52 protein-coding genes, 2 tRNA genes, 1 rRNA gene and 1 riboswitch are annotated in these 52,434 nt (G+C 43.8%); of the genes, 38 read left to right on the plus strand and 17 right to left on the minus strand.

Annotated elements, in window-relative coordinates; all coding sequences use genetic code 11:
- The first annotated feature begins 120 nt into the window (after window positions 1–120).
- The 3 genes from QWZ04_RS07415 (at window position 121) to QWZ04_RS07425 (ending at window position 461) form a co-directional block, all read left to right on the plus strand.
- Window positions 121–196: transfer RNA gene (locus QWZ04_RS07415), tRNA-Thr, on the plus strand.
- A gap of 9 nt (window positions 197–205) precedes the next feature.
- Window positions 206–321: ribosomal RNA gene (gene rrf, locus QWZ04_RS07420) — 5S ribosomal RNA — on the plus strand.
- A gap of 63 nt (window positions 322–384) precedes the next feature.
- Window positions 385–461: transfer RNA gene (locus QWZ04_RS07425), tRNA-Asp, on the plus strand.
- Between the two features lie 400 nt (window positions 462–861).
- On the opposite strand, the gene QWZ04_RS07430 is transcribed toward QWZ04_RS07425, so the two are convergent.
- The 4 genes from QWZ04_RS07430 to hemC are packed head-to-tail and all read right to left on the minus strand — an operon-like array spanning window position 862 to window position 4,936.
- Window positions 862–2,043 carry a heme biosynthesis HemY N-terminal domain-containing protein gene (locus QWZ04_RS07430; protein WP_290326527.1) on the minus strand — a complete coding sequence of 394 codons (1,182 nt, stop codon included), beginning with the start codon at window positions 2,041–2,043 and terminating at the stop codon, window positions 862–864.
- Window positions 2,043–3,245: a uroporphyrinogen-III C-methyltransferase gene (locus QWZ04_RS07435; protein ID WP_290326530.1), complete on the minus strand. Its 1,203-nt coding sequence runs from the start codon at window positions 3,243–3,245 to the stop codon at window positions 2,043–2,045. The genes QWZ04_RS07430 and QWZ04_RS07435 overlap by 1 nt, the downstream gene beginning before the upstream one ends.
- A 15-nt stretch (window positions 3,246–3,260) precedes the next feature.
- On the minus strand, window positions 3,261–3,995 hold the full coding sequence (locus QWZ04_RS07440) for a uroporphyrinogen-III synthase (RefSeq protein WP_290326531.1): 735 nt from the start codon (window positions 3,993–3,995) through the stop codon (window positions 3,261–3,263).
- Window positions 3,996–3,997: 2 nt separating this feature from the next.
- Window positions 3,998–4,936: a hydroxymethylbilane synthase gene (gene hemC, locus QWZ04_RS07445; protein WP_290326533.1), complete on the minus strand. Its 939-nt coding sequence runs from the start codon at window positions 4,934–4,936 to the stop codon at window positions 3,998–4,000.
- A gap of 345 nt (window positions 4,937–5,281) precedes the next feature.
- On the opposite strand from hemC, the gene QWZ04_RS07450 reads away from it, so the two are divergent.
- Window positions 5,282–7,807 carry a class I adenylate cyclase gene (locus tag QWZ04_RS07450; protein ID WP_290326536.1) on the plus strand — a complete coding sequence of 842 codons (2,526 nt, stop codon included), beginning with the start codon at window positions 5,282–5,284 and terminating at the stop codon, window positions 7,805–7,807.
- A gap of 84 nt (window positions 7,808–7,891) precedes the next feature.
- On the opposite strand, the gene cyaY is transcribed toward QWZ04_RS07450, so the two are convergent.
- Window positions 7,892–8,206 carry an iron donor protein CyaY gene (gene cyaY / locus QWZ04_RS07455; protein WP_290326537.1) on the minus strand — a complete coding sequence of 105 codons (315 nt, stop codon included), beginning with the start codon at window positions 8,204–8,206 and terminating at the stop codon, window positions 7,892–7,894.
- 76 nt (window positions 8,207–8,282) lie between these two features.
- Here cyaY and lptM point away from each other — a divergent pair, with 76 nt between their 5' ends.
- From lptM to QWZ04_RS07490, 7 genes are all read left to right on the plus strand, one after another.
- A complete protein-coding gene (lptM, locus tag QWZ04_RS23535; RefSeq protein ID WP_435433592.1) occupies window positions 8,283–8,402 on the plus strand; it encodes an LPS translocon maturation chaperone LptM in 120 nt (39 codons plus the stop codon).
- Window positions 8,403–8,426: 24 nt separating this feature from the next.
- On the plus strand, window positions 8,427–9,680 hold the full coding sequence (gene lysA, locus QWZ04_RS07465) for a diaminopimelate decarboxylase (RefSeq protein WP_290326539.1): 1,254 nt from the start codon (window positions 8,427–8,429) through the stop codon (window positions 9,678–9,680).
- A gap of 11 nt (window positions 9,681–9,691) precedes the next feature.
- Window positions 9,692–10,522, plus strand: a complete 831-nt coding sequence (gene dapF / locus QWZ04_RS07470) for a diaminopimelate epimerase (protein ID WP_290326541.1) — start codon at window positions 9,692–9,694, stop codon at window positions 10,520–10,522.
- Window positions 10,523–10,566: 44 nt separating this feature from the next.
- Complete coding sequence (locus tag QWZ04_RS07475; RefSeq protein WP_290326543.1) at window positions 10,567–11,268, plus strand: DUF484 family protein; 702 nt, start codon at window positions 10,567–10,569, stop codon at window positions 11,266–11,268.
- Window positions 11,246–12,160 carry a tyrosine recombinase XerC gene (xerC, locus tag QWZ04_RS07480; RefSeq protein ID WP_290326544.1) on the plus strand — a complete coding sequence of 305 codons (915 nt, stop codon included), beginning with the start codon at window positions 11,246–11,248 and terminating at the stop codon, window positions 12,158–12,160. The genes QWZ04_RS07475 and xerC overlap by 23 nt, the downstream gene beginning before the upstream one ends.
- A gap of 21 nt (window positions 12,161–12,181) precedes the next feature.
- A complete protein-coding gene (gene yigB, locus QWZ04_RS07485) occupies window positions 12,182–12,892 on the plus strand; it encodes a 5-amino-6-(5-phospho-D-ribitylamino)uracil phosphatase YigB (RefSeq protein ID WP_290326546.1) in 711 nt (236 codons plus the stop codon).
- A gap of 209 nt (window positions 12,893–13,101) precedes the next feature.
- A complete protein-coding gene (locus tag QWZ04_RS07490) occupies window positions 13,102–15,615 on the plus strand; it encodes a bifunctional diguanylate cyclase/phosphodiesterase (RefSeq protein ID WP_290326548.1) in 2,514 nt (837 codons plus the stop codon).
- On the opposite strand, the gene QWZ04_RS07495 is transcribed toward QWZ04_RS07490, so the two are convergent.
- The 4 genes from QWZ04_RS07495 to QWZ04_RS07510 form a co-directional block, all read right to left on the minus strand.
- The gene (locus QWZ04_RS07495; RefSeq protein ID WP_290326551.1) at window positions 15,558–16,190 is read right to left on the minus strand and encodes a tRNA-uridine aminocarboxypropyltransferase; all 633 of its coding nucleotides are present in this window, start codon (window positions 16,188–16,190) and stop codon (window positions 15,558–15,560) included. The genes QWZ04_RS07490 and QWZ04_RS07495 overlap by 58 nt on opposite strands.
- The gene (locus QWZ04_RS07500) at window positions 16,190–17,245 is read right to left on the minus strand and encodes a COG3650 family protein (RefSeq protein ID WP_290326553.1); all 1,056 of its coding nucleotides are present in this window, start codon (window positions 17,243–17,245) and stop codon (window positions 16,190–16,192) included. Before QWZ04_RS07500 ends, QWZ04_RS07495 begins: the two co-directional genes overlap by 1 nt.
- Before the next feature lie 175 nt (window positions 17,246–17,420).
- Complete coding sequence (locus tag QWZ04_RS07505; RefSeq protein WP_290326555.1) at window positions 17,421–18,242, minus strand: Cof-type HAD-IIB family hydrolase; 822 nt, start codon at window positions 18,240–18,242, stop codon at window positions 17,421–17,423.
- A 99-nt stretch (window positions 18,243–18,341) separates the two neighbouring features.
- Window positions 18,342–19,346: an alpha/beta fold hydrolase gene (locus QWZ04_RS07510; protein WP_290326557.1), complete on the minus strand. Its 1,005-nt coding sequence runs from the start codon at window positions 19,344–19,346 to the stop codon at window positions 18,342–18,344.
- Between the two features lie 95 nt (window positions 19,347–19,441).
- On the opposite strand from QWZ04_RS07510, the gene rhtB reads away from it, so the two are divergent.
- The 7 genes from rhtB to QWZ04_RS07545 all read left to right on the plus strand — a co-directional run bounded on the left by rhtB (window position 19,442) and on the right by QWZ04_RS07545 (window position 25,798).
- Entirely contained in the window at window positions 19,442–20,059 is a 618-nt protein-coding gene (gene rhtB, locus QWZ04_RS07515) for a homoserine/homoserine lactone efflux protein (RefSeq protein WP_290326559.1), read from the plus strand.
- Window positions 20,060–20,158: 99 nt separating this feature from the next.
- On the plus strand, window positions 20,159–21,397 hold the full coding sequence (locus QWZ04_RS07520; RefSeq protein WP_290326562.1) for an EAL and HDOD domain-containing protein: 1,239 nt from the start codon (window positions 20,159–20,161) through the stop codon (window positions 21,395–21,397).
- 88 nt (window positions 21,398–21,485) lie between these two features.
- The gene (locus QWZ04_RS07525; protein WP_290326624.1) at window positions 21,486–21,821 is read left to right on the plus strand and encodes a metalloregulator ArsR/SmtB family transcription factor; all 336 of its coding nucleotides are present in this window, start codon (window positions 21,486–21,488) and stop codon (window positions 21,819–21,821) included.
- Window positions 21,822–21,862: 41 nt separating this feature from the next.
- Window positions 21,863–22,873 carry an ArsJ-associated glyceraldehyde-3-phosphate dehydrogenase gene (locus QWZ04_RS07530; protein ID WP_290326564.1) on the plus strand — a complete coding sequence of 337 codons (1,011 nt, stop codon included), beginning with the start codon at window positions 21,863–21,865 and terminating at the stop codon, window positions 22,871–22,873.
- 2 nt (window positions 22,874–22,875) lie between these two features.
- On the plus strand, window positions 22,876–23,376 hold the full coding sequence (locus QWZ04_RS07535) for a cyclin-dependent kinase inhibitor 3 family protein (RefSeq protein ID WP_290326566.1): 501 nt from the start codon (window positions 22,876–22,878) through the stop codon (window positions 23,374–23,376).
- Between the two features lie 76 nt (window positions 23,377–23,452).
- Complete coding sequence (gene arsJ, locus QWZ04_RS07540; RefSeq protein ID WP_290326568.1) at window positions 23,453–24,703, plus strand: organoarsenical effux MFS transporter ArsJ; 1,251 nt, start codon at window positions 23,453–23,455, stop codon at window positions 24,701–24,703.
- An 81-nt stretch (window positions 24,704–24,784) separates the two neighbouring features.
- Window positions 24,785–25,798, plus strand: a complete 1,014-nt coding sequence (locus tag QWZ04_RS07545; RefSeq protein WP_290326570.1) for an acyltransferase — start codon at window positions 24,785–24,787, stop codon at window positions 25,796–25,798.
- Here QWZ04_RS07545 and QWZ04_RS07550 read toward each other — a convergent pair.
- A complete protein-coding gene (locus tag QWZ04_RS07550) occupies window positions 25,795–26,127 on the minus strand; it encodes a DUF2500 domain-containing protein (protein ID WP_290326571.1) in 333 nt (110 codons plus the stop codon). The two genes, QWZ04_RS07545 and QWZ04_RS07550, sit on opposite strands and share 4 nt — an antisense overlap.
- Before the next feature lie 186 nt (window positions 26,128–26,313).
- Between QWZ04_RS07550 and QWZ04_RS07555 the strand changes: the two genes are divergently transcribed.
- The 4 genes from QWZ04_RS07555 to QWZ04_RS07570 all read left to right on the plus strand — a co-directional run bounded on the left by QWZ04_RS07555 (window position 26,314) and on the right by QWZ04_RS07570 (window position 29,248).
- Window positions 26,314–26,679: a DUF4145 domain-containing protein gene (locus QWZ04_RS07555; RefSeq protein WP_290326573.1), complete on the plus strand. Its 366-nt coding sequence runs from the start codon at window positions 26,314–26,316 to the stop codon at window positions 26,677–26,679.
- Between the two features lie 972 nt (window positions 26,680–27,651).
- The gene (locus tag QWZ04_RS07560; RefSeq protein ID WP_290326575.1) at window positions 27,652–28,257 is read left to right on the plus strand and encodes a lysoplasmalogenase family protein; all 606 of its coding nucleotides are present in this window, start codon (window positions 27,652–27,654) and stop codon (window positions 28,255–28,257) included.
- A gap of 25 nt (window positions 28,258–28,282) precedes the next feature.
- Window positions 28,283–28,519 carry a YecH family metal-binding protein gene (locus QWZ04_RS07565; protein WP_290326578.1) on the plus strand — a complete coding sequence of 79 codons (237 nt, stop codon included), beginning with the start codon at window positions 28,283–28,285 and terminating at the stop codon, window positions 28,517–28,519.
- Between the two features lie 138 nt (window positions 28,520–28,657).
- Window positions 28,658–29,248, plus strand: a complete 591-nt coding sequence (locus tag QWZ04_RS07570) for a YhgN family NAAT transporter (protein ID WP_290326580.1) — start codon at window positions 28,658–28,660, stop codon at window positions 29,246–29,248.
- Between the two features lie 113 nt (window positions 29,249–29,361).
- Here the strand turns inward: QWZ04_RS07570 and QWZ04_RS07575 are convergent, their stop codons facing one another.
- Together QWZ04_RS07575 and rsmD are read right to left on the minus strand one after the other, a co-directional pair.
- Window positions 29,362–29,628: a DUF1145 domain-containing protein gene (locus QWZ04_RS07575; RefSeq protein WP_290326582.1), complete on the minus strand. Its 267-nt coding sequence runs from the start codon at window positions 29,626–29,628 to the stop codon at window positions 29,362–29,364.
- Window positions 29,625–30,224, minus strand: a complete 600-nt coding sequence (gene rsmD / locus QWZ04_RS07580; RefSeq protein WP_290326584.1) for a 16S rRNA (guanine(966)-N(2))-methyltransferase RsmD — start codon at window positions 30,222–30,224, stop codon at window positions 29,625–29,627. The genes QWZ04_RS07575 and rsmD overlap by 4 nt, the downstream gene beginning before the upstream one ends.
- A gap of 128 nt (window positions 30,225–30,352) precedes the next feature.
- On the opposite strand from rsmD, the gene ftsY reads away from it, so the two are divergent.
- The 6 genes from ftsY (at window position 30,353) to glpG (ending at window position 35,799) form a co-directional block, all read left to right on the plus strand.
- Entirely contained in the window at window positions 30,353–31,588 is a 1,236-nt protein-coding gene (gene ftsY, locus QWZ04_RS07585; RefSeq protein ID WP_290326586.1) for a signal recognition particle-docking protein FtsY, read from the plus strand.
- A 10-nt stretch (window positions 31,589–31,598) separates the two neighbouring features.
- A complete protein-coding gene (gene ftsE / locus QWZ04_RS07590; RefSeq protein WP_290326588.1) occupies window positions 31,599–32,270 on the plus strand; it encodes a cell division ATP-binding protein FtsE in 672 nt (223 codons plus the stop codon).
- Entirely contained in the window at window positions 32,263–33,195 is a 933-nt protein-coding gene (gene ftsX, locus QWZ04_RS07595; RefSeq protein WP_290326589.1) for a permease-like cell division protein FtsX, read from the plus strand. The genes ftsE and ftsX overlap by 8 nt, the downstream gene beginning before the upstream one ends.
- A 190-nt stretch (window positions 33,196–33,385) precedes the next feature.
- A complete protein-coding gene (gene rpoH, locus QWZ04_RS07600; RefSeq protein WP_102523709.1) occupies window positions 33,386–34,243 on the plus strand; it encodes an RNA polymerase sigma factor RpoH in 858 nt (285 codons plus the stop codon).
- 378 nt (window positions 34,244–34,621) lie between these two features.
- The gene (glpE, locus tag QWZ04_RS07605; protein ID WP_290326594.1) at window positions 34,622–34,945 is read left to right on the plus strand and encodes a thiosulfate sulfurtransferase GlpE; all 324 of its coding nucleotides are present in this window, start codon (window positions 34,622–34,624) and stop codon (window positions 34,943–34,945) included.
- A gap of 8 nt (window positions 34,946–34,953) precedes the next feature.
- Entirely contained in the window at window positions 34,954–35,799 is an 846-nt protein-coding gene (glpG, locus tag QWZ04_RS07610; RefSeq protein ID WP_290326596.1) for a rhomboid family intramembrane serine protease GlpG, read from the plus strand.
- A gap of 94 nt (window positions 35,800–35,893) precedes the next feature.
- On the opposite strand, the gene QWZ04_RS07615 is transcribed toward glpG, so the two are convergent.
- Window positions 35,894–36,304: a flagellar basal body-associated protein FliL gene (locus QWZ04_RS07615; RefSeq protein ID WP_290326598.1), complete on the minus strand. Its 411-nt coding sequence runs from the start codon at window positions 36,302–36,304 to the stop codon at window positions 35,894–35,896.
- Window positions 36,305–36,448: 144 nt separating this feature from the next.
- Here QWZ04_RS07615 and QWZ04_RS07620 point away from each other — a divergent pair, with 144 nt between their 5' ends.
- A complete protein-coding gene (locus QWZ04_RS07620) occupies window positions 36,449–36,994 on the plus strand; it encodes a chorismate lyase (protein ID WP_290326601.1) in 546 nt (181 codons plus the stop codon).
- The gene (gene ubiA, locus QWZ04_RS07625; RefSeq protein WP_290326603.1) at window positions 36,991–37,848 is read left to right on the plus strand and encodes a 4-hydroxybenzoate octaprenyltransferase; all 858 of its coding nucleotides are present in this window, start codon (window positions 36,991–36,993) and stop codon (window positions 37,846–37,848) included. Before QWZ04_RS07620 ends, ubiA begins: the two co-directional genes overlap by 4 nt.
- Window positions 37,849–38,008: 160 nt before the next feature.
- Here the strand turns inward: ubiA and plsB are convergent, their stop codons facing one another.
- Entirely contained in the window at window positions 38,009–40,438 is a 2,430-nt protein-coding gene (plsB, locus tag QWZ04_RS07630) for a glycerol-3-phosphate 1-O-acyltransferase PlsB (protein WP_290326605.1), read from the minus strand.
- 293 nt (window positions 40,439–40,731) lie between these two features.
- On the opposite strand from plsB, the gene lexA reads away from it, so the two are divergent.
- From lexA to dinF, 3 genes are all read left to right on the plus strand, one after another.
- Entirely contained in the window at window positions 40,732–41,346 is a 615-nt protein-coding gene (gene lexA / locus QWZ04_RS07635; RefSeq protein ID WP_102523715.1) for a transcriptional repressor LexA, read from the plus strand.
- A gap of 98 nt (window positions 41,347–41,444) precedes the next feature.
- Window positions 41,445–42,254 carry a class I SAM-dependent methyltransferase gene (locus QWZ04_RS07640; RefSeq protein ID WP_290326607.1) on the plus strand — a complete coding sequence of 270 codons (810 nt, stop codon included), beginning with the start codon at window positions 41,445–41,447 and terminating at the stop codon, window positions 42,252–42,254.
- Between the two features lie 74 nt (window positions 42,255–42,328).
- The gene (gene dinF / locus QWZ04_RS07645) at window positions 42,329–43,672 is read left to right on the plus strand and encodes an MATE family efflux transporter DinF (RefSeq protein ID WP_290326610.1); all 1,344 of its coding nucleotides are present in this window, start codon (window positions 42,329–42,331) and stop codon (window positions 43,670–43,672) included.
- Between the two features lie 119 nt (window positions 43,673–43,791).
- Here the strand turns inward: dinF and sthA are convergent, their stop codons facing one another.
- Window positions 43,792–45,192: a Si-specific NAD(P)(+) transhydrogenase gene (sthA, locus tag QWZ04_RS07650; protein ID WP_290326612.1), complete on the minus strand. Its 1,401-nt coding sequence runs from the start codon at window positions 45,190–45,192 to the stop codon at window positions 43,792–43,794.
- 280 nt (window positions 45,193–45,472) lie between these two features.
- Here sthA and fabR point away from each other — a divergent pair, with 280 nt between their 5' ends.
- Together fabR and QWZ04_RS07660 are read left to right on the plus strand one after the other, a co-directional pair.
- Window positions 45,473–46,087 (plus strand): HTH-type transcriptional repressor FabR, encoded by a 615-nt coding sequence (gene fabR, locus QWZ04_RS07655; RefSeq protein WP_102523718.1) that lies wholly within the window; start codon window positions 45,473–45,475, stop codon window positions 46,085–46,087.
- A 16-nt stretch (window positions 46,088–46,103) separates the two neighbouring features.
- On the plus strand, window positions 46,104–46,475 hold the full coding sequence (locus QWZ04_RS07660) for a YijD family membrane protein (RefSeq protein ID WP_290326614.1): 372 nt from the start codon (window positions 46,104–46,106) through the stop codon (window positions 46,473–46,475).
- Between the two features lie 92 nt (window positions 46,476–46,567).
- Here QWZ04_RS07660 and trmA read toward each other — a convergent pair whose 3' ends face one another.
- Window positions 46,568–47,677, minus strand: a complete 1,110-nt coding sequence (gene trmA / locus QWZ04_RS07665) for a tRNA (uridine(54)-C5)-methyltransferase TrmA (protein WP_290326616.1) — start codon at window positions 47,675–47,677, stop codon at window positions 46,568–46,570.
- A gap of 167 nt (window positions 47,678–47,844) precedes the next feature.
- Window positions 47,845–48,083, plus strand: a riboswitch (cobalamin riboswitch).
- Between the two features lie 66 nt (window positions 48,084–48,149).
- On the opposite strand from trmA, the gene btuB reads away from it, so the two are divergent.
- From btuB to murI, 3 genes are read left to right on the plus strand one after another with little or no spacing between them, the layout of a single operon-like run.
- The gene (gene btuB, locus QWZ04_RS07670; RefSeq protein ID WP_290326618.1) at window positions 48,150–50,006 is read left to right on the plus strand and encodes a TonB-dependent vitamin B12 receptor; all 1,857 of its coding nucleotides are present in this window, start codon (window positions 48,150–48,152) and stop codon (window positions 50,004–50,006) included.
- A gap of 58 nt (window positions 50,007–50,064) precedes the next feature.
- Complete coding sequence (locus tag QWZ04_RS07675; protein WP_290326620.1) at window positions 50,065–50,739, plus strand: Dph6-related ATP pyrophosphatase; 675 nt, start codon at window positions 50,065–50,067, stop codon at window positions 50,737–50,739.
- 47 nt (window positions 50,740–50,786) lie between these two features.
- Window positions 50,787–51,587: a glutamate racemase gene (gene murI / locus QWZ04_RS07680; protein ID WP_435433593.1), complete on the plus strand. Its 801-nt coding sequence runs from the start codon at window positions 50,787–50,789 to the stop codon at window positions 51,585–51,587.
- Here murI and QWZ04_RS07685 read toward each other — a convergent pair.
- On the minus strand, window positions 51,553–52,011 hold the full coding sequence (locus tag QWZ04_RS07685; RefSeq protein WP_290326622.1) for an RNA recognition motif domain-containing protein: 459 nt from the start codon (window positions 52,009–52,011) through the stop codon (window positions 51,553–51,555). The two genes, murI and QWZ04_RS07685, sit on opposite strands and share 35 nt — an antisense overlap.
- Between the last annotated feature and the right edge of the window lie 423 nt (window positions 52,012–52,434).

Raw genomic sequence — 52,434 nt, forward strand, 5'->3', positions numbered from 1 at the left:
AGGACATCGCCAGGCTCTTATTTATTTTCACTTTTTTAAAAAGTGAAGACAAAAAGTTAAGAAGCCCGTTGGAAAACGGGCTTTTTTCAGTCCATTTGACTGAACAGCAAAATTAAGTGTGCTGGTATGGCTCAGTTGGTAGAGCGCACCCTTGGTAAGGGTGAGGTCCCCAGTTCGACTCTGGGTACTAGCACCATTTATTTTGTTTGGCGACCATAGCATTGTGGACCCACCTGATTCCATGCCGAACTCAGAAGTGAAACACAATAGCGCCGATGGTAGTGTGGGGTTTCCCCATGTGAGAGTAGGACATCGCCAGACTTCTATTTCGTTTTATCTTATTTAAAGATAAACAAAAATAGCGATAAGCTGAATAGACACTGCGGAGTGGTAGTTCAGTTGGTTAGAATACCGGCCTGTCACGCCGGGGGTCGCGGGTTCGAGTCCCGTCCACTCCGCCACTTATACTAAACCCAAGTCTCACGACTTGGGTTTTTTTACGTCTGGAGAAAGTGAACAAGGTGCTACCTCGCTCATTAAATCCTCGTTGGGTGGAATAGCACTGTTGGAGCCAGCGTAGCCAACGCTAATACGGAGATGGGATTTATCTTTGATGTTTATAGATCTCAATACAGTGACTGTCCTTTCGTTGCTTATCCCATTCATCCATATCACGTCAGTGTCGCAGCACATAAGAATTTTCTTTGAAAGAGTAGGATAAGGCGAGAAGTCAGAACTTGGCTTATGAGAAGCTAATAAGCGAGGGTTCTCGAGGGGGAACTTATACTTAAGGATCTTTAGACAAAAAAACCAGTGCAATGCACTGGTTTAGATTAGGTCCACCGTAGAGGTAGTGGTTTGTTATTTGGCTTCAACTAAAGCAAGCGCCTTGCGTGAAACATCATTTGCAGCTTGTGTTAATTGTTGTTTTTCTAGAACATCAGCTAAGTAAGCATAATCCGAAACATGAGGACGTTGCTTAAGCGCATCTTCAAGATGTTGCTGAGCTTCTGGCCACTTTTCTTGACGCATTAGTAGCTGAGCTAAGGTACTGTGTGCTGCGGCGTTATTTCCATCTTTTTGCAGTGCGGCTTGTAGAAGAACAATGGCAGGGTGTATGTCCGGTAAGTTCATCTCTGCAATAACATGGTAAAGCTCATCACTTTGATATTTCTTAAGGCTATCACGAACAACGATATAAGCTTGAGAGTCAGCTTTACGAGCTATTAACTGCTTCACTAAGCATAAAATCAGTTTTGGCTCTTGTTTCGTTTTACGAGGGAGGCGATTCCAGTGTGCTAATAGCCCTTCACTGCCTTGTTGTTCCGAGATCTCTTTCATCGCTCCGCCTTGAGCCGCTAGGTTGAGCTGATCAAATTCTTGCTGCGCGATGAGTTTTGCTTTTTTAAGCTTAGGTAACAATTGAGTGAGAAGTTGCCACTTGCCTAAGTTTTGGTAAGTGACTTTTAACAGCTCTAGCGTAATTGGGTTATCTGGATTGTCGGACTGCAATTCATCTAAAGTGACCAGAGCAAGATCATATTGGCCATCTGCAACCAGTAGTTTGGCTCTTGTTAGAGCAACCGCTAGTTTTGAATCTTGTTGCTCAGAAGCCAGTTCTAGGTATTGATCTCTTTTTGCTCTATTACCAGAGCCTTGAGCGGCTTCAGAAGCGATCAGGTAGCACAATAACGGCATATCATGATGCTTAGCAGAGCGCAGTACTTTCTTTTCTGCACCTAGCCAGTCCCCCTCGAGTAACAAGACCATGCCATCATTAGTATCTTTACGCGCACGCTTTAGTTTACGGACGCCAAACCAGTTCCAAGTAGCGCTGCTCGCACGAAGCACCTTCTTTATTAGGTACTCTAAGCCAAACAGAGCGGCTAATAAGACGACGATAGCCAGTACTAACGTCGTCACACTCATTTCAATGGTTTTGTTCGCAATGGAAATTAGCACATAGCCTTGCTGGCCCGAAAACTGTGTTCCGGCGTAGAGGCCAGCCCCGATAAGTATAAAGAGGATTATAAGACGTATCATTATTGCTCCTCCGATACTAAGGTAGTGACTTCTCTACGAAGACGATCAGTGATGACATCAGAAAGCTGTTGTTGAGTTTCTAGCTTTTGTGGGTAATCCACGTTGATGTTTTGTTTTCCAAGTTGCTCTAGACGTTGTTGGAACTTAGCAACACTAGCATCGTCTTGATTAAAGAACATATGAGACCATTCATTCGCGACTTTAACGGCGGTTTGATAGATGTCACCTTGTTCTACGTATACGCCTTTAATTGCTGTTTCCAATTTGGCTTTGATGTTTTCTCTTAGGTAGAAGTGTTGCTCTGGTGATAGAAGAGGAACAACGTCGCCATCACGAGTTCGGAAAGTAATAAACTGCTCAGAGAAACCTTTCAACGAAGCGGTTAGGTTATTTTGCCAATCATTGATGTCTTCTGAGACGACTTGCTCAACGACTTCTGGAGCATCTGGCAATATGGCATTCGCCAATGGGAGTTTGTCGACTTCTTGTTGCAGGCTAGTAAGTGCCAGTACAAGACCTTCGCGGTCGATTAATGGCAATGAGCGTAGTTGTGTGATGTCGTTAGCCATTGATTTACGCAGAGTCACTAGACTTGGATCGTTAAGTGCAGCAATTCGCTGATCGGCACTTTCCATTAAACGAGTTGCGCTGACGACATCATGCTCTAAAAAGAGTTTTCTGCCGGCTAACTTCACCAAGTAATCGGCTTCAGCGAGTAACCAATCATTAGGTCTGCGCCCTTTTACGTCTGCTAGAGCGACTTGCAAGCTTTCAATACTAGTCTGTTGTTGGTCAAGCACGACTTGGCTACGTTGCGTCATTTGTTCGGCTTTGCTGAGTACGTCTTGCTTGATAGAGCCCAACTCTTGGTTCGTGCTGCTTTTCAATTGCGTCATTTCGCTTTTAAGTGAGTCGATTAACGCCAAGTGTTTTTCGTTTTGTTGTTGAATGTGATACGTGAGTCCACCGCCAAACAATAAACTCAAAATGATGGCGATGGTGCCTAGCTTCTTACCGCCATCTTTTTTCTTCTCTGATTCTTTTGTATCGGCTTGCGATTTCGTTGCTGGTGCTTCTTTTGAATCGGTTACCGTTTGATCGGTATTGGTATCAGTTACTTCCACAGAGGCGTCAGCAGAATCAGAAAGGGTTGAGGTTTCTTCAGGTTCAATATGCTCATTATTGTTTTTTTTACTTGTCATGCTCTTGTCCTGTTGTTAACGGTTACTTAGCGCCCTAAGTAAATCTGGGTTTGCTGCGCCTTGGGAGTTAATGATGTGTTGAAATCCATTATGTTGCGCCATTTCTACAATCCGTTGACTTGGCACAACTAAGCGCAATTGTTGTAGCCAGACTAAATGTCTTGGAGAAAGGCTACGGACAAACTGGTTTAATTGTTCTCCGCTGGTGACCACCAGTGTATCTACACCGAATTGTTGCCACTGCTGAGTTGATTTATCTACATTGAAGGCAACTTCTATACGTTGGTAAGCTTCGCAGTGTTCAACCAAAGCTCCATGTTCTGCCAAAGTGCTGTAGATCAAATCTCGACCACCATTACCTCGTAGGATCAATACTCTCTTTTGTCCTACATTGGTAAACTCAGTCATAGTCAGAAGGTGTTCACTGTCGCTGACTTCTGGGTAGTGTACTTTTTGTTGTGTTACTTTGCTTAATTTGTGTGCTGTTTTTTGACCGATGGCAACATATCTGATTGAAGTTGGCCATTTTTGTGCCACTTTTTCAAGTGCATTATTCGCCCAATATACCGCATGTTGGCTTATTGCGATGATGATTTGAGCTTGCTGGATTTTTCCGGCAAGCTCAGAGTATTGGCGACCTGCTTCAATTTTAATGAGAGGTTGATGTAAAGCGGGAATACCATGTTGGGATAACGCTTTACACAGTTCTTGACCCTCGGGTGAAGGTCTTGTCACTAAACAGGCCTGCATTGTTAGTCGTGCTCTTGATATAGCTTTTCCAAGATTTCTTTCGCGCCTTCACTCAGTAACTGCTCGGCGAGTTCAACTCCTAACTTCTCTGCATCGGCACGGTGGCCTGATATTTCACCTCTAATAATTTCCGAACCATCGGGTTCACCAACAAGGGCACGTAACCAAATTTTATCGCCATCGAGCAGCGCGTAGCTTCCAATAGGGACCTGACAACCACCTTCAAGTGTTAAGTTCATTGCTCGCTCGCTCTTAACCCGGTCTGCGGTATCTACGTGGTTTAGAGGCTCCAGCAATTTTCTTAGCCTGTCGTCATCCAGACGGCATTCAATACCGACGGCACCTTGTCCTACTGCTGGTAAGGACTGTTCTGGTTCGATGAAACTTTGAATACGTTCTTCAAGCTCTAGACGTTTGAGGCCCGCAGCGGCCAGAATGATGGCATCGTAATCACCATTGTCGAGTTTCCCTAATCGTGTACCGACATTGCCGCGCAATTCTTTGATGATGATGTCTGGCCTTGCTTCTTTGATTTGGCATTGTCGGCGTAGGCTGCATGTCCCTACAATGGCACCCTCAGGCAGCTCATCTAAATTGTTGTAGGTATTAGAAACAAAGGCATCACGTGGATCTTCACGTTCGCAGATGGTGACAAGCCCAAGCCCCTCAGGAAAATCAACTGGAACATCTTTCATTGAGTGGACGGCGAGGTCGGCTCGGCCTTCAAGCATCGCAACTTCAAGCTCTTTAACGAATAAACCTTTGCCTCCAACTTTTGCAAGTGGAGTATCCAGGATGATATCGCCCTTAGTGACCATAGTAACCAGTTCCACTTCGAGGCCCGGATGCGCAGCTTGCAATGCGTCCCTAACGTAATAGGCTTGCCAAAGAGCGAGAGGGCTTTTTCGTGTCGCAATTCGAATTGGAGAGCTGTGTGACATAATGGTTCCATCTGAAGTAAATAACTCACTAATCCTACCATCGAGCAGGCCAAAGTATTACTGTTTCATCACACTGCAATGCTATCGAGTTCAGATTCTTAGGATTGAGAAAAAAATATGTGAGCAACCTCCCAAATGTAGAGTGGTCTATTATTAGTATTAGGTTAAAAAGGAAGACACTATGGGCGTTGACAGGAAAGTGTCAAAGACAGTAAGGATTGGACGCTTCTCACGCTATTTCTTTACCCTTGTGATTAAAAATGTTAAATTGATCACGTTTTTAAAGCTATTGTGAACACACTTTAAGCGAAAACATCAAATTAATCAGAGATCAAGGAACGCCCTTTGCCGGCATTTACCCAAACATTGATACATCGATTGGATTCGCTCAACCAACAGCGAATCGAACGAGCACTTGCCCTTATGGACGTGCAAGGCCAGCGTGTATTCCAGTTGTTACCTGTTCTCTTGCATTATAATCACCCCTCCATTCCGGGGTATTACGATAGTACCGTTCCTTATGGTGTGGTCGATTTAGAGCTCACGAGTGAGCAGCAGCAATTTGTCGATGATACCGAGTTAACCAGTGGTGGCCCGCTTTCTTCTTTGGAACAGCCTGCCATTCTTGGTTTGTACACCATGGGAAGCACTTCCTCTATTGGTCAAAGTACATCAAGCGATTTAGACGTTTGGGTATGTGTATCTCCATCTATGTCCCCTGATGAGCGTTCAAGCTTGAGCAACAAATGCTTGCTGATCACTGATTGGGCTAAAAATATGGGCGTTGAAGCCAATTTTTTCTTAATGGATGAAGAGCGTTTTCGTAGTAATCAATCGGAAGAAATGACGGGTGATAATTGTGGCTCATCACAGCACCTCTTATTATTAGATGAATTTTATCGTTCGGCAGTAAGACTTGCTGGTCAACGTCTTCTTTGGCAAATCGTTCCTCCTGAAATGGAAGAATGCTATGACGACTATGTGCGTCAATTGTGTGAAGAAGGCAAGATTGACTGTAAGGATTGGATAGACTTCGGTCAGATCGATCGAATTCCAGCGGAAGAGTACTTTGGTTCAAACTTGTGGCAGCTCTACAAAAGTATCGATGCGCCGTATAAGTCTGTACTCAAAGCTATTTTGCTTGAAGCCTACTCTTGGGAATACCCATCAACTCAGCTTCTTTGTATTGATTCTAAGCGTCGTTTTTTCTCCCATGAGCCTGACCTGTATGGGATGGACGCTTACTATTTAATGCTGGAAAAAGTAACGCGCTACCTTGAGCGAGTGAACGATCATAAGCGTTTAGATTTGGTGCGTCGCTGTTTCTATTTAAAGACTCACGAAAAATTGTCTCGTGTCCCTGATGTTGGCTCCGTCGCATGGCGTCGTGAAGCGCTCACCGATATGGTGCAGAAGTGGCAGTGGCCAGATTCGGTAATTGAAGAGTTGGATGATCGTCGTAATTGGAAAGTGGAACAGGTTAAAGTAGTCCATGACCAATTGCTTGATGCCTTGATGTTGAGCTACCGTAACCTTATTCAATTTGCTCGTCGCAACGAGATAACCTCTGCGATTAGCCCGCAAGATATCAGCATATTGGCGCGTAAACTGTATGCGGCCTTTGAAGTATTGCCTGGTAAGGTGACGCTGCTAAACCCTCAAATATCCCCTGATTTGCACGAGGCTGATTTGAGTTTTATTCAAGTCGGATCTGGGCGTACAAACCGTGAAGGTTGGTACTTGTATAAGCAGCCAATTGATCCCGTTAGCATCATGGGTCGACCTTATCTAGAGCATAACGAATACTTAAGTAAGTTGGTGGCTTGGTCTTTTTTCAATGGCATGATAACGGAATCAACTCGCCTGCACTCTGTTGTGCGTCAAGCGGATCTCGACATTGATAAGTTTTACCAGATGGTGAGTGATCTGCGGAATACCTTCTCATTGCATAAACGTCGTCCAAGCATGCAAGCGTTAGCCAGCCCATGTGAAATTAGCCAATTGGCGATGTTCATCAACTTTGAAAGTGATCCAACAACAAAATTACATGGTAAAGCGCTGAAAGTTGACCTGAAGAATATCGATATATTCAGTTTTGGTGAAGAAAACTTGAGCCTAGTTGGCAGTGTCGATTTGGTGTATCGAAACTCTTGGCATGAAGTGCGTACTCTGCACTTTACTGGCGAAACGGCTATGTTGGATGCATTAAAAACCGTGCTGGGTAAAATGCACCAAGACGCATTGCCGCCTGAATCTGTAGATGTGTTCTGTTATAGCAAGAATTTGCGTGGTGTGATGCGTAACTTAGTGTATCAACTATTGGCGGAATGCATTGAATTACGTCTAAAACCACTTGAACAGGAAAAACGTCGCCGTTTTAAAGCGATTCGAATCAGTGAACAAGTGTACGGCTTATTTTTTGAACGCCGTGGTGTTTCAGTGCAGAAGCTGGAAAATTCGGTCGACTTTTATAGCAGTATCTCGACGAACAAATTGAATGGTTCGCCATTGATGATGTTGGACAAAGACAGAGATCATCCATTACCTGAATTGGTAGACAGTTTTGCAAGTGAAGGCTTGATTCAATTTTTCTTTGAAGACGTTAAGAATGGTTTCAACATTTATGTGTTAGATGAATCAAACCGAGTGGAAGTGTATCACCAGTTCAGTGGCAATAAAGATGAAATGGTTGCGAGCGTAAATCGCTTTTACACGTCCTACCAAGATGATTTAGAAATCAGCGCGACCTTCATTAATTTCAATTTGCCGCAGTACTATCAAATTGTCACACCGGAAGAAGGTAACAGCTATGTTGTTCCGTATCGTAGTGATACCTCTCATCAGCAACGGGCTCGTGCGGTCAACCTTTAAGTAGAGGTAGACATTATCTAATCGAATACGGTTAATCAGATAAAACAAGGCGCCTAATTTGGCGCCTTTATACTTATTAGGCGATTAAACCCACTCAATCTCTTCTTGAGCCTGCTTTTCACATTCAGCTTTCACTAAGCTGATCAGCTCCGATCCAGTTTTAGAACATATCCAGGCTTCTCCATTGTGTTTAAAATGGAATCCACCTGATTTTGAGGCTAACCATACTTCATGCATGGGTTCTTGACGGTTAATTATTATTTGGCTACGGTCTTCAAATTCCAGAGTCATCACATTGCCAGATGTCTCAAAATCGATATCCGCACCAGAGTCATCAATGGCTTCTTCGATGTTTTGTAGAGTGACATCGACCAATTGATGAAATTCAGTATCATTCATCGTGCTCTATCCTATTGCTTTTCCTGATTGTGGTGCGATTATAGGAGGCATTGAGTTATTAATCACGAATTGCAAAATGAAAAAGTCATTTATCGCACTTTTTTTGTTGTCCATACTCGGTTTAGCGGGTTGTGGGCAATCGGGCGCACTTTATTTACCGGACGACGCTCCACCAACTGAGCAGCCTCAACAGTAACTACTTAATTACAGGGAATGAACATTGGACTACTTTAACTATCAGGATGATGGCCAACTTTGGGCCGAGGGTGTCGCACTTACAGAGCTTGCTCAAAAATATGGCACACCACTTTATGTGTATTCACGAGCAACGTTAGAACGCCACTGGAAGGCGTTTGATAGTTCTGTTGCTCAACATCCGCACCTTGTATGTTATGCCGTTAAAGCAAATTCAAACATTGGCGTATTGAACGTGCTAGCTCGCTTAGGCAGTGGCTTCGATATTGTGTCCATGGGTGAGCTAGAACGTGTATTAGCCGCGGGAGGTGATCCAGCGAAAGTCGTCTTCTCTGGTGTCGGCAAAACAGCGCTAGAAATGAAGCGAGCTCTAGAACTGAATATTAAGTGCTTTAATGTAGAATCCGAACCTGAATTAGAGTTGCTTAACCAAGTTGCGGGTGAAGTGGGTGTGGTTGCGCCAATTTCTTTACGAATCAACCCAGATGTCGATGCAAACACACATCCATATATCTCAACGGGTTTACGTGATAACAAATTTGGCATTGCCTTTGATCGCGCTCCAGAAGTTTACAAGTTCGCACAAAGCTTACCGAACCTGAACGTTCAAGGCATTGATTGCCACATTGGCTCTCAACTCACTGACATTGAACCGTTTATCGATGCAACTGATCGTCTGCTTGCTTTAATTGATGAATTATCAACGCAAGGTATAAAAATTAAACATCTTGATGTTGGTGGCGGCCTTGGTGTTATTTACAAAGATGAGTTACCTCCACAACCGTCGGATTACGCTAAGGCACTGCTTGCGCGTCTTGATAAGCATCCAGAGCTTGAATTGATTTTTGAGCCGGGTCGAGCGATTGCGGCCAATGCAGGTATTTTAATGACTCAAGTTGAGTTCTTAAAGCATACTGAGCACAAAAACTTTGCCATCATTGATGCGGCAATGAATGATTTAATGCGACCAGCGCTGTATCAAGCATGGCAAGATATTGTGCCTGTTGTGCCTCGTGATGGCGAAGCGACAAGCTATGATTTAGTAGGGCCGATTTGTGAAACCGGCGACTTCTTAGGTAAAGATCGTGAGTTGGTGTTAGAGCAAGGTGATTTACTTGCTGTACGTTCCGCTGGCGCTTACGGTTTTGTGATGTCTTCAAATTATAATACTCGTGCGAGAGCGGCAGAAGTGATGGTTGATAACGATCAGTCTTACGTTGTGCGCCAGCGCGAAGAACTTGCTAGCCTTTGGCAATTAGAGCAAGTACTACCGGAGTAAAGTGTCTTACTATGCATTTTCATTTTTCTAAAATGCACGGGCTGGGTAACGACTTTATGGTCGTAGATTGTATCACTCAGAATGTGTTTTTTTCCCCTGACTTGATCCGTCGCTTGGCGGATCGCAATACCGGAGTTGGTTTCGACCAGCTCTTGGTTGTTGAAGCGCCCTACGATCCGGAAAGTGATTTTCACTACCGAATATTTAATGCCGACGGCAGTGAAGTCGAGCAGTGTGGCAACGGTGCTCGTTGTTTTGCACGCTTTGTTCGCATGAAAGGCTTAACCAACAAACACACCATTAACGTCAGTACTAAAAAAGGCAAAATGGTCCTGTACATAGAAGATGGCGATATGGTTACCGTGAACATGGGTGAACCTATTTTTGATCCAGGTAAAATCCCGTTCAAAGCCAAACAAGTTGAGAAAACGTACATTCTTCGCGCTGGTGAGCACACTCTATTCTGTGGTGCGGTGAGTATGGGCAACCCACATGTTGTGACCGCTGTCAGCGAAATTAATGAAATGGATATGGAAACGCTTGGGCCTTTGTTGGAGTCCCATGAGAGGTTTCCTGAGCGTGTAAATGCCGGTTTCATGCAATTGTTATCTCGCCATGAAATCAACTTGCGTGTGTACGAGCGCGGTGCAGGTGAAACACAAGCCTGTGGAAGTGGTGCCTGTGGCGCTGTAGCGGTCGGGATTCATCAAGGTATTCTTGATGATGAAGTCACCGTGCATTTACCTGGCGGCGACCTTGAAATTCGCTGGAAAGGCATTGGTCACCCACTATATATGACAGGGTCTGCGACCTATGTTTATGATGGCCAATTAAGTTGCTAGTGCGTCACGTTAATCAGTAGAACAAAGATACAAGAGGATAAGTTTTGTCACACCCAGAGGCAGATGCCCTAACGGCTCAAGTGGTTGCGGATTACCTGCGCGACCACCCAGATTTTTTTTATCACCACCAAGACTTAGTGGCCCGCTTGTCTATTCCTCATCGAGAGCAGGGTGCAGTGTCGTTGGTTGAAGTTCAACTAAAACGGCAACGCACGCGCATTGAAGAGCTAGAAGAAGAAATCACCCAATTGATGTCTTTAGCAGCGAATAACGATCGTACGTTTCATGACTTTATGCAGTTGCAAGAGCAAGTCTTAGGCTGTTCTCAGTTGAGTGATGTTGTGGCTTATGTAGAGCAAACGGCACGATCACTGGGTTTAAAAGGTTATTTAAAGTTGTTCGATGCACCGACAGATGCGAATACATTGAGCCGAGAAAGCTACAGCCGTTTTGCAACCAATCACTTAAATGGTAAAGACGCTTATCTTGGCCGTATGAAAAGTGCCGATCGAGAGCTTCTTTTTTCTGGTCAGAAAGTACCAGAGTTGGGATCTTTTGCTGTATTACCTATTATTAGGAAGAAGCCATTAGGAATCGTGGCTTTTTCTAGTGATGATGGTGGTCATTTTCAACCTAATTTAGATACGTTGTTTTTACGCCACCTTACTTTAGTGCTTAGCCAGTTGGTGGAACATCTGCCTTGGCATAAAGAATCGGAAGCTCATGTCGTCTGTACCTCTGCCTAGTGACTTAGCGAAACCGTTAGAGCGCTTCTATCAATATCTCCATAGTGAGCGAGGGTTGAGCTTGCACACCCAACGCAACTATAAACTTCAGTTATCTCATATGGCTGGGCAGTTGGTTGAGTTGGGTGTGAGTGACTGGAAACAAGTTGATGCTGGTTGGGTTCGCCAGTTAGCCAGTAAAGGCATGCGTGAAGGAATGAAGGCGAGCAGCATTAGCACTCGTTTATCATCGTTACGTAGTTTCTTTGATTTCCTTATTTTGCGCGGCGTCTTACAGGCTAACCCTGCAAAAGGGGTCTCAGCACCTCGTAAGCAACGACCGTTACCTAAGAACATCGATGTGGATGAAGTCGGTCAGTTGTTGGAAGTGAACGAAGACGACCCGCTCTCGATCCGCGATCGCGCCATGATGGAATTGATGTATGGCGCTGGCTTACGCTTGGCCGAGTTGGTCAGCATTAATGTTAAAGACATATCATTAAGTCGCGGTGAGCTGCGAGTCATCGGTAAAGGGGACAAAGAGCGAAAAGTGCCTTTTGCGGGCCAAGCACGTGAATGGGTAGGGCAATGGCTTAAGGTTCGTAAATTGCTAGCTAATGCCGATGAAAACGGTTTGTTTGTGTCTAAGCTGGGCCAGCGAATTTCACATCGTAACGTGCAAAAACGCATGGCAGAATGGGGGCAAAAACAAGGTGTTTCTAGCCATGTCAGCCCGCATAAATTACGCCACTCCTTTGCAACGCATATGCTTGAATCCAGTGGTAACTTAAGAGCCGTTCAAGAACTTTTAGGACATGAAAATATTTCGACTACTCAGATTTATACTCATCTAGATTTCCAACACCTGGCGCAGGCGTACGATCAAGCGCACCCAAGAGCCAAGAAAAAATAACGCTAACTAAGGTCTCTAATTATGCGCTTTTACCGTCGACTGCCTACCATCCAAGCGATGACGTTTGATTTAGATGATACCTTGTATGATAACTATCCTGTGATTATGCGGGTTGAACGAGAAGTCGCTGCTTGGTTGAAAGCGCAATACCCTCAATGCCAGCAGTTAAGCATGGGGCAGTGGCATCAGATTAAAAAACAGCTGATCATCGACGACCCAGCGTTAGTTAACGATGTGACATTATGGCGTTGGAAGCAAATAGTCAGTGGGTTAAGCCTTTCAGGTTATACCCAAACACAAGCCATAGATGCCGCCGACAAAGCGATGGATCAAGTGCAGTATTGGCGTAACTTGGTAGAAGTGCCAGAGCAAACGCATGATGTACTGTCAAAGCTTGCTCAAGCAATGCCTCTTATCGGGATTACTAACGGTAATATTGACCCAGAAAAAATAGGTTTAAGCCGTTACTTTTGTCATGTCTATCGAGCGGGGCGTGATGGACGCTTAAAGCCCTCTTCAGACATGTTTCAGTTAGCTCAACGGAAATTGAATATTCATTCTAGCCATATTTTGCATGTTGGCGATCATCTTCGTAGTGATGTGTTGGGAGCGAAACACAGTGGCTATTCTGCTTGTTGGCTTCCTTATGCTGAACAGCGGCTCCAGCGTGCAACTACATTACCGGATGTAGAAATATCGGATCTGAGCCAACTTTTAAACTTCATTCGTTAACGAATAATAATTCACACAATGAGAATAAGCTCTATATAGCAAGGGATGTCGGGGCAAATAGTTTCAATTCGTCAACCCAATATACGAGCGGCCTCACAACACCGCTATTTGGTTTGGGCTAATTGAGCAAAAGTTGATCATATGTGTTTTTCAGTCAGTGGCTCAGGCGCTATAGTGATTCACCACAAATTCTGTTCACAATATGTAATATGCGCTGTCACTCAATCTTGGTACAAGACTTACCACAACTGCATGCCGAACTAAAAAGTTTTGCGGTGGATAATAATGCCACTTATTTGGTGCAAATATTTTCTACACAATCGGCTGATATTGCGGTTGAGTACAGTCGCGTCTTAAATCAGACTTTCGAGCGTGTCACCGTTATCGGGCAAAGCTCGACGCATACCATCAAAAATAGCTGTGTCGTTAATCTTGGTACATTGATTATTATTACTGAGTTGATGGCGACTCATATTACTTCTAGTGCCGTGTTTTATACTGGTGATCAAAAGCGAGACAGCCAACATTTGGTTGAACAATTATTAGTCAATCGAACCACAAAAGTCGCGATCAGCTTCGCTGATCAAGTTGACGCTAACGACTACCCGCTATTCAGTGCATTCAATCAGTTGTCTTTTGAACTTCCAGTGGCAGGAGGTTTATCGCAAGCGAATTTATTTGGTCGCTGGGTCATACTTAATCAGCAAATCTATCAACATGCTTGTGTAGCCGTCGCACTACACAATGAAAATTTGCAAGTTTGGCGTAATGCTTATGCAGAATGGAACCCTGTTGGTCGCAGGTTTCGCATTACGGAAGCGAACAATGGCCGGCTTGTCAGCCTAGACCACAAGCCCGTCCAAGAAATTTATAATCGCTACTTAGCTGACGGTAACGCGGTGACTTTCGAACAGTTGCAAGATTTCCCTTTGATGCGCGGCGAGCAAAGCCATCAGTCTGTCCACTTACCAAGGGAGTTGTACTCTGACGGTAGCATTGAATTTAATGCTGACTGGCAAGTGGGTGATGAGGTTCGCTTTTGTTACAACCACCCATCATTGACCCAAGAGCAAGTTCGTTTAGGCGCTGAGCAACTATTCGTGCACCATCCTGAAAGTGTTTTTATCTACAATTGCGCATCTCGACTCGATTTTATGGACGGTGCCGATGAACTGACGCCATTTTCTGAATTTGCCAACGCGAATGGTGCTTATTGCATGGGAGAGCTGTTCCGTGATGATAAAACGCAGCTGATAATGCACCACAGCTTAACTTATCTCGCAATGCGAGAAACGGCATTGGAAAAACCGGCGCTTGAACAGATGAAGCGTCATCAGCCTCACTCTGTTTCTCCTTTGTTTTCTTTGATCCGCAATGCTATTGCAGATGTGGATGAAATGAACAATAACATGGAGCAAAAACTGTTAGAACAAGCACATAAGCTAACGGAAAGCTATCGCTTTGATCGTCGAACTGGCTTGCTTAATCGCACCGTTTTAAAAGAGCGATTAACAAAAATAGTACAAAGCGAGCATTTGTTAACGCTTAAACTGATTAACTTTAATCAGGTGAATGAAAAATACGGCTACCAAGTGGGCGATCAATTACTTCAGGACTTAAGCCAGTATTTTCAAGAGCAGTTATGGCAACGCTTTGGTGGTAACTCTGAATTATACAGCATCGGTATTGGTGAATGGGCCGCCGTGTTTTCATCGGAACGTACGAGTGCTTTTATTCGGCAGCGGTTTACCGAGTTCGTGGATGAAATTGAGCACGTAAACTTTGAACCTTATGGCTTGCCAGATCTTGACTACTTATCGGTTTCACTGTGTGGAGGGCTCGCGAGTCGTCGGGACTTCCCTGATATAGACATTGAGGAGCTGTTGCTTAAATCCATAGAGGCGCGTCGCCATGGCATGAAGAATAATCGCCATATGTGTAACGCTAAGCTGCTAACTGGTGAGGAAGAGGCCAGACAAGCCCAGTTGAGTTGGCTATCTTGTGTCAGCCGTGCGGTATTGAATCAAAATGTTATTGCGTATTCTCAGCCGATATTTGCAGCTCACTCCCATCAAAAAGTGTCACAAGAGTGCTTGGTTCGAATTCAAGAAGATGATCAGATCATTCCTCCGGGCAAGTTCTTACCTATCATCGAGGATACTCATCTATATACTCGACTGAGCCGTCAGATGATTAAGCATACGTTTAATTGCATGGCGAACAGCGAAGAATCATTTTCCATTAACCTATCGCCGCAAGACTTAATGAGCGATAAAACCCTTTATCTGTTAGAAGGGGCGATACAGGGGTTAAAAATGCCGACCCGCGTTGGGTTGGAAGTGTTGGAAAGCGAACAGATCAAAGATTACTCAAGAATGATAGAAGTGTGTAATCACTTTAGAGGATTAGGCGCTAGGATTATTGTTGATGATTTTGGCTCGGGATATTCAAATATTGATGAAATCATCAAGTTAGAACCACAAATAATTAAGCTAGACGGCAGTATTATTCGTAATATTGATAAAGATAAACGCCAACGGCAGATAGCTCAGCAATTGGTTAGGCTGTGTAATGTGTTTGATGCGAAAACTGTGGCAGAGTTTGTTCATAATGAACAAGTCTGCCGTATCGCTGAAGATATTGGCGTTGATTATCTACAAGGGTATTATTTAGGTGAACCTGAACTGCTCAGATCAACGTCTCTAGAGCTTTGCCACAGGTGACCACTTTTGTCTGCCTGAAATACTTGTAAGTAGTGCTGAAAAAAATTGCTAAGGTTGTCTGCTTGCTCTGAGTTGTGGGTCGCCTTTAATAGGTGGATACCTACTTCACAGGTGCACAAGTTGCCTTGCTTTTGATTGCGTCTTAATTGATAACTGGAGGTTTCTGTTATCGATAAATGACAGTGAGGCAGTGCTTGTAACCAATGGCTTCGATTGTGCATTTTCTTGGCTTCCTGCCACGTACCATCCAACAAAATAAACAGCCAATTTTTGTCGTCTACTTCATGAGTATTGGTATCGAGTAGTTGGCTGGTTTCATTTGGAAACAGCACCACTGGCTTTAAGGTTGGATCGCTTATGTACTTAACCAGTTGAGCTGGAGGCTCTTTTCTGTGCCACTCCATCACTTCACAATGCTCCATGCTGGTTGCCAATAATTGCCCAGTATTGGTGTCCCGGTGAAATTCGTTAGGGTGGGTCAATAGCACCAAGCGCCAGTTGGGCGTTAGGTTTGGCCTGAGCTTACAGATGCACTGATGATGTAATCCACAAGTCGAACATCCATTATTACTCATTATTGAGTGTTCTCATGTTGGTCTGGGTCCTGTGGTATTAGCTCGGTATTGAACAGTTTTATTCCGCCGCCATGCAAAGGGTAGATTTTGTCGTGTATTTTCTCTTCTTTGGTTACTAACCCATTACCATCTAGCGTAAATATCCGCTGCGCAATCAAATACTGCTGCTGATGGTGCGTCATTGTCACTTGTACTTGCTTGTCATTGAGTTGTTGCCAAAAGCCGACTTCAACGCGTGTTGGTTCACCGTTTAGATAGTGGTAGCGAGTGATTGCGCTATGATCGTCGTTGAGTTGCAAAGAAACTTGGAAGCTTTGGTTTTCCGTCGATTGTGCGCGGTATTCACCCACCCAACGTCGACTGACGTCTAGGTTGCTTAACATGGCGCAACCATGAAATGTCTTGTCATCTACAGTCAGGATTGATTGCCAGCTAAAAATATCGCCGCTCATGGTATCGGCGCAGTGCTGGTTAGCGAGCCTTAAACTGCCATTGTCCAGTTGATATTCCCTAATGGATCTGGAGAGATTATTACTTTGACGTGCCCATTGTGTGGTTTCAGATCCTGGTTGTCGAAACTCTACATATTTTTGAGTTAGTCGAGCGTTCCAAAATGGTTCATTGCCCATTGCTTGTGTTGGATGGGCGGGGCGATTACATGCATTCGCCGCTTCAACACTGAGGCGGTTGACTTGGGTGACAACAAACGTAGCGTCGTAGTCAGCTGCGAATCCATCCAACGGTGGTGGAACTAAATAACCAATCAACTCACCATATAGGGGTTGGTAGGGCTCATGCATCAGCTTTTGCGCTCGTTCAAATTCACCACTCGGCAAATGAACCCAGTATTGTTGGCTACTGTTGCAAGGCTGAATCGATCGCGCTTCATGACCAATGACGACTTCACCACGCAGAACGAAAGTTTGTGGTTGATTTTGCTGGCTGAGATTAACAAGCGCATCAGGCTTAGTGGCTTGTTTGGGCTGTGGGGATTGGCTACAGCCGGATAGTACGATACTGGCTGCCGCGAGTGCGATCATTGTACGTAGGGTCATGAGTCATCCTGAGACTTAAAGGGAAGTAGAGGGTATTTTACCTCAATTTATAGTGTAGACCGCAGTCGAATCGTTTAATTCCGGGTAGGCTGTTGGTTATCGAGCTGTTTCTGTGGGGAAGTAATAAAAAAGCCGCTCATACATAAGCGGCTAATGAATTCGGAGGGAGTCGCTGTTATAGCAGGTGTTCACGCAAGTAATGAGCGACGGCATCATCGGCATGGCTACCAATGATCTCATTGCTTGGTAAGGCTTTTTTCACTTTCTCGTGAGAGGTTTCCATCACCAGCCCTTTGCCAGCCATAGACAACATTTCGACGTCATTCATGCCATCACCAAATGCGATGCAGTTCTCCAACGTTAGGTTTAGTTTTTCGGCGACCGCTTTAAGTGCTTCGCCTTTGGATACTTCCGCAGCCATGACTTCTAAGCACCACGGTGTCGAAAATGCCACGTTAAGCTGGCCCTCAAACTTTTGGTTGAGTTCTTGTTCGTATTTCACCAAATGCTCATGATCTGGGTAGGTGAAAAAGAGCTTTGCAACCCCGGTTGTAGGCGCATTATCGGCATCAAATAGTTGATAGGAGAAACCAGATTCTTCATGGAAGTTCTTGAGGCGGTCGTCTTCACGATCAAGCAACCATAGTTCATCTTGGTAGATATGAATGATCACATCTGGGTCGACCTTGATGACGTCGACCACACCTTGTACTAATTGTTCTGGAACGTTTTGACTGTACATCAAATTATCATTCTCATCGTGAACACGAGCGCCGTTTGATGTGATCATGTGCGCCGGAATACCCACTTGTCCACGAATGCCAGCAACATCAACATGGTGCCTTCCTGTTGCAAACACAAAATGAAATCCTTGTTTGTGTAAGTCTTTCAAGGTTTGCTTGGAAAATTCAGTTAACTGATGGTTTGGAGCGAGAAGAGTGCCATCCAGATCAGAGGCAACAATGTTAAATGAAGCATTATTTTTCACTTGGGTCATAGCGTTCTCAAATTAATACAAATAGGGAGCTCAAATTAATACCGATTCATTTTAGGGGATAATAAGATTAAAAAAGAGGGTAAACCCACATTTCCCCTTTTAATCGTTCGCTTTCTCACGATGTGCTTCGCATTGATTAAGGTGCGTGAGTAACGAATGCAGTGCTGGCGTTCGAATCGTGTCGGTTTCAAATAGAATCTCGTGCCTCGCGTTTTCGATACTTTCTAACATCACGTGCGAGCCAGACAGGTTGGTGAAGCGCACGTGGGATGCATTATCAACAATTTGATCGCACTGGGCCTGCATTAACAGAGTTGGTGTTAGCAGCTTGCTCGCGTTATCGATACATTGCTGGGCCGCAATTAAGCTTTCGGCTACCCAGTGGGTACTTGGGCCACCAAGCTTCAATTGCGGTAATTGTTCATACAGGTCACGAAACCACTGATACCGAACAAGGCTCTGGGTTAAGCGATTGTCTTCGAAGGGTTTTGGGTAATAATTGCGATGACCTGGTGCGTATTTAGGGTGTGTGGTTCTAGCGGCCATCCATTGAGCCAGTTTTTGCGCGATGGGGCGAAAGTACCAAGGCAGTGCCACGCCAAACATTGGCGAGCTTAATGTCAGAGAGTCAAATGGCTGATGTGTCTCTTGTTGTAGGTAGCGAGTTGCAATGGCTCCGCCCATGGAGTGGCCGATCAAGTGACGGTGTTGATATTTTTCTAAAGGCCAATGATCAACAAGTAACGCCATATCTTTGATGTAGTCATCAAACTCGTCTACAAACCCTATTTCCGGATCATGACAGAGGCGTTCTGAAGCGCCTTGGCCACGATGATCGTAAGAAAAAACGTCATATCCTTGAGAAAATAGGTCGAAGAACAGTTCTTGGTATTTCCAGACGCTTTCAATTCGACCATTAATAAAGACAATCGCTTTGGTGTTTTCATTTGCGGTCATGGCTGACCAGTAGAGTGAGGCGCCTTTTGTTCCGGTTAAAAAACCGTCTTGCCTTTGCTGCCAAAAAGGCGCAATCTTGCCATTAAAGAAGTTAGAATAGTTATCTTCTTGGCTAAATGTGAAATCGGCAGTCGGATCATTTGGCATGAGAGTTCTACTTAATACAAGTGCAAATTAGTGCTTAGGTCCAGTATATGCGAATGCACAAGAGTGTCTACGCTTAAGCCCGTGAGAGAAGAGTTATGGATTTACAAATTTGGTTAGCATATGTACTGACCGCCATTGTGTTTAGTTTAGCGCCAGGATCAGGTACGGTAAACTCGGTTAGTAATGGTATCAGTCATGGCATGAAAAAATCATTACCGGCCATTGCTGGGTTGCAAATCGGTTTGATGATTCATATTGCCTTTGTTGGTGCGGGGATTGGTGCCTTAGTTGCTCAATCAGCTACCGCTTTCACTATCATTAAGTGGGTTGGCGTGGCATATCTTATTTGGCTTGGAATCAATAAGTGGCGTGATACGTCGTCGTTATCCGTTAGTGACGCTGGTGGTGAAAAGTCGGGCTTACAGTTATTGCGCAGCGCGATCATCATTAACTTAACCAACCCTAAATCTATTGTGTTTTTGGTGGCGTTATTTCCTCAATTTATCGATCCTACCACCAATCAATTGCCTCAATTACTGATTTTAGGTGTAACAACGGTCGTAATCGACACTGTGGTGATGCTTTTTTATACAGGGCTAGCTTCTCAGTTAGGCCGATTTATTCGTTCAGAGGCAATGATGGCGAGGCTTAATAAAGTCTTTGGCAGTATGTTTGTCGGTTGTGGCCTATTACTCGCGACTGCTCGCGCATAATCCAAGGTATGGCATTGCTTTTTATTGGTATTCGCTATTAAATGTGTACCCAATTCGTCATTTAATAAAGACATCTCAGAGCTTTAGCAGGTTTTCGGTATGTATACCTATGTCGCAAGACAACCGATTCTTAATAGCAAGTGCCACACCATTGGTTATGAGTTGTTATTTCGTGATGGTGAAAAGAATGCCTACCCTGAACATGTAGGATCAAACCGTGCAACGTACCGTTTAATCGCCGAGAACTTCCTCTCTTTTCAGTCTTTAACGACCAGCCGCCAATCGCGCTATTTTATTAATTTTCCTCAAGAGAGCTTGATCCGCTTATTGCCTATGGCTTTGCCCAAAGAGCACATCGTGGTCGAAATTCTAGAGACGTGTGAACCGACAGACGAGTTATTGCAAGCTGTACGTTATTTGCATCGTAATGGTTATGTCATTGCACTTGATGATTTTGATCTGGGTGTCGAGTGGGAGAGATTTGTTCCCTATGCTCGAATTATCAAGATCGACTTGATGCAGGTTGGCCTAGAAAGAGCGTGCCAGTATGTACAAGATCGAGCTAAGCAAGGCAGTAAAAGTCGCTTCTTAGCTGAACGGGTAGAAACCCAACAAGAGTTCGATTTGGTTAAGGAGGCGGGTTTTCATTTATTCCAAGGTTATTTTTTCAGTAAACCGGAAGTGGTGAGAAGCCATGCTATCAAACCTGAACAAGTGCTTGCGATGCAGCTATTCTATGAAGTGTGCAAAGTGGATGTTGACTATAATAAAGTCGAGTTGCTGATTTCGAGTGATGTGAGCCTGAGTTACCAACTGCTTAAATTTGTGAACGGATTTTCTACGCGCATTATGGTGCCCATTTCATCCTTTAAGCAAGCTTTGGTTTATTTAGGGCAAGACAAGCTAAAGCAGTTTGTTTCTCTTGTGGTTGCCTCTTATGTCTCCGTTAGCAAGCCGGGTGAGTTACGCAAACTCTCTTTGCAACGAGCACGGTTTTGCCATTTGATGACGCGGTACCAGCCTTTTTCTGAACAGCGCGATCATGCTTTTTTGCTCGGACTATTTTCATTACTCGACTCATTTTTAGATCATTCCATGGATCATTTGTTAAAACAGTTGCCTTTGAGCTCCGAGATTAATATTGCTCTTTTGGAGCGACGTGGGCCGCTAGGTTTGCTGCTTGCGATCGAAGAGTGCTTTGAGCAAGCTGACTGGCAAGGCATTGAAAAGCTTTGTATTACACTGCGCCTTGAAGTCGACGATGTTCGGCATGAACTGGTAGAAGCAATGGCCTGGAGCGAGCAAATACAGAGCTCTTTAATTGAATCCTCTTCATGAATAATTTGTGACAATTGAAACACGCGCATTGACGCGTGTTTTTTTTTAACTAATATATATGGATATGCGTATATGAGGTTTTATTGTGATGTTGCCTAATCAGTTTTTTAAGTTGTTATCAGATGAAACACGTTTGAGGTGTTTGCTTCTCATTGCCAGAGAAGGCCGCTTATGTGTTTGCGAGTTGACGCAAGCACTGCAGGAGAGCCAACCAAAAATCTCACGCCATCTGGCACAGTTACGTCAGTCCGGTGTACTTAAAGATGAGCGACAAGGGCAATGGGTTTATTACGATGTGGCGGATTCACTGCCTGGATGGATGCGTAACGTGATATCTGGCTTGCAAGAATCAAACTGCTTAGCAACGCAGTACAAGCAAGACACATCGCGCTTAAATCAAGCTGAAAAGCCAGTCTGCAGTTAGGCTCCAATTTACAATTAATTCAATTTACAAAGAGAGAAGTAATGACTATCAAAGTAGGTATTAATGGTTTTGGCCGAATTGGCCGCTTAGCACTTCGTGCTGCATTTAACTGGTCAGAAGTGGAATTTGTGCGCATCAATGATGTTGCGGGTGATGCGGCGACGTTGGCGCACCTTTTAGAATTTGACTCTGTTCAAGGCCGCTGGGAGCATGCCGTTACTTCTCAAGGTAATGTAATCCAAGTGCAGGGACAGAGTATCGTCACCACGCAAGAGAGCGAAATTTCTGCGGTGGATTGGTCTGATTGCGATGTGGTGATTGAAGCCACTGGTGTTAATCGTGATATCAACAAGCTCAATCAATATTTGGAACAAGGTGTTGGCCGCGTGGTTGTTTCAGCCCCGGTGAAAGATGCCAATGTTGCTAATGTTGTTGTGGGAGTGAATGACGCGATTTTTGAGCCATTAAAACATAAAATTGTAACGGCTGCTTCTTGTACTACTAACTGTTTAGCGCCCGTGGTTAAAGTGATTCATGAGAAGTTGGGCATTGCGAATGCTTCATTTACCACTATCCATGACTTAACCAATACTCAAACGATTCTTGATGCGCCTCATAAAGACTTACGTCGTGCGCGAGCTTGCGGCATGAGTTTGATCCCAACCACAACAGGTAGCGCTAAGGCCATTATCGAAATTTTCCCGGATCTTGAGGGTAAGATTAATGGGCACGCGGTTCGTGTTCCACTGGCGAACGCATCCTTGACCGATATTGTGTTTGAAGTTGAGAAAGACACGACGGTGGAAGAAGTTAATGCGATGCTAAAAGAGGCGTCGCAAGGTGAATTGGCGGGTATTCTGGGCTTTGAAGAACGCCCATTAGTGTCGATTGATTACCGTGGCGATCAGCGCTCTACCATTGTTGATGCATTGTCTACTATGTTAGTTGGTAAGAGAATGGTGAAAATTTATGCATGGTATGACAATGAAATGGGCTATGCGACACGTACTGCAGAGCTTATGCGTACGGTTGGTTTGGCGAAAGGAGAATAACGATGGAGCATCCAGTTTGGAGTTTAGCAACCGGTCAAAAAGAGGCCGCTTTGATTTTGACACCTTGCCCTGGCACAAAAGGGGTTGAGTTAGCTGAATCATTGAGCCAATTAAAATCACAAGGTGTGAAAGCCATTGTTACCGCGATCAGCGAACAAGAGATGCAAGACAAAGGAGTGGCAGCGCTAGGCACATTGACGCAAGAGCTTGGAATGGCTTGGCATCATATTGTGATCGAAGATGACAAAGCTCCACAGGCTGACTTTGCAGCTAAATGGCAATTGGCGAGCCCAAGTATTCAAGCACTATTAGCGCAAGGCGACAAAGTTGCGTTGCACTGCATGGGAGGATCGGGTCGAACAGGGCTATTGGCCGCTCACTTGTTATTAGAGCAGGGTTGGCCGCTGGAAAAAATCGTGACTGAAGTTCAAGCGCTTCGCCCAGGAGCGTTTACTAAAGCCGTTCAGCAAGACTATATCCAATCCGTCGCTAACAAAATGTAAGCAAGCAGAGCTTTAGGGGCATGATGTTCCTAGAGCTCGAATACCTGCATTGCAATTAGTTGAGAGCCCACTTGTTATGTTAATAAAGCCCCTTTTCAGCAATCTAAGCCACAGTGTCCGACAGTACATGTTGGTGACGTTTAACTATTGGAACTTCACGTTAACAGACGGCGCTCTGCGCATGCTTGTTGTGTTGTACTTTCATGATTTAGGCTATGGCACGTTGGCCATCGCTTCGCTGTTTTTGTTCTACGAGTTTTTTGGGGTGGTCACTAATTTGATTGGTGGCTGGTTAGGGGCTCGGCTTGGTTTGAACAAAACCATGAACATTGGTTTGGCCTTGCAAGTCTTTGCCTTGTTGATGCTGGCCGTCCCAAGTGCTTGGTTGACCATACCATGGGTCATGGCCGCACAAGCGATGTCTGGTATTGCAAAAGATTTGAACAAGATGAGTGCGAAAAGCTCCATCAAGGCGCTGGTTCCGGATGAGCAGCAAGGCTCGTTGTATAAATGGATAGCGATTTTAACCGGTTCTAAAAATACCCTAAAAGGCGCGGGCTTCTTTATGGGGGGCGCCCTGTTATCTTTAGTCGGTTTCCAAAATGCGGTTTTGGGTATGGCGGTTGTGCTATCTGCCGTGTTCATCGCTAGCTTAATGCTACTTGATAACAATCTGGGTAAAGCGAAGTCAAAACCCAAGTTCACACAGGTGTTTTCTAAGTCGAGCAGCATTAACCGTTTGTCGGCAGCACGAATGTTCCTGTTTGGTGCTCGTGATGTGTGGTTCGTGGTGGCATTGCCTATCTATCTTGGCAGCGTGTTTGGCTGGGATCATTTTTGGGTCGGTGGCTTTTTGGCTGTTTGGGTGATGGCTTACGGTGTCGTACAAGGTTTTGCCCCTAAGATCACCGGGAAAGCCGAGGGCAAAGTTCCTGATGGACGTTCTGCGCTGTATTGGGTAAGTATTCTTGCCGCTGTGACCGCAGGTATTGCTTATCTCATGCAATTAGGTTGGCAGCCACAATGGGTGATTACGATAGGCTTGCTTGTGTTCGGAGCGGTATTTGCGATCAACTCTTCGTTACACTCCTATTTGATTGTTAGCTATGCAAAAGGCGACGGCGTGTCGTTGGATGTTGGGTTTTATTATATGGCTAACGCAATGGGGCGTTTGATTGGGACTATTTTGTCTGGCTGGGTATTTCAAGAAGCGGGTATCGTCGCGTGTTTGTGGGTTTCGTTTGTATTTTTGTTTGTTACTGTCCTCATCAGTATTCGACTTCCTCGCCACTCAAAGGCTAAGGGTGTGAGCGCGCGTCAGGGTTAACAGGAAATTTACCTGAATTTGTCCTGCTTCTTATATGGTTGTTGTTATGCTTAGTGTGACACATTGAATATAGGAGGCCGCGTGGCTCAGCGAGTATTATTTTTTGACTTATTACGTTGCTTAGCGGCCGTTGCTGTCGTTCTGATTCATGCTTTAGGGCCTTATCGCCACCTAATGGGTGAGATACCATTTGAGCATTGGTCGATCGCGGTGGGTTTAAACAGTGTGAGCCGTTGGGCTGTACCTGTGTTCATCATGATCACAGGGGCTCTTTTACTTAGTGATACTCGGCCTTTCCAAGCCAAAGTCTTTTTTCAAAAGCGATTCGCTAAAGTGCTGGTCCCATTTTTGGCTTGGTCGGCCTTTTATGCGGTATTCGCTGGTTGGACAGGAAGTGGCTTCGATTGGCAGCCCGTCACTCAAGCGATCGGTGATTTTGTCCATCACCAAACCTATTATCATCTTGGCTTTTTCTATTACTTCTTACCCCTTTACTTCTTAGTTCCGATTTACCGATGGGTGATCACTGTGCATGGTACTAGGGGAATGTGGCTATTTATTGCTATTTGGTTGTTTACCACCACGCTATTTATGTTGCGAATTGATGGGCCTTGGTCAAATCAAATTTGGTTGTTTTCAGGGTACTTAATGCTTGGGTACGCTTTATATCAAGTAGCGCCTTTGACCAAACGTAACCTGTGGTTGGTGCTTTCTTTGGGCACTATTGCTTTGCTAGCGACGATTTATTGGGTTATCGGTGGCAGTGTTGAAAATGGGGAATACACAGTAGGGCGTTGGCTTTCTTATAAAACGATCAACACCGTTTTGGCAGCAAGTATGATCTTCATGTTGTGCCGAAAATACGCCGATGGTCTATCTCAATCGACCTTGAAAATTGTCGCGTTTATTAGCCGTTATAGCTTGGGTATTTATTTACTCCATCCGATCTTCTTATGGCCGTTATATCAGCTGGAGTGGCCTCTGCTTCATCCTTTAGTTGGATTACCATTGTGGATTGTGTTCAGTGGCGGAGCGGCCTTATTGTGTAGCTGGTGGTTAGCCAAATACAAAGCCACTCGTTGGCTCGTACCTTAAGGGCGCTTTAAAGCAAAGTGCATGAATTTATCACCTTGGTAGGTGAGCATGCCTTTGTCTCCAGGGTTCAGAGCTGAAAAGTAGTGAACACCAACTTGAAACTCTCGCTTAGGGCCCACTCGGCCCTTTTGCACATAAATCCAGTACTCTTGATCTTCTTCACCTGGTTTGGTGTCTTCAATTTCAATGGATTGTTTATCTAAGATGGTAACAAGTGCCGTTTGTTCTGGTGCATCCTCGCCAAAAGTGTGTTTGCGTTGAAAGCCAACAAAAAACCAGCCAGCACCAATAGCCAGCAGCAACATGAGTCCAAAAATAGAAAGTGGCATGCGTTATATCCTTATAAATTCAGGGACAGTTTACCTAGAGCGGAAGTCTGCGGACAATACAGTCATAGATTTCGTGATCCAGTTATTGATTTTATTGATTTTATTGAGCTAAATTTAGAGTATGTTGGTCTGAAAGTAAGTGCATGAAAATAAAAAATTGGTTATGGAAATACAGGAGGCGCTGATATGTCTGATATTGAAAAAGTAGTCACCCGGACACGTCGCTTAGAAAAACTGTTACGAGTGCAATATCATGCGTCGGGCAAAGGGCTTCATGAGTTGGTAACCAGTACTGAAGAACGCTTGCCTCATGATGTCATTAAGAAGTTGCGGTATGTGGCAACCATTCGAAACAAAATCGTGCACGAAGATGGCTTTGTGCTTGAAAGCCGGAAGGCATTTTTGAAAGTTTGTGATGAATGTGAAAAAGAACTGACGCCACGAAGCGGCCGATTTGTGTGGGGGGTTGCACTGGCATTAATGGGGCTAATAACGTTAGCAGCGCTGAGTTTCTATTACGTCCACTGGAATGAATTAAGTAAACATTTGTAGTGCTTGGTTATTTTGAATTAGTAGAACAACATATCTTCGCTTTTGGCCAAATCTGAGTGGTTAGTGAACATAAATAAAAAAAGGGACGCATTAAGCGTCCCTTTTTTTAAAAAGGTCTTTTGTGATGTGACTAGTACATCATCGGCAGTGTCATTAAACCAACTACTACCGCAATCATCACAAGTCCTTGTTTTTGAGAGGAAGAAATCATAACACTGCTCCTAAATTCTTTGTTATAAACCGTTGACAAAAAGAATAGCATGGTTTTCGGTCTTTGATCAAGTTATATCTTCTCTGGTCTCCAAAAAAGTAACTTTAATCGCTCCTAATCGGCGATTTTACGTCAAGTTTGTGTCATGTTTTGATTGTTTAATTATCAGGCTTGTATCACAAATCGTTATTTTACTTCCGTTAAGTTGCTAATAAATAAGTGTTATTTGTCCATTTTTCACTGTTCATTATTTGTAATATTTAAAATGATCGGTTTTGGCTTCTGAGTAGGGCTAATGGCAATAAAACGCTGTTTGTTTTTAAGTTAGGAAGTGTTTTCTTGGTAAAGTTAGGGTTGATAGCAGAAAATTGTCATTTTTGAATCGATTTCTGTCTTGTGAGCGATGTCAGTGGTGGTAGGGTGTTGGATGAGGTCTAAAATGATTTTTGTTGTGTTAAGTTATTGTTTTTATTTGATATGATTTTTATTTTTTACTATTTGGTTCTCCCTTGGCAACCGATTGCTTTTGTGCGGTCTTTGCCTGTGCGTAACTGGGGTAGTTCCTAGGTAACCTGAACAACGAAACTATATCGAAGCTCCATTTCGGGCGTGTTGCCTGTCATTATTCGGTATTGTTTTGAATCTGGACCATATCCTTACTGAGATCCAATTATTCGGTTTTGTTGCTGGACTTAAGTTTTGCCAACACTAAACTGTGCAAATTACTAAATAAGCATGACCATTTAGTGGGGTATACATTAGTGGGAATATCAAGTTTGATTTCTACATCAACTAGCCAGGTATCGGCCTCGAGCTTGACTCGATTTCGTTTAAGCAGCATTGCTTTGTTATTCAGCCTGCTGATATTTTTCGAACCATTTTCCACGACAAATGTGTGGATGCTGTTGGGGTTGGGGTTGTTGGCTATGAGCGAAATGTGCAATGCATTTTTGCCAGGTAAGAACACAATCTCTTTCACTATCGCGATGTTTGCTTTTACGTGCTTGAGTAAATTCTATTGGCTACAATTGCACAGTGAGATTGTTTGGTGGTTACCTGCTTTATTGGTTGCGACAGGCGTTATCTTATTGTTGTTGTTTTTACCTTTACTTGATTCGCTTATTTTCCCTGCCACCATCATGGGGGCTATACTGCTTCAGTTATCATGGGCCTCTGGTGAGGTTTGGTTAACGGAAAGCAGTTCATTAAGTTTGGCAGGCTTTGTTGCTTGTCTTATCATGCTGGTTTCCAAATTATTGTTTGCGATTCATCATTGCCGTAGGCCGTTTAAATACGGTGAAGTAATGATTTCTGGCCTATACGTCTTTTCTTTGACGTTAATGGCGTGCGCAGCAATGATGGCTTAACTTTTTATCTAGGAGCCTAGTGCTTATGTCGAATTCAACCCATGGCCATGAAGTGATGGAACTTCTGTGTGATAATACGCTGACTCATGAGAAGCTACAGCAAGAAGTGGACTTTCGTTTTGGTGAATCAATGCGCTTTCATACGTGCAGCCAACAAGGTCTTACTTTGGCGCAATTGATGACGTTCTTAATCAGTAAAGAAAAAGTCGTTGAAGTTGAAATGGGTCTGACTCTGAATCAAGCAAAAGTTTGCCATCACTAATTCAAGCTTACTTAATACTTTGAGCACTGTGCTTTAAGTTATCTAAATATCCAAAAGAAATGCGACAACCACTCTAGCGATTATAATCATTAGAGTGGTTGTTTTATTTATGCGCCTAACAAAGTGTAGAGAGTTAAAATGGAAATAATTTCCGCAGCGGTGATGTTATTTTTGATCATGGATCCGCTTGGCAATTTGCCAGTACTGCTATCGATCTTGAAACATCTTGAGCCGAAAAGGCGTCGTATCGTCTTGGTGAGGGAGTTGATTTTTGCTCTGATCATTTTGATGTTATTTCTCTTTGCTGGGCAAAGCATTCTTAACTTTCTTCATGTACAGCCTGAAACGTTGAGTATCTCCGGCGGTATCATTTTGTTCATCATCGCCATAAAAATGATTTTTCCGCAACCTGGTGGTGTGACTGGCCTGGCTGCAGGTGAAGAGCCTTATATTGTGCCTATTGCGATTCCAATGATTGCGGGACCATCGGTGATTGCATCTTTACTCCTGTTATCAAATCAGCAGCCAGATCGGATGATGGACTGGTCGTTGGCTGTGTTGTTAGCTTGGGGAGCAAGCTTCCTGATTTTGATGTTTTACGACTTCTTCCATAAGTTACTGGGGGAGCGAGGGTTGCGAGCTGTAGAGCGTTTAATGGGGCTGCTGTTGGTGATCATCTCCATTCAAATGCTGCTCAATGGCGTGAGCAGTTATTTTAAGCTCGCTTAAGCCAAATGTTCGCTATTTAGTTTGTTAGGTTGAGTACAAAAAAAGAGCCCAAAATGCGATTTGCTTTTGGGCTCTTTTTTGTATCTGATGTTTGTATTGATTCAATACTTGGATTAGGTCATGTATTTTCTGCGAATATCCAGCATGGCAAAAATACCAAAAATGAGTATTGACCACTTTTCCCAACTGGTCATTTTTACTTTGTCACCAAATGCACCAAGGAAAATCAGCATTTGAAGCGCGTGCATAAACAGTAAGAACCCCGTCATGATGTACAGTGCAATGGCCGCATTGCCTGGAAATGGGTGGAATATGTTCACTAACAGTACAAACCAGACAAAAGCGATGGCGGCTTTTGCTAATATCAGCAGAATTTTCATTGAGCTTCCCTTTCAAATAAACGGTAACTGACTTGCCCAGCAGTTTTTTCTCTATGGGCGTGCCAGTGTGGTGGTAGTGAATCGATGACGAGTGCTTTTTCTGTCTCGATATAAATCATAGCATTTGGTGCTAACCAGCCATTTTGCTCTAAAAGTATGATAACTTCGCTCAATAGGCCTTTGTGGAAAGGTGGATCGATAAAAACCACATCGTATGCTTCGCCCTGTTTGGCTAAGTACTGCAATGTGTCCGTTTTTATCACTTCGATATTATCCGCTTTTAATGCTTGGCAGTTATCGCATAATTGTTGGTATGCCGTTGGGTTTAATTCCAACATGGTGACGTGCTCTGCTTGGCGAGAGGCCGATTCAAAGCCCAAGCCACCGGAGCCAGCAAAGAGATCTAAGCACTTAGCATGTGGAATGTCTTGCGCAAGCCAATTAAAAAGCGTTTCTTTGACGCGATCTGTCGTTGGTCTCAATCCTTGTGCATCATGAACAGGAAGTTTTCGGCCACGCCATAAGCCGCTAATGATGCGAACAACACCAGTAGAGTTTTTATTTTGTGATGGGTTTTGCTGACGACGTCTTTGCATAGATTTTTTGACCGCAAATAAAGTGATAGTATAGATAAGTTTTGTACCGCTAAAGTGTACCAGAAAAGTTTTCTCAGTTTGTTGCTCAAGTTATTGAGCGACTAATAAAGTAATGTTTAGGATTTTCGATGACAGAAAAGAAAAAGCGCGGATTGTTGTCTTGGCTTGGTTTTGGTGATGAAGACCAAACCAACAAAAAAGAATCAACGCAAGAAATCAATCAAGAAGCCGAAAAAGCGGCAGAAGCCATTGACGCGGAAATTGACGCAGCCTCTACCGATGTTGCTCCTACAGCAAAAGAGAGCGTTGAATCTCCAGTAGAAACGGTTGATGAAGTAACCGAACAAGTAAATCTGGCGGCCGAAGCAGAACTTGAATCAGAAACTGCAGAGCCAGAGCCAGAGCCAGAGCCAGAGCGGATACAAGAGCAAGAAAAGCCAATGGAAAGCTTTTTTACTCGTTTAAAGCGCAGCTTAAGCCGTACCAAAGAAAATATTGGCGCTGGTTTTTTTGGCTTATTCAAAGATAAAAAAATCGATGATGACCTATTTGAAGAGCTTGAAGAGCAATTGCTGATTGCTGATGTGGGCATGGATACCACGGTTAAGATCATCAACAACCTAACAGAGAAAGCGAACCATCGTGATCTTAAAGATGGTGAGGCACTCTACGGCTTACTTAAAGAAGAAATGGCAGACATCCTTAGCCATGTAGAAAAACCGCTTGAAGTGGATACCAGCAAAACACCTTACGTTATTCTGATGGTAGGCGTAAATGGTGTGGGTAAAACCACAACAATTGGTAAGCTGGCAAAACAATTCCAGGGCCAAGGCAAAAAAGTCATGTTGGCGGCAGGCGATACTTTCCGTGCCGCTGCGGTTGAGCAATTACAGGTTTGGGGTGAAAGAAACCAAGTTCCCGTGATTGCGCAGCATACTGGTGCCGACAGTGCATCTGTTATCTATGATGCAATAGAAGCAGCAAAAGCTCGAGGCGTTGACGTTGTTATCGCAGATACCGCAGGTCGCTTGCAAAATAAGAGCAACTTGATGGAAGAGCTGAAAAAAATTGTTCGAGTGATGAAGAAAATTGACGGCTCGGCGCCTCATGAGATCATGCTGACGCTGGACGCTGGTACTGGGCAAAATGCGATAAGCCAAGCGAAATTGTTCAGCGATGTCGCACCGATTACCGGCATTACCTTGTCTAAACTGGATGGCACAGCCAAAGGCGGCGTGATCTTTGCGATTGCTGATCAATTCCAGATTCCAATTCGCTATATTGGTGTGGGCGAGGGGATTGAAGATCTTCGTCCATTCGTCGCTCAGGATTTTGTCGACGCATTGTTCAGTCGCGAAGAGTAAGGGTTTCATCGTGATCAATTTTCAGCAAGTCAGCAAGGCATATCGTGGTGGCCGTCAAGCCTTACAAAAAGTGGACTTTCACTTACGACGTGGTGAAATGGCATTTCTTGGTGGGCACTCCGGTGCGGGAAAAAGTACCTTGCTGAAATTAATTTGCGCCATCGAGCGTCCGACCGATGGCAAAATAAGCTTCAATGGTCACGATATTACGCGGATCAGCGGTAAAGATATTCCATTCTTAAGACGCAACATTGGAATCGTATTCCAAGATCACTGCTTGTTAATGGATCGCTCTGTTTATGACAATGTGGCTCTACCTATGCGTATTGAGTCGGTATCTGAAAATGAAATCAAACGTCGTGTGTCTGCAGCGCTTGATAAAACAGGGCTGCTGGATAAAGCGCGTTGCTTACCGAACCAACTGTCTGGTGGTGAACAGCAACGAGTAGGGATCGCAAGGGCCGTCGTCAATCGCCCAACGTTGCTACTCGCCGATGAGCCCACGGGCAATTTAGATCAAGAACTGTCAAACCGTGCATTGAGCCTATTTGATGAGTTCAATCGAGCAGGTGTATCGGTCTTATTTGCAACCCATGATGTCGATTTAATGAATACTCGTCCGCACGTTCGTCGTTTAGAGCTCAACCAAGGCTTTTTGAGTGAGGTATCCAGTAATGGGTAATAAAAACAAGCCTAAGAAAGATGGGTTTTTATCAGCTCATATCAAACAAGCTAAACGCTCACTGTATGAATTAACGCAAAGGCCACTCGGGAACTTACTCACACTTGCCGTGATTTCAGTTGCGTTAACACTTCCAGCATGCCTGTATTTAGTCGGTAAAAACCTCAGTGTGGCAGCAGACAGCATGAGTGCGTCTTCGCAAATTAATGTGTTTTTGGTCGAACAGACTCCAGAGGCGCGTATCATGGTCATGAAAGATGAAGTCGAGGGTTGGAGTGAAATTCAGCAAGTCGAATACATCTCTTCGCAACAAGGCCTTGAAGACATGAGTGAGCACGCAGGCCTTGAGCAAGCGTTGTCGATATTAAGTGACTACGCTTTACCTGCTGTGTTGGTGATTACTCCGACGACCGATCAGAAAACCGATTTGCGACTACTTACCACCAAATTGCAGTCTCTGCCTGTGGTAACCGACGTGCGTATGGATGAAGATTGGTTGGAACGCATCAGTGCGATCAAACATGTCGCTATGGGGTTAGCCATAGCACTTGGTATACTGATGCTGGGAGCCGTGTTCCTTATTGTTGGAAATACACTTCGCTTCAACATCATGGAACATAAAGAAGAAATCAAAGTGATGAAGCTAATCGGTGCGACCGATGGCTTCATTTTACGCCCATACTTATATACAGGTATGTGGTTCGGTGGATTAAGTGCCATATCAGCGTGGATTTTAACGGCCGCTGTGACTATCTTATTAAACGGTGCGGTAGAAGACTTAGCAAACTTATACGATAGCCCGTTTAGGTTGATTGGTATGAACTGGGACGAAACGGTCGTTTTATTACTGATTGGAACATTATTGGGATTGATTGCCGCAAAACTGTCAACTCAGCGTCATCTAAAAGAAATTGAACCAGTCTAAGATCTTTAGGTCAAAAGTGGTGCTTGCGTCTCATAGGTAACATGTTTGTTACTTGAATGAATCGAGTATCTATGGATAATATGCATCCCTTTCTTGAAAGCTGTTCATTTTCAGTTCAAGATAGATGGGGTAGATTACATATTCGCTTTACAGTTAAAGAACAGTTAAAAAGAATCAAACGAGGAATTGAATGGCAAAGGCAGCGTATCCAATGGCTCTAGTGACACAAGATAGCTTAGACAGCTACATTCGTTCAGCAAATAGCTACCCAATGCTAAAAGTTGAAGAAGAACGTGAACTGGCCGAAAGATTACACTACAAAGGCGAAATCGATGCTGCAAAGGGGTTAATCCTTTCACATCTTCGATTTGTCGTTCATGTTGCTCGTGGATATTCAGGCTACGGTTTACCACTGGCTGACTTAGTTCAGGAAGGTAATATCGGCTTGATGAAAGCGGTAAAGCGCTTTAATCCTGAAGTCGGTGTTCGCTTGGTTTCCTTTGCTGTGCATTGGATCAAAGCTGAAATCCATGAATACGTGTTACGCAACTGGCGCATCGTGAAAATTGCGACAACCAAAGCGCAACGTAAACTGTTCTTCAACCTTCGTAAGAATAAAAAACGCCTTGGTTGGTTTAATAACGGTGAAGTTGAAACGGTAGCAAGAGAACTTGGTGTTGAGCCTTCAGAGGTTCGTGAAATGGAATCTCGTTTGGCGGCTCAAGATGCCGCGTTTGAAATGCCAACAGAAGACGATGATTCAAGTGCGGCTTATTCTGCGCCAGTTTTATACTTGGAAGATAAGCAATCAGACATCGCCGACAATATTGAAGCGGATAATTGGGAAAAACACACCAACAACCGTTTAAGCAGTGCTCTTTCTACATTGGATGATCGTAGCCAGCATATTGTTCGCTCGCGTTGGTTGAATGATCAGAAGTCGACGTTACAAGAATTGGCTGACGCTTACGGCGTATCTGCTGAGCGAATTCGACAATTAGAAAAGAACGCAATGAAGAAGCTTAAATTGGCCGTTGGCGAATTTTAAATACTTCAAATAAGAATACCAAAGCCGAGATCATTTGATCTCGGCTTTTTTATTATCAGATGATCTTAGAGATAGAAAATATTGTGGATAAGTCTGTGGGGTAATTATTATTGATAAAGGGTAGAACCGCCTATAACGGGGCATTGCGCCTAAGTAGCGGATGGGGATACTTTTTGATTTACACACAGATAAACAAAGATCATTACTACATGTAGTGGATCTAAGATCCTAAACCTACTTTATCAACGCAATCCACAGTTTTATCCACAAATGGCTAACTTTTGCACAGCCTTATGACTGGATAACTTCGCCATTCACGTTCAGCCTCTGGATACGTTACAATAGTCGTCACTTATATGAATGAGATTAGAGATTAAGATGGAAACTTTTCAGCACATTGATGTAACCGCGGCATACAAGCTAATGAACAAAAATAATGCCGTACTGGTGGATATTCGAGACCATCAATCTTTCACGTTATCTCATCCTGAAAATGCCTTTCAATTGACCAATGAATCCATGGCAACATTTATGGCCGAGCATGACTTTGAACAGCCTGTTTTGGTGCTTTGCTATCGTGGCATCAGTAGCCAAGGAGCTGCTGAGTACCTCATTAATCAAGGTTATGATGAAGTGTACAGCGTTGATGGCGGTTTTGATGCGTGGCAGAAGCAGAAACTTCCGGTAGTGAGCCTAGCCTAGGAGACAGTATGATTCGACTGATAGCGATTAATAACCCAAGAGTTGCTCAAGCCTTTATTGATTATATGGCGTCTAGGCAAATCGATATCGATATGATGCCTGAAGGTGAGGGTAATTTTGGATTGTGGCTTAAAGACAGCCAGCATCAAGTTGAAGCCGAATCTGAATTAACGCAATTTTTGAATGACCCTAGCGCCAGTAAATACCAAGCAGCGTCTTGGGATATGGCAGAAAGTCGAACTAGCCAGTTTAACTACCCAATGCCAAGCTTTTTAGCCATGATAAAAAGCAAAGCTGGGCCTGTTACTTTATTCGTAATGCTGGTTGCGATTGTGGTTTATGGCTTACTGCAGTTTAGTAGTGCTCGCGCGGTATTGGATTTATTGCATTTTCCGGCTTACGAGAGCCAAAAATATGAACTTTGGCGCTGGGTATCTCACGCCATTTTACATTTTTCGGCAACTCATATTGTATTTAACTTACTCTGGTGGTGGCAGTTTGGCGGAGACATAGAGCAACGGATAGGCAGTGGAAAGCTAATACAGATATTTTTGGTATCCGCCGCGCTTTCTGGTGCAGGGCAGTACTGGGTTGAAGGCGCTAATTTTGGTGGCTTGTCTGGGGTTGTTTATGCGCTGATGGGTTATTTGTGGATGCTGACGGTTAAAGCACCTCAAAAAGGTTTAGTCATTCAAAAGCCAATTATTGGCTTTATGTTAGTTTGGCTAGTGTTGGGGTATGTACAGCCTTTCATGGCAATTGCCAATACGGCTCATCTTGTCGGCTTACTGTCGGGAGTAGGGCTTGGGTTGTTTGATGCTCAGCGTTTTAACTCTCAGAGTACGCACTCATAGTGTAAAAGCTAAATACCAAAATAAAATCATTAAAAAAGACGACATGAAGTCGTCTTTTTGTTAATTGAAGCTTGTTGGGATGCTATAGACCAGGCTATTGGTATAAATACTTAGTAAACAACAAGTCTGCAATAAGCGTCTTTCCGGTCTCAGCCAATAATATTTCATTTAGCTGGTCGATCATTTTCTTTCTCAGTTCTTCACGGCCAGAAAGAGACTTAACGACGTCTTCAGTTTGTCTGCCTAACATATCTACCACCGCATCACGAATAAGGGGGTTATGTTGTTCTAGTAGTGGAACAAATGTTGTGTCGTTTACCATAATATCAATGCGAACTTGCAAGTAACCCAGTTTTTTGCCACTGGTATGAAAGTTGGTCGTGAGATCCGGTTGCAATGTGTAGTAAGCGAATTTAGGTCCGGTAGCTTCTTCTTCGGCCATGCTAGGAAAAGAAATGAAGGCGATAAAAACGAGTAAAATTTTAGCGAGCAATTGTCGATACATAATTGTGTCTTTTGTTTGTGCCAATGACGACATTCGAATAGGATTTGTCTGTTACAATAGTGAGTCAACAGTGACAAAATTGAAAGAAAATTCTCTTAAATAGTACGTTATTGTAAACCAGATCGTGATGAATAGAATATTGGTATGGATGAGTTGAAATCGTTGTACTTTACCGCCCTTAAAAAAGTGAAGTGGCAGCCGCCTGAGACATTTTCGTTTGAAGATGAAAAATCACGCTTGTGGTTATTAGAAGAGGGGTCGCTTTCACGCCTTTTGGCAAAAGAATGCAATAAATTGAGTGTGAATTTACTGAAAAATGAAACCATCAGTCACGCTCAAATATCCGAACACGAACGGGGTTGTTTGGTTAAGGAAGATTGTTTACTGCGAGAAGTTATTTTATCTGGTGACGAACATGAATGGGTGCTTGGTCGAACGCTTATTCCATTGTCTTCATTGGAAGGTCAGCAGCATGATCTGACTCGCCAAGGCGATATTCCATTAGGTTTAACTGTGTTTAATGCTGAGTACGTTAAGCGAGACGAGTTGGAAGTTGGTTGGGCTGAGTTACCGGATGGCCGCCTGCTCGCTCGACGTTCACGATTATGGATGAACCATAAACCCATGTTAGTGGCAGAGTTATTTTTGCCAAATTCTCCTATGTATTCTTGTTCGGTGGTAATGAAATGACAATGGCGAAGGCGCGTGCATACCTTCAGTTAATGAGGCTTGATAGGCCAATTGGTACTTTGTTATTAATGTGGCCAACGCTATGGGCGTTACTACTGTCGGCTGGTGGGCTCCCAAAGATTGATGTATTAGCCGTGTTTGTTGCCGGTGTGTTTTTAATGCGCTCGGCTGGTTGTGTGATAAATGATTACGCCGATCGTAATTTCGATGGTCATGTTGAGCGTACGAAAGCACGTCCGTTGCCTTCTGGTTTGGTTTCAAGTAAAGAAGCATTGATCTTATTTGTGGTGCTTGCGTTGCTCTCTTTTGTGTTGGTGCTGAGCATGAATACGCTCACCATTCAGCTATCATTTGCGGGTATTGTACTTGCGTTTATCTACCCATTCATGAAACGCTTTACTCATTTGCCGCAGTTATTTTTGGGGCTTGCGTTTAGTTGGGCGATCCCGATGGCTTGGGCGGCGCAATCAAATGCGTTGCCGCCACAAGTGTGGCTAGTCTTTTTGATTAATGCGTTGTGGACGATAGCTTACGATACACAATATGCGATGGTAGATAGAGACGATGACTTGAACATTGGCATTAAGTCGACCGCCATCTTATTTGGCCGTTCGGATAAGCTCATTATCGGTCTGTTGCAACTGGCCGTGATTGTCTTGCTGATTGTACTTGGAGGCTGGATGTCTCTGGGCAGTGGTTTTTATTGGGGAGTTCTCGTCGCCGCCGCTCTTTTTGTTTATCAACAACATCAAATTCGTAGTCGCGAACGTCAGCCATGCTTTCAGGCATTCTTGAATAATAACCACGTCGGAATGGCCATTACACTTGGTATTCTAGTGAGCTTTTGGTGGTAATTGATTAAGCGTTTCTGGCACTAGTCATTACTCAGTACGGATAAAAAAAGCGACCTCATCATGAGGTCGCTTTTGTGTTTTACAGGCTAAATACTTTGGTTAAGCTAGTTACCTTAGTCGATTCAAGCTTTTGAAGTCAGTTGAGAGTTCAGACTCGCGTCTACTTCTCATTATCTAAATGAATACTCTCTTGAATCGTTAGCTTCACTTCAGTCGAAACCAGTGCAGAAAGCATGTCAGCCAATTGCTGAGATTTTTCTAGATCACAGCCACCCTCTTTATTGACGTATCCTTCTTGTTTGAGTGTACTAAACAGTGCAGAGAATACCCCTTTGTCGAAGAACTCCGGTGCGTTCACACCATGAAGTTGACCTAGACGTTGAGCAACGAGTTGGCTTTTGAGTTCTAAGTCCGCTTTACCTAAATCAGGTTCTGCAACTAACTGACAAACTGCAATAGAATAACGCTGTAGCGTTTCTAGTATGGTGCGAGAAAGTAACATCAACGATTGGATGTGGGCTTGGTTCAGGCTGATGTTTTGATCGACTTTAGTGACTAAGCCCTGAGTCGATAACTCATCAATGGTTTTGCTGACGACATCATCAATATCTTGTGGCTCATAACGCAAGAACAGCTCTTTTTTCAAGAACGGATAAAGCGTAGTAACGGCACGTTGAATTTCGGTAATGGTCAGGGTTTGATGTTGGATCACCATCTGAGCAATCAGCGACGGGATCGCAAACAAATGAATAATGTTATTTCGGTAGTAAGTCATCAATATCGATTGCTGACGGTCTAGAGAAATAATGTCACCCATACTGTCGGCTTCTATTACAAACTTGTCGAGCGATTCCGCATGCTTAACCAACTCCGATGCCGTCTTGTTGGGCAAGGTCGAGGTTTCGGAATACGGAACATTCTTGAGCAGAGATAGGTAGCAATCAATTTGAGCAACCAAAGTGTCGCGAGATAATGCACGCTGTCGTGATGCTAATAATGCGGTAGCGCAAAGCGTCAGTGCATTGGCGGCCGCAGCATCGTTAATGTGCGTCATCATTTTATCTGCAAGTGAAGTCACCACTGGGTTCATCCATTGTGGTTTTTGCGTTTCTACAGGGTGAATGTCATTAGTCCAATTTGGCGCATGCTCATTCAAGTACTGATTTAGCTGAATGGGCTCACCAAAGTTCACGTAACCTTGGCCAAAATTGCGTAACTTACGAATGGTTCGAATGACAAGGCTCGCGTTTTCTTTTTCTTTGCGCTTGCCACGTAACTCTTTAGCGTAAGTCGACACTTCCATTACGTGTTCGTAACCAATGTAGACGGGAACTAACGTTACGGGACGATTCAATCCACGAAGCATGGCTTGAATAGTCATTGCCAGCATGCCGGTTTTTGCTTGCAGTAATCGGCCAGTACGAGATCGACCGCCTTCACTGAAGTATTCAACCGAGTACCCTTTAGCGAACAACTCAGCTAAGTATTCACGGAAGATGGTGGAATACAGTTTATTGCCTTTGAAACTACGGCGAATAAAGAACGCACCACCACGGCGGAAGATAGGGCCTGCAGGGAAAAAGTTTAAGTTTATGCCTGCTGCAATATGCGGTGGCACCATACCCTCACGATAGAGCACGTAAGATAATAGCAAGTAGTCCATGTGACTGCGGTGACAAGGCACGTAAACAATTTCATGGCCATCTTGTGCCAGTTTACGTACGGTCGAGGCGTTGCTGATGTTTAAGCCTTGGTAAATACGATTCCAAAGCCAACCAAGAATTCGCTCACCATTTTTAATCAGTGAGTAAGAGAAATTTGCAGCGACTTCATCCATGATGGACTGCGCTTCTTTTTGCGCTTTCTCTATGCTGATATCTTTGCTTTTTGCTTCTTCTTCAATGGCCTTTTTGATGGCTTCTGATTTTAACAGGCGATCAAATAAAACCTGGCGATTCGGCAAGCTTGGGCCTGAGGCCGCAATTTTTTGACGAGAGAAGTGAATACGAGCAACACGCGTTAGCTTATGCGCAATGCCTTTATCAACGCCATGATTATCCGCCATGTAACGCAAAGAGACGACAGGGCTAAAACGAACCAAACAGTCACGACCAGCAAAGGCGATGGCCGCCATTTTTTGTAGGCCGTTCATCGCTTCAAGGTAGGGTTTTTGCTTCTCTTCTTTTCCTGGCTTTCTTCCCCACATCACGGTAATAGGCAACACTTGAATGTCTAAGTCGTTGTCTTGGCCGTGGAGCTGTAATAAGTCTGAAAATAGTTCGATGGACTCGTGTGGGGCGTCACTGTCACTTTGCAGTAATGTTGGGCGAGAAGTAATAAACACAAAGCGCCCAAATGCTTTACCGTTTATCTCTAGTGGAGATAGCGGGTCAGGTAATCCAAACTCCGATGCGTATTTTTGCAGTGTGACTAAATCCACATTAGAGCGGAATGGCAATGCGTATACGATAGGCTTGGTAATATCGATGCCTAGGTCGGTAACCGGATTCGAAGGGATCGTGGTGCCTTTTACCAAAACGGCCAACGGCAGTTTCAGTAGTGAGCGGGAAAAAGTGTCTCCAGAAGACATAACAATAACTGCCTCAGCGGTGTGTAAATTTTGCTTTAACGTTTCAAACGCTATTGCATCACTAGATTTTGCGCTGCAAGGATATCAGAAACTGGTCTAACCTTTTATCAATAATGCGCAAAAACTGATCTGTTTGTTGTGACGTTAAAGGTCGACTCATTAAGAATAGGAGCAAAGCGTGACTTAGGCGGCTCTATGAATTCAAAATGCGTTAAAAAATAAACAATTGTGTTTGATCTATTGCTGTTACTGGATATACTCACAGTTAACTGTATAAACAGACAGGTGACCTAATGAAGCCTTTAACGGCGCGACAACAACAAGTCTTCGAGCTTATTAAAGATAAGATCGAAGTATCAGGAATGCCTCCAACGCGAGCAGAAATCGCGAAAGAGTTAGGTTTTCGCTCCGCTAATGCGGCAGAAGAGCACCTAAAAGCACTGGCTCGTAAGGAAGTGATTGAAATTATTCCTGGCGCTTCTCGTGGTATTCGAATTTTGCTAGAAGATCAATCCGAAAGCGGCTTGCCATTAATTGGCCAAGTGGCTGCGGGTGAACCTATTTTGGCGCAAGAGCACGTAGAGACTCACTATCAAGTAGATCCATCGATGTTTAAGCCTCAAGCCGACTTTTTACTACGAGTTAATGGCATGAGTATGAAAGACATCGGTATTATGGACGGCGATTTACTTGCAGTACACAAGACTGAAGACGTGCGCGATGGCCAAGTTGTCGTTGCTCGTGTTGACGATGACGTAACGGTAAAACGTCTAGAGCGTAAAGGAGCGACGGTTCTATTGCATGCTGAAAACGAAGAGTTCGAACCGATTAAAGTTGACTTAACGTCTCAACACCTTGCTATTGAAGGTATCGCTGTTGGGATCATTCGCAGCGGCGATTGGATGTAACCTGGTTTAAGAAAATAAATCAGGGCAAGAGTTAATCGCTTCTTGCAAAGTTAAATGATAGTCATTATCATCTTTATAGTATTATAGGGAAGATGATAATGACACAATTGAAATCCCCTCCTAAAGCGCAGTACCAGATCCCTAAACACCTATTGCAACCTATGTGGCTTAGAAGCCGAGAAAGCATGGTTGATGGTGGTTTGGTGTTTGATCCTATTGCTGCAAATGCTTGTCGTCGTTGTCATCTCGCTCCAGATTGTTTGGCCGGAGATATCGACCAACAGCAACTTCTTCATGCTTCTCTTACTCAACTATGCGACGATGCCGTCCGCAATTTTCTTCACCGCCACCCCGATGCATGGGTGCTCAATGTTGGCGCTGGATTGGATACCCGATTCTACCGATTAGACAATGGCCGCTGTCATTGGTTGGAGTTGGACATCAGTGAAAACCTGCTGTGGCGGCAAAGGCTGTTTCATCCAAGTGAACGTTACCAACTTCGTTGTGGCAGTGTGACTCAGACCGAATGGCTTGATGAGCTAGCCATTCCTGAAGATGCACCCGTCTTGATTGTGTCGGATCACGCATTGCTCAATTGCAGTGAATCCGAAATTGGAAAATTTATGTGCATGCTTGCAAGGCGCTTCATTCATGCTCAAAGCTGCTTTGTTGTCTCTGGAGATAAAACGCAATCTTGGCTGGGTAAAAAGTTGGGGACAACGGAATATCAGCACGGTTTCGTCAATCCCGCCGAGCGTTTTGGTAAATGGTTACCCTGGTCTCAATGGATAAAAGTACAATCGCCAGTAGAAGGGCATTGCATGCGCTGGAAGATGTGGCAAAGATGGCTTGCTAAAATGCCAACTAGTCACAGTTATACGCCTCTTGTCTTGCAAATGCGTTGGTGATCGCACCTAACATAGGGTGATTGCAACTGACATAGATAGTGGTTAACCTCATTAGATCTACTGATGAGGTTAACGTGAACAAATCCCTTTTATCATCCCTTTCGAATCTGTCGCTTCATAAGCAAGTACTCTTACTTGCTATTCCTATGGTGCTATCTAACATTACTGTGCCCCTATTGGGTTTGGTGGATGCCGCGGTGATTGGCCATTTAGAGCATTCTTGGTATTTAGGTGGTGTCGCATTAGGTGGCACTATGGTCAGTGTGACATTCTGGTTGCTTGGCTTTTTACGTATGGCGACAACAGGGCTTACCGCACAAGCTTACGGTGCAAAAAGCAAAGAAAAACTTGCACTGGTGGGTATGCAAGGCATGCTGATGGCAATGATCTTTGCGCTGATATTTCTAATATTTCACCAACCGATCGCTCACGGAATCTTTGCGTTAAGTGATGCCAGTGAGCAGGTAAAGACATATGGATTGCAATACTTCAGCATAAGGGCTTGGAGTGCCCCAGCGGCGCTAGGTAATTTTGTCATTCTAGGCTGGTTACTCGGGACTCAAAATGCAAAAGGTCCAATGTGGATTGTTATTATTTCCAACCTAGTGAATATCCTACTTGATGTTGTTTTTGTCCTCGGTTTTGATTGGAAGGTGGAAGGGGCTGCGTTAGCGTCAGTTATTGCCGATTATTCGGCGCTGTCTCTTGGCTTTTTCTTTGTATGGCGTACATGGCGACGATTAGAGCTGCCTTCTCCGCTACAGCATCGTTCAGGGGTGACTCAAGGTTTGGCTAGATTCGTAAAACTGAATCGGGATATCTTTTTACGCTCATTATGTTTACAAGCTGCCTTTAGCTTCATGACCTTCCAAGGTGCGAGCTTTGGTGACGATACCGTTGCGGCTAATGCGGTATTGATGAGTTTCTTGATGATCATTTCGTATGGCATGGACGGATTCGCCTATGCGATGGAAGCGATGGTGGGCAAAGCCATTGGTGCAAAGAATCGTGAAGCGTTGTCAGAAACACTGATAGGAACAACCTTTTGGAGTTTAGTGATCACTATGATCCTAACGCTCATTTTCTGGCTGTTTGGCCACAACTTGATCGCGTTGATCACGAGTATCGATATTGTCCAACATGAAGCTGCCCGCTATTTGCCTTGGTTAATCGCCATGCCGTTAGTGTCTATGTGGTGTTTTTTACTTGATGGTATTTTTATTGGTGCAACGAAAGGACGAGAAATGAGAAACAGCATGTTTGTGGCGTCTGGTGCGTTCTTTGTTGCTTTCTTTGCATTTGAGCATATGGGTAATCATGCGTTGTGGATAGCCATGCTCAGTTTTATGGCAATGCGTGGCATTGGCTTAGGCGTGTTGTTCTTCCATCAATGGCGATCTAATACGTTTTTAGTGTAAGTATGTTAACAAGCGTGAAACTGTATTTTCGTTCTGGTGACGGTTAAATGGCTACAAATTAAAAGGAGTACCGATAGCGATCGGTACTCCTTTTTTAGTTCGCTTCAGTGTCCAGTGCGTTAAAACAAGCGGTTTAAGCCATTTAACGCCGCAACACGATAAGCTTCAGCCATGGTGGGATAGTTAAAGGTGGTTTGAACGAAATATTCAATGGTATTCGCTTTGCCTTTTTGTTCCATGATGGCCTGGCCAATGTGAATGATTTCAGCGGCCCTTTCACCAAAGCAGTGGATGCCAAGGATTTCTTTTGTTTCTCGATGGAACAATATTTTCAATGAACCAAGGTCTTTACCTGCAATTTGAGCACGAGCAAGGTGTTTGAATGAAGAGCGACCCACCTCATATGGTATCTTGGCTGCAGTGAGTTCTTGTTCTGTTTTACCAACGGAGCTGATTTCTGGAATCGTGTAGATACCTGTTGGAATGTCTTCAATCAAGTAATTGTAAGCTTCACCTTGAGTGGTTATCGCTTGTGCGACAAATCGGCCTTGATCGTAAGCTGCGCTGGCAAGGCTTGGGTAGCCGATAACATCACCTACTGCATAAATGTGTTCGCACGCAGTTTGGTAGTTATTATTTACGTTAAGCTGCCCGCGTGAATCGGCTTTTAGACCAGCGGCTTCCACATTGAGCTTGTCGGTATTCCCCGTTCGTCCATTGGCATAAAGAATACAGTCTGCTCGCATCTTTTTACCAGACTCTAGGTGCACGACGACCCCGTCTTCTGTGGGTTCTATCTTTTCGTAAGTTTCGTCATTGCGAATGATCACACCACTGTTCCAGAAGTGATAAGAAAGCGCATCGGAGGTTTCGTTATCAAGGAAAGAAAGCAGTCGGTCACGGGTGTTGATGAGATCGGTTTTAACACCTAAACCACGGAAAATTGAAGCGTATTCACAACCAATAACCCCCGCACCATAAATGATGATGTGTCTAGGGTCATGTTCCAGAGACAGAATTGAATCACTGTCATAGACGCGAGGGTGGTTGAAATCGACATCTGCGGGTTGATAAGGACGAGATCCTGTCGCAATAACGAACTTGTCGGCTGTGTAGTGGTCTACACTTCCATCAGCTTGTGTAACAGCAACAGTATGTGCGTCGATAAATTTGGCAGCACCGAAAATTAATTGGCATTCATTGCGGTCATAAAAACCTTGGCGCATTCGAGTTTGTTTGTCTATTACGCTCTTAGCATGATCCAAAATGGTTGAAAATGTAGCGTGGAGGCTACTGTTGTTATGGCAGAAAAGTGGGTTGTTATTGAATTCAATGATGCGACTAACTGCGTGGCGCAATGCTTTTGAAGGTATGGTGCCCCAATGGGTACAACCACCACCAACATTTGGTTCACGTTCGATGATCGCAACATTGAGCCCGGCTTTGGTGAGGCCCATAGCAGCACCTTCGCCCCCTGGGCCACTGCCAATTACAATTGCGTCAAAGTGAGTCGAGGTCATAGTTCTGCCTTTTGCTTAGTGCTTAACAATATATTATCTTTATCTTAACCTATTCCTTTGATGGATAAATGTTTGTGCTATCAGACAGTGGAAGGGATCACGTTGCTTCTGCAATAGAAATTGTGAAGTGGCTAATAACTCCTACTGTTGAATCAGCAATTCTTACAAAAATCCGTAAAGTAGTCGTTGCCTACAAATGGACAGCCGTTACTTTCACGGTATAGTAATTGGATGCGCGACAGTGCGTGTGCAAAATTACTAAAGACAAAGTAGAAAATTCATGGGAATCCGAGCTCAACAAAAAGAAAAAACTCGCCGTTCATTGATCGACGCGGCCTTTCGACAGCTAAGTGCCGATCGAAGCTTTTCAAATTTAAGCTTGCGTGAAGTGGCCAGAGAAGCGGGAATTGCTCCAACTTCTTTTTATCGTCACTTTAAAGACATGGATGAACTGGGTTTAACGATGGTCGACGAAGGAGGCCTTTTGTTACGCCAACTAATGCGCCAAGCAAGGCAGCGCATTGTAAGAGAAGGTAGTGTTATTCGGACTTCAGTGGAAACATTTATGGAGTTCATTGAAAGTAGCCCTAACGTATTTCGTTTATTGCTGCGTGAGCGCTCAGGTACATCCGCGGCTTTCCGTGCAGCAGTTGCTCGTGAGATGCAGCACTTCGCCGCCGAATTAACAGAATATTTGGTGTCAACGGGCATGGCTCGAGAAGAAGCGATTGTTCAGGCTGAAGCGTCCGTAACGTTAGTATTCAGTTCTGGGGCGGAATCACTAGATTTAGACTCAGAATCAAGAAAGGAACAAGTTGAGCGCTTAGTCGTTCAACTAAGAATTATTGCAAAAGGTGCATTTTTGTACCGAAAAGAACGTGAATCAACTAAATAGTAAGGCAGGTGAAACAATGTCTAATGAAGCAACTCAAAAAGACTTCGGCTCAGAAAAGAAAACGCTACTTTTAGCTTTGGTAGCAGGTATGTGTGGTAACGCGTTACTGGCAGGATTAACGGTTAGCGAAGTGTCGTTTTCTATTTTTCCTCTTATTGCTTTGGTTTTGGCTCTTCAAAGCTTGTACCAAGAGTACTTACGTAACCCAGTTGCAGAAGAAATCCCTCTCGTGGGTCTAGGTTGCTTCTTCGTAGGTGCATTTGGTTACTCAGCATTTTTAAAAGCTCAGTACCCTGAAACAGGGTCAAACTTCTTTGCCATTCTGGTGACTTTGACGCTGATGCTTTGGATTGGTAAAAAGCTAGGTTACATTGTTAAACAAGGCTAGCCGTGTAAACAAGCTTAGCTAAACAAACAGCAAGAATGAAAAAAGCCGCTATCACTAGCGGCTTTTTGACATCTGCTTTTTGCGTTTTTAGTCTATGCTTTTCGTTCTAAAAATACGCCAGCTTCCATGTGGTGCGTATATGGGAACTGATCAAATAAAGCAAAGCGGGTGATATTGTGGGTCTCACCAAGTACGTCTAAGTTTTCTTTTAGTGTTTCAGGGTTACAAGAGATGTACATAATACGCTCGTATCCTTGCACCATTCTACAGGTGTCAATGTCCATACCAGAACGTGGTGGATCAACAAAGATGGTATTGCAGTTGTAGCTGCTTAAATCGATGTTCTGTTGCTTCAAGCGGCGGAACTCTCGTTTACCTTCCATTGCTTGAGTAAAGTCTTCTGCAGACATACGTACGATCTGTACGTTCTCGATTTTATTGGCTGCAATGTTGAACTGTGCTGAGTCAACCGATGGCTTTGCCAATTCAGTCGCCAGAACGCGTTCAAAGTTTTGTGCCAGAGCCAATGAGAAGTTGCCGTTTCCACAGTACAACTCAAGTAAATCACCTTGGCTGTCTTGGGTGCAATCGACAGCCCACTCCAACATTTTCTGAGCAACGATGCCATTAGGTTGAGTAAAGCTGTTTTCTACTTGTTGGTAGATGTAGCTGTCACCATTTACGTTGAGCTTTTCAATCACGTAATCTTTATCGAGTACGATTTTCATTTTACGAGCACGGCCAATCAAATTTAAATTGAAGCCTTCGTCGTTAAGGCGCTGTTTTAGTGCTTTAGCATCGGCGATCCAAGCGTCATCCAATTGGCGGTGATAAAGTAGTGACACAAGGATCTCACCACTTAATGTTGATAAGAAATCCACTTGGAATAGTTTATGACGCAGTGTCGGGTTGCCTTTCATTGCATCAATGATCAGTGGCATTAAGTCATTAATAAGACGACTTGCTGCTGGGAACTGATCAACGCGATACTTTTCCTTGGTTTCTTGATTGAACATGGCGTAGTACATGTCGTCACCGTCATGCCAAACACGAAATTCAGCGCGCATGCGATAATGTTGCTCTGGTGATTCGAAAACTTCTAATTCAGGCACGTTATAAGGTGCAAACATCTGCGTAAGACGTTCGGTTTTCTCTTCCAGTTGCTCGCGGTAGCGGTCTGGGTTCACATCAAGTGTTGCCATGAGGTCATGCCTATTGGTTTCTAGAAACAAGGAGCGCAGATTTTATTCAATCCACTTCGTTTGTCCAGTTTTGCGTGATTTTAGTGTCTAAATTCAACATATAGACGGGGACAGTTAACATAATAGCTTATAGCAATAACATCTAGACAACAGACACTGGTCACACTACTATCCGTACCCATGCTGGTGGCCTATCGATGAACATTGTTTCAATGCTTCAGATTGTGAGCCTGAAAAGGGAATCTGGTGAAAATCCAGAACTGACGCGCAGCGGTAATAGAGAACGAATACCTTGGGTAAGACCCGAACACTGTTTAGCTTGCTAAGTGGGAAGTGAGGTACTAGGCGCTTATAGTTTATAGGCATGCTCTTAAGTCCGAATATCTGCCAGTAATAAACACCTAATGTACCTATACAAAAACAATTAACGGGCATTGGGTGAGGATTTCTCGCGAATTTAGGACTTAAAATAATGAACAAAACAGTTTTAGCGGCCGCAGTGGCGTCGCTGATGACGCACATCCCAGCATCTTTCGCACAAGAAGCGGCAGATTCCACTTCAAAATCTCAAGCTCAAGAAACCATGGTCGTGACCGCGAACCGTTTTGAGCAGTCGACAAGTACGGTATTAGCCCCAGTTAATGTCGTCACGCGTGAAGAAATAGAGCAGATACAAGCCAAAAGTTTGCCGGAAATTTTAAGAAGATTACCGGGTGTTGAAATTGCGCAAAACGGTGGTCGTGGACAGTACTCCAGTATTTATGTCCGTGGTACCTCTTCAGACCAAGTACTTGTGCTTATTGATGGTGTGCGTATGGCTAAGTCATCAACTGGCGCTGTAGATTTTAATCAGATTCCCGTGATGCAGATAGAGCGTATTGAGTATGTTCGCGGAGCGCGAGCTGCAATGTATGGCTCAGAAGCAATTGGTGGTGTTATCAACATCATTACTTATTCAAAAAATGGCGAGGTGGGTTCATCGTCGTTGAGTGTCGGTGTGGGAAGTAAGAGCCAAGATGCTAACGTAATGACAGCGTTTGAAACGTCGGAAGCTGGAAAGCTGAAGCTGACCGCCGGATACGAAAAAGACGAAGGTTATAATGTTTACCCTGTTGCAGGAGTAAACGATGGAGAAAAGCATGGATTTTCTTCGTATAACGGTTCTCTTGGATACGATCACAAGATAAATGAAACCTTCACGGCATCAGCCTTTGTTCGAGCCTACCGTAACAACTACCAATACAACGATAGTAAGACTGTCCGCCAAACAGCTGAGTCAGAGATTGATAGCAAAGTTTATGGTGGTTCGGTGCAGTTTAAAGAAGACAAGTTAAGCTCGATACTGACTTATACGCATGAACTCACGCTTTCACGAACGTTCAATCCTCATAATCCAAGTTCGGCCGATAAGTATCAGAACCAATATAAGCAAGACAATATCAGTTGGATTAACGGCTACGCAATTAGTGAAAGTACGCAACTTTCGGGTGGATTGGATTGGCGTAAAGATTCCCACGAAGATACGAAGAAAGCTGATTCCCTATTAACACGAAAGAATGCCGGTGTTTTTGGGGTTATCTCTACTAAGCAAGGTATAGCGACTGCTGAAGTATCGGCTCGTTTGGATGATAACGAAGCATATGGACGTAATACAACTTACAATGCTGGCCTAGGGATCGATATTACAGATAACGTACAAATATTTGGTTCATATGGAACGGCGTTTAAAGCACCAACATTATCTCAGCAGAACGGTTCAGCCTGGGCTGATCCTAATCCAGATCTTAAACCTGAGAGTTCCCAAAATTATGAGCTTGGTGCTCGTGGTACGGTAAGTGCTATTAAGTGGGCAGTTACTGGTTATGATATTAAGATTGATGATCTGATTACTTATACTTCTCGCTCTGCTCCTCAAAAGGCTATCTATACTAATGTAGAAGGTATATCTCGAATTAAAGGTGTAGAACTTGAGCTTGGGTTTGATACTGGAATCATCTCTCATAATATGAGTGCCGATTTCAAAGATCCGAAGGATAGTAAGGGTGAACAACTATCTAGAAGAGCAAAACAGAACTTTAAATGGCATGCATTTGCTAATTTCGGTGATGTCGATGTGTCAGCTAGCTACCTTTATTATGGAGACCGACCTGATGGTAGTAATACTCTTCAGGCATATGATTTAGTTGATATCGCTGCTACTTATTGGGTTCAAAGTGATTTAGCTATCAGAGGTCGAATTGATAACCTGTTCAATGAAGTATATGAAACTGCTAAAGGTTACCCAGCACCTGAGCGTTCTGTTTACTTGAATATGACTTACCAATTCTAATTCAACCTAGAATATCAAAACCGCCTACGGGCGGTTTTTTCCTAAATGGAGGTACCAAATGACCAAACCAAAAAGAGTGATTGTGAGCTGGTCATCAGGTAAAGACTCAACATTAACGCTGATCAAGTTACTAGAAGATCCGTGTTATCAGGTTATTGGGTTATACACCACTTATGTTGGTAACGAAGTCCCCTTTCAAGTAACACCCATTGATGTCGTTGCAATGCAGGCTAAACTGACTGGCTTACCATTGATCACTATCGAATTACCTGAAGTCTTCCCGTCTAACGAGATCTACCAAACCAGCGTTGTTGAAGGTCTAAAACATTCAGGACTTGATATAGAAGCCGTCGCATTCGGTGACATGTTCTGCAATGGCATTGTGGAATACCGAAAGAGCTATATAGAAAAAGCGGGTTGGAAATGTGTATTTCCATTGTTAGGAATAGATAGCCAGCAACTCGCGAATGAAATCATAGATAGAAACATTAAAACCTTTCTCGTTACGACGGACAATGAGCGGTTACATAGGAGTTTCTGCGGGCAATGGTATAGCAAAACACTTCTTGAAGAATTACCGAATGAAGTTGACCCTTGCGGTGAAAATGGTGAATTTCACACATTAGTTACCAGCGCACCGTGTTTCGATGGCCATTTGAATGTTGTCTTCAATAACCTAGATTCTGGTGAACGCTTTACTCACCAAAGATACACGGCAAAGATTGGCGAATAGATAGTGAAGCAGTATGATTAGCTCGAATATTAAGAGCGAGTATAAAAGTGGCCACTCAAGATAGTAAAACTGTATTGGTGTTTGATTCAGGCGTTGGAGGGATTTCTGTTCATCAGGAGTTGTCGCAACTGCTTCCTCAGCTTAATTACGTCTATTTATTTGATAATGCGGCTTATCCATACGGTGAACTAAACCAAACTATATTGATTGAACGAGTTTTGAAGCTTGTCTGTGAGTTTGTTCGAGAGCATAAAGTCGATATTGTGGTTATTGCTTGTAATACCGCGAGCACAATCGTACTGCCTCATTTGCGTCGTGAGCTCTCTGTTCCGGTGGTTGGTGTTGTACCTGCAATTAAACCTGCATCTCTTCTTTCTTCAAAGTGCATTGGTGTCATTGCTACTCCAGCAACGGTGACTCGACAATATACCCATGATCTAATTAAGAACTTTTCCGCGAATAAACCCGTCAAACTTGTAGGTTCGACAAGGCTGGTGGATCTAGCTGAAGAAAAACTCAGAGGAAAAGCCGTCTCTTTAGATGAGCTGAGAGACATTCTTTCTGAACTCCAAGGAACCATTGATGTTGCGGTACTTGGCTGTACTCATTTCCCATTATTAAAAGAAGAAATTGGATTGGTACTAGGGCCTGAAGTTACTTTGATTGATTCGGGTGCTGCAATTGCAAGAAGGGTCGCTGAATTATTAGATATAAAGAGTGGTCGTAAGCAGGAGTTAGGTCATTTGATTTTTTCCAGTGCACCACCCTGGGAGAGTGATGCACTGAATCATGCATTAAAGCAAAGAGGGTTCTCTAAGATTCAGATTCTTCCGACTCTGGATGTTTAGGATCATTCGCAACGCGTACTTTTAAAGTGCGTTCCATATAATCCTTTTCATTTAAGCTAGAGATAATGCTCTTAGTGTCGTTACTGGCTACAACAACAAAGCCAAACCCGCGTCGTTTGCCTGTACGTTTGTCTTTCATTAGACGAACAGCGAACACTTGCCCATATTCTGAAAACAACTGGCGAACGTGAGATTCGTTTGCTTTATAAGGTAAGTTACCTACATATAGCGTTGTGGTGGCAGGTTTATCATCTTGTTCCTTTTTAGAAGAAGATGCAGTAGGAGTTGAGAGTGAGAGAACAAGAGCGCAGGTAAATACACCAATAACAAAAGTTATTGCGGGAGACACTGCAATCTTGGAGAAAGCCACTGCACCGAGTACAGCGAGTGCGATGACAAGTAAGTACGATTTTTTTGAGTTCATATTCGAATACTACATTAGATTGTAAATTAAGAAGACGTATGCACTATTAACAAAATAGACACATGAATCTTACGTTTAACCTCGATGAAATTCCAACCAATTGATGTGATAGCCATCAAATGTTGAAATTTTATTCGATAAACAAGTGATTGGTCTCTTTTTGACCGAACAGAATTAGATTTTAAAAAAAGGGTTGTCATCTTTTTAAAGCTCTCTATAATGCCGCCTCACTGACACGGAATGAGGCGCGAGTCACATTACGAAAGTCAGGGAGAGAAAAAGAAATCGAAAAGAATTCTTGACTCTCAAAATGGGAAGCGTATTATTCGCACCCCTAGCGGCAAGGCTTCAACGCTGAAATCGCTAAGCTCTTTAACAATTTAAACCTATCAATCTGTGTGGGCACTCGTTGATGATAATCAA

It is taken from the genome of Vibrio tapetis subsp. quintayensis (assembly GCF_030409945.1).
Lineage (GTDB): Bacteria > Pseudomonadota > Gammaproteobacteria > Enterobacterales > Vibrionaceae > Vibrio > Vibrio quintayensis.

Excerpts from the sequence above, each read along its gene's own strand:
- QWZ04_RS07430 (WP_290326527.1), bottom strand. The coding sequence starts at position 2,043 with ATGATACGTCTTATAATCCTCTTTATACTTATCGGGGCTGGCCTCTAC.
- QWZ04_RS07435 (WP_290326530.1), bottom strand. The coding sequence starts at position 3,245 with ATGACAAGTAAAAAAAACAATAATGAGCATATTGAACCTGAAGAAACC.
- QWZ04_RS07440 (WP_290326531.1), bottom strand. The coding sequence starts at position 3,995 with ATGCAGGCCTGTTTAGTGACAAGACCTTCACCCGAGGGTCAAGAACTG.
- hemC (WP_290326533.1), bottom strand. The coding sequence starts at position 4,936 with ATGTCACACAGCTCTCCAATTCGAATTGCGACACGAAAAAGCCCTCTC.
- cyaY (WP_290326537.1), bottom strand. The coding sequence starts at position 8,206 with ATGAATGATACTGAATTTCATCAATTGGTCGATGTCACTCTACAAAAC.
- lptM (WP_435433592.1), top strand. The coding sequence starts at position 8,283 with ATGAAAAAGTCATTTATCGCACTTTTTTTGTTGTCCATACTCGGTTTA.
- dapF (WP_290326541.1), top strand. The coding sequence starts at position 9,692 with ATGCATTTTCATTTTTCTAAAATGCACGGGCTGGGTAACGACTTTATG.
- xerC (WP_290326544.1), top strand. The coding sequence starts at position 11,246 with ATGTCGTCTGTACCTCTGCCTAGTGACTTAGCGAAACCGTTAGAGCGC.
- yigB (WP_290326546.1), top strand. The coding sequence starts at position 12,182 with ATGCGCTTTTACCGTCGACTGCCTACCATCCAAGCGATGACGTTTGAT.
- QWZ04_RS07490 (WP_290326548.1), top strand. The coding sequence starts at position 13,102 with ATGCGCTGTCACTCAATCTTGGTACAAGACTTACCACAACTGCATGCC.
- QWZ04_RS07495 (WP_290326551.1), bottom strand. The coding sequence starts at position 16,190 with ATGAGTAATAATGGATGTTCGACTTGTGGATTACATCATCAGTGCATC.
- QWZ04_RS07500 (WP_290326553.1), bottom strand. The coding sequence starts at position 17,245 with ATGACCCTACGTACAATGATCGCACTCGCGGCAGCCAGTATCGTACTA.
- QWZ04_RS07505 (WP_290326555.1), bottom strand. The coding sequence starts at position 18,242 with ATGACCCAAGTGAAAAATAATGCTTCATTTAACATTGTTGCCTCTGAT.
- QWZ04_RS07510 (WP_290326557.1), bottom strand. The coding sequence starts at position 19,346 with ATGCCAAATGATCCGACTGCCGATTTCACATTTAGCCAAGAAGATAAC.
- rhtB (WP_290326559.1), top strand. The coding sequence starts at position 19,442 with ATGGATTTACAAATTTGGTTAGCATATGTACTGACCGCCATTGTGTTT.
- QWZ04_RS07520 (WP_290326562.1), top strand. The coding sequence starts at position 20,159 with ATGTATACCTATGTCGCAAGACAACCGATTCTTAATAGCAAGTGCCAC.
- QWZ04_RS07525 (WP_290326624.1), top strand. The coding sequence starts at position 21,486 with ATGTTGCCTAATCAGTTTTTTAAGTTGTTATCAGATGAAACACGTTTG.
- QWZ04_RS07530 (WP_290326564.1), top strand. The coding sequence starts at position 21,863 with ATGACTATCAAAGTAGGTATTAATGGTTTTGGCCGAATTGGCCGCTTA.
- QWZ04_RS07535 (WP_290326566.1), top strand. The coding sequence starts at position 22,876 with ATGGAGCATCCAGTTTGGAGTTTAGCAACCGGTCAAAAAGAGGCCGCT.
- arsJ (WP_290326568.1), top strand. The coding sequence starts at position 23,453 with ATGTTAATAAAGCCCCTTTTCAGCAATCTAAGCCACAGTGTCCGACAG.
- QWZ04_RS07550 (WP_290326571.1), bottom strand. The coding sequence starts at position 26,127 with ATGCCACTTTCTATTTTTGGACTCATGTTGCTGCTGGCTATTGGTGCT.
- QWZ04_RS07555 (WP_290326573.1), top strand. The coding sequence starts at position 26,314 with ATGTCTGATATTGAAAAAGTAGTCACCCGGACACGTCGCTTAGAAAAA.
- QWZ04_RS07565 (WP_290326578.1), top strand. The coding sequence starts at position 28,283 with ATGTCGAATTCAACCCATGGCCATGAAGTGATGGAACTTCTGTGTGAT.
- QWZ04_RS07570 (WP_290326580.1), top strand. The coding sequence starts at position 28,658 with ATGGAAATAATTTCCGCAGCGGTGATGTTATTTTTGATCATGGATCCG.
- QWZ04_RS07575 (WP_290326582.1), bottom strand. The coding sequence starts at position 29,628 with ATGAAAATTCTGCTGATATTAGCAAAAGCCGCCATCGCTTTTGTCTGG.
- rsmD (WP_290326584.1), bottom strand. The coding sequence starts at position 30,224 with ATGCAAAGACGTCGTCAGCAAAACCCATCACAAAATAAAAACTCTACT.
- ftsY (WP_290326586.1), top strand. The coding sequence starts at position 30,353 with ATGACAGAAAAGAAAAAGCGCGGATTGTTGTCTTGGCTTGGTTTTGGT.
- ftsX (WP_290326589.1), top strand. The coding sequence starts at position 32,263 with ATGGGTAATAAAAACAAGCCTAAGAAAGATGGGTTTTTATCAGCTCAT.
- rpoH (WP_102523709.1), top strand. The coding sequence starts at position 33,386 with ATGGCAAAGGCAGCGTATCCAATGGCTCTAGTGACACAAGATAGCTTA.
- glpE (WP_290326594.1), top strand. The coding sequence starts at position 34,622 with ATGGAAACTTTTCAGCACATTGATGTAACCGCGGCATACAAGCTAATG.
- glpG (WP_290326596.1), top strand. The coding sequence starts at position 34,954 with ATGATTCGACTGATAGCGATTAATAACCCAAGAGTTGCTCAAGCCTTT.
- QWZ04_RS07615 (WP_290326598.1), bottom strand. The coding sequence starts at position 36,304 with ATGTATCGACAATTGCTCGCTAAAATTTTACTCGTTTTTATCGCCTTC.
- QWZ04_RS07620 (WP_290326601.1), top strand. The coding sequence starts at position 36,449 with ATGGATGAGTTGAAATCGTTGTACTTTACCGCCCTTAAAAAAGTGAAG.
- ubiA (WP_290326603.1), top strand. The coding sequence starts at position 36,991 with ATGACAATGGCGAAGGCGCGTGCATACCTTCAGTTAATGAGGCTTGAT.
- plsB (WP_290326605.1), bottom strand. The coding sequence starts at position 40,438 with ATGTCTTCTGGAGACACTTTTTCCCGCTCACTACTGAAACTGCCGTTG.
- lexA (WP_102523715.1), top strand. The coding sequence starts at position 40,732 with ATGAAGCCTTTAACGGCGCGACAACAACAAGTCTTCGAGCTTATTAAA.
- QWZ04_RS07640 (WP_290326607.1), top strand. The coding sequence starts at position 41,445 with ATGACACAATTGAAATCCCCTCCTAAAGCGCAGTACCAGATCCCTAAA.
- sthA (WP_290326612.1), bottom strand. The coding sequence starts at position 45,192 with ATGACCTCGACTCACTTTGACGCAATTGTAATTGGCAGTGGCCCAGGG.
- fabR (WP_102523718.1), top strand. The coding sequence starts at position 45,473 with ATGGGAATCCGAGCTCAACAAAAAGAAAAAACTCGCCGTTCATTGATC.
- QWZ04_RS07660 (WP_290326614.1), top strand. The coding sequence starts at position 46,104 with ATGTCTAATGAAGCAACTCAAAAAGACTTCGGCTCAGAAAAGAAAACG.
- trmA (WP_290326616.1), bottom strand. The coding sequence starts at position 47,677 with ATGGCAACACTTGATGTGAACCCAGACCGCTACCGCGAGCAACTGGAA.
- btuB (WP_290326618.1), top strand. The coding sequence starts at position 48,150 with ATGAACAAAACAGTTTTAGCGGCCGCAGTGGCGTCGCTGATGACGCAC.
- QWZ04_RS07675 (WP_290326620.1), top strand. The coding sequence starts at position 50,065 with ATGACCAAACCAAAAAGAGTGATTGTGAGCTGGTCATCAGGTAAAGAC.
- QWZ04_RS07685 (WP_290326622.1), bottom strand. The coding sequence starts at position 52,011 with ATGAACTCAAAAAAATCGTACTTACTTGTCATCGCACTCGCTGTACTC.